Genomic DNA, 54,816 nt, shown 5'->3' on the forward strand with positions numbered 1-54,816 from the left:
CGGCAACATGCTTGCCAGCCGCCAGCTCGGTGAGGCGCAGGCCGCCCTTAATGACGCCGACGCCCAGCTTGAACGCATCACCCCGCTGACGATTGAGCTTCCCTCCTGCGACCTCCCCGCCTCGCGTCAGCTCCTCAGCATGCATGACGTCGAAATGCGCTTTGGCGAACGCCAGCTTTTCGGCCCCTTGTCGTTTGAACTTCGCGGGCCCCAGCGCCTCGCCATCAAGGGGCCGAATGGCTCCGGCAAATCAACCCTCCTCAAGCTCATCACAGGAGAGCTCACTCCAACCTCGGGCCCCATCAGTCTGTATACCGATCGTATCGCTCTGCTCGACCAGCACAGCTCGTCGCTCGATCCTGACAGCTCGCTCATCGAAAATATGAGACGCCTCGCCCCGGCCTTCAGCGAGAATGAAGCGCGCGCCCAGCTTGCCCGCTTTGCCTTCCGCGCTGACAATGCCCTGCAGCTCGCCGGCACGCTATCTGGTGGAGAGCGCCTTCGCGCCGCCCTCGCCGCCGCCTTCGCTACGCCGCAGCCGCCCGAACTCCTCCTCCTCGATGAGCCCACCAACCATCTCGACATGGACGCCGTCAGCCTGCTCGAGACAGCGCTCCAATCCTATGACGGCGCCATCCTCGCCATCAGCCACGATGAGCGATTCCTGAAGGCGATAGGCATCGAAAGACAGGTCGATCTGGGCGAGCGGGTTGAAGTCCGGTACGACACCCAATATTTCAACGATCATTGAAATAAAACAGGCCCAAGCCGCATGTCCCAAGACGACCTCCAAGCTCTCGACGCCAGCGAACTTCGCGCCATCGACCCTGAGGCGCTCTTTCCGTCCGGGCGCAACACGCACAAGCCACGCATTCTGTTGCTTCACGGCTCGCTGCGCGAACGCTCCTTCAGTCGAATGGCCAATGAGGAAGCCGCGCGCATTCTCGAGGCACTTGGATGTGAGACAAAAGTATTCGACCCACACGGCCTGCCACAGGTCGACACGGTCGAGGCCGATCATCCGAAGGTGAAAGAGCTTCGCGACCTCGTCATCTGGTCAGAAGGCATGGTCTGGTGCTCGCCAGAGCGTCATGGCTCGATGACCAGCATCATGAAGAGCCAGATTGACTGGATCCCGCTCGCCCTTGGCGGCGTCCGCCCGACACAGGGCAAGACGCTCGCCGTGATGCAGGTGTCTGGCGGCTCCCAATCCTTCAACACGGTCAACCAGCTTCGCATCCTCGGCCGCTGGATGCGTCTGCTGACCATCCCGAACCAGTCCTCGATCGCCAAGGCCTGGCTGGAGTTCGACGACGATGGCCGGATGAAGCCCTCCTCATTCTACGACAGGATCGTTGATGTGATGGAGGAACTGGTGAAGTTTACGCTCCTGACGCGCGACATATCTCCCTACCTCACAGACCGCTACAGCGAGCGCCGCGAAAGCGCAGAAGACGTTTCGAAGCGCGTCAGCCAGCGGTCGATGTAGCTCGATCAGGCCGCGATGATCGGCTTGATCTCTGAGATGTCGGCGGCCGGTTCATTGCACAGAAGATCGTAATTGACCTAAAGGTTGATCCAGAACTCCACGCTCGTGCCGAACGCCTTTGAAAGGCGCGTAGCAGTGTCGACCGTCATGGACGTTTCTTCCTTCACCAGCCGCTCTATCCGTGTACGGGGGACATGGATATGACGCGCCAGCCTGCCAGCGCTGAGGCCCAGCTCGTCGAGAAACTCATGCTTGAGAATTTCACCGGGGTGGACCGGCACCTGAAGCGAAGTCATCTCAGTCCCTTTCTAACTTCGCCCATCCAGATCCGGGTCCAGTGTCAGCCCCTCATCCAGCTGCACACCAAACGAGTTCAGCATCATGGAAACCTGCGTGTACTGACCAACCGTCATCACAAGGTCCATCTTCTGCTTGTCGGTGAGGTCCGACAGCCGCGCCCAGGTCGCATCCGTGATGAAGGCATCAGACGTAAGCTCATCGGTCGCCTGCAGCATGGCCGCATCGATCGCGCTCCAGCCATCTGCGTCCGGCCCGGCCTTGATCCGCTCGACCTCTTCATCGGTGAGACCCGCTTCCTTGCCGATGACGACATGCTGCGCCCATTCATAACCGGACTTCCAGTTATAGCCTGCCCGCAGGATGACGAGCTCCCGGTCGCGCGCCGACAGGTCATTACGCCCCGAGAGGATATAGCCGCCCCAATGCATGAAGGCCTTATACGCCTTTGGCGCGCGGGCGATCGTGCGGAACACGTTGAAGATGGCATTGCGGTCAAACCGCTCGCCCATCATCTGTTTCTGCTCCTCGCTCATTTCCTCATTGGACAATGGCGCGATGCGCGGGGCTTTCAGTCTCATCGGGTTTTCCTCGCCTTTGATTTTCATGTTTGAGACCATGCCTACTGCGCGCCAGCGCAAATTGCGACATCGGCTTGATCGAAGTGAAAGTTTGCCCTTTCAGGATCGGCTATGGCGAAGCACGCACTCCCGCCCTAAATGCGAGGCGTGCAAACCGAACGAATTTGCGGAGCGGCCATGACCGAACTCTCAGTCAATCTCAATGCCGTTGCCTTCCTGCGCAACCGCCGCGGCCTTCCGTGGCCGAGCGTGGTTGATCTTGGCCGCATCGCGCTTGAGGCGGGCGCCGCTGGCCTCACCGTTCACCCTCGCCCCGATGAACGCCACATCACCCGCGCCGACGTGCCGGACCTGATGAACCTTATCACGAGCGAGTTTCCGGACCGCGAGTTCAATATCGAAGGCTATCCGAACGAGGCTTTCATGGCGCTGGTCGAGAAGATCAGGCCGCACCAGATCACGCTCGTGCCCGACGCGCCCTCGCAGCCGACCTCGGATCATGGCTGGGACTTCAGGACCCACGCCTTCAAGCTCCAGTCGATTGTCAGCCGCCTGAAACATACCGGTGCGCGCCTCTCCCTCTTTGCCGATCCCGATCCGGACCCGAAGCAACTCGAAGCGGCTGTCAGCACCGGTACCGACCGGATTGAGCTTTATACCGGTCCCTATGGCGGCGCGTTCAATGACGCCGTCACCACCGCGGCTGAGCTTGAAAAGCTTGGCCAGACGGCGGACGCCGCGCGCCAGCACGGCCTTGGCATCAATGCCGGGCACGACCTCACCGTCGACAATCTGCCTGCCCTCGTCGCGCGCATTCCCGATCTCGCCGAAGTGTCCATCGGCCATAATCTGACTGCCGACGCGCTCACCTATGGCATGGCCGAAACCGTCCGCCGCTTCCGCCGCTCTTGCGGCCAGGTCGTCTAGGCCACCCCACGACCTCATCCTGAGCTTGTCGAAGGACAAGGTTTTCGACGGATAAACCTCAACAACCTCATCCTGAGCCTGTCGAAGGATGAACCTGAGCCCCGAGCACGCCTCACAAAAGCGCCAGCGCACGCCCAACCTCCGCCTCCCATTCTGCAGTGTCCAGCACCGCCCACGGGTCGCAGGGCAACCATTCAGGCGTCTTAGGCAGCTCCCCCTTGGGCGGCCCTTTCACCCATCGCGCCTGCCCATCCCCGAGCAGCGTCGCCCCGAGCGCCCGAAGCCCGCGATAATAGTCGGCTAAATGCCTGAACACGTCGTCGACTTCGGCTTCAGGGCCCAGCGCCGCGCGAACCTTCTCAACAAAGACAAGCGCCGGCTCCAGCGGGTCGGGCCGCTCCGGGTCTTTCGCCGCCCGCTTTGACAGCCGTGACAGCAGCACTTCGAGCTTGCGCGCTTCGGCCTCATAGCCTGCCGCCTCGTCCTGTCGGCCAAGGTCAGACAGCGCCAGCGCCCAGCTAGCATGCCTTGCCGCCTGTTCTTCCGCCGTCTCCTGATCGAGGTCGCATTTGCGAAAGCCGAACTCTCGCGCCCAGACCTTGGACGAGCTGAGACAGATGCCGAGCCGCTTCGCCAGCGCCTCATAGGTGTCGCCGCGCCGCAGGCCCACCTCCAGCTTCAGCAGGGTCAGCATCCGGCCCGCTGGCAGGCGGCCAAAATCAGGAAGGCGTTTTCTCATCGCCGCCGACTATCGACGTGAAGGCCCGCTGTCGGATGAAATTCTGCAATCGCCCGTCGCTATTGGGCATTGGTCGCTGAAAGTGTTTCGCTGCGTTCGTCGCAGGCTCTGCGTGCACCGTTCAGAAACACCGCCAGTACACCGTCACTGCACCATGGTTTTGCAGGGAAACCCCCGCTTCATCCTACAACGCGTCCCTCACACTTTCCGACCGTGCTGAAATTCAGCTTCCGGCAAGGCGCGAGCGCATCATGTCGAGCCACGCCGCCTGGCGATGGATGAGGCTGATCATGTCGTCGGGGTCGCCCTCTGCGATAAGCTGGTCCAGCCAGATTCGGGTGACCTTCGCCTGGCTGTCGATCCAGTCCAGAAGCCTGCCCTGCCCTCTGACGGGCGAGGTGGCCCCTGACATGGGCGCAATCGAATGATGGTCGCGGTCGAGATTATACATGGGCAAGCTCCCTTTTTGCGATTCATTCTCATTTGCACATGATCGCCCTAATGAGTCAAATGAGGGAAAATACATAATCAGAGGCCCACCAGTGCAGTTATGCCGCGATGGAAACTCTTGACCTTCAAGGCGGCGCGAACCCTATACAGCGGTGCAGGTAATTGGGTACGGATGAGATATGGCAGACGGTTTTCTGAAACTGAGCAGCGCTTTTGATGAAGCGAACGAGGCAGACTGGCTGGACGCGGTCTCCAAGGCCCTGAAGGGCGGCGGGGTCGAAAAGCTCCAGCGCCAGACAGATGACGGGCTGACCATCCAGCCGCTCTATCGCGAAAGCGATTTCGCGAGCGCTTCCGATCCGCGCGGCGCACCCGGCGAAGCGCCCTTCCTTCGCGGCGCGAGCGCAGAGCCGGATGCCTTCCTGCCATGGGACATCCGCCAGGCCTTCGCCCATCCCGATCCGGAAGTCACCAATGCCGAGATCCTGAGAGACCTTGAGCGCGGTGTATCTTCCGTTGAACTCTCTATCGACTGCACGGGCACTGACGGGGTTGCCATCAAGGATGCAGAGACGCTTTCCACGGCTCTGAACGGTGTGCGCGCCGACCTCGCGACCATCGCGCTCGACCATCGCGGCCAAGGCTCGGGCACATCGGTCGCCAGCCTCCTCGCCCTTTGGGGAGAGCAGCAAGGCGGCTCTGACAATCTCAAATTCGCGTTCAATATCGACCCGGTCGGCCTGCTCCTGCGCACCGGCGAAGTCGCTGGTGGCATCGATGCAGCCTTCGTGCGCACAGCTGAGCTCTCGCGTCTTCTCTGCCTTCGCTATCCAAAAGCGACCACGCTTCGCGCCGATGCCCGCCCGGTCCATGAGGCTGGCGGCTCTGAGGCCCAGGAGCTGGGCGCACTCATGGCACACGCCGTCGATACGATGCGCCGCCTCGCTGCGGCTGGCTATGATATCAACGCCTACCCTTCGCAGACCGTCTTCACGCTGGCGGCTGGCGCCAATTACGGCCTTGAAATCGCAAAGCTTCGCGCGGCTCGCCGTCTCTGGGCCCGCATCCTCGAAGCGATGGACCTCGAGATTGAGCCGATGACACTCCAGTCTGTCAGCTCTGCACGGATGCTGACGCGCTACGACCCTTGGGTGAACATGCTCCGCAACACGGCGGCCTGTTTCGCAGGCGCTGTCGGCGGCGCTGATATCGTAACGGTCCGTGCCTTCAACGAAGCGCTCGGCGTGCCTGAAGAGCTTGGCCGCCGCACGGCCCGCAACACGCAGATCATCGCGATGGAAGAGTCGGGCCTTGGCAAGATCGCCGATCCGGCTGGCGGGGCCTGGTTTGAAGAAACGCTGGCCGATGAGCTGGCAGAAGCGGCCTGGTCCGTCTTCCAGCAGATCGAAGCCGAAGGCGGTCTCGTCCAGAGCCTTGTTGACGGCAAGCTGCAGGCCCGCATTGCCGAAACGCGCGATGCCCGCTTTGCCGCCATCGCCAAGCGCAAGCGCCCGCTGACCGGCGTCAGCGAATTCCCGCTCCTTGATGGCGAGCCCGCACCCGTGGCCGAAATCAAGTTCGAAAGCAGCGCGACCAGCGTCTCCAGCGAGGGCATCACCAGCTTCCTGAAAGACCTGCCGGACAAATCTGGCGCGGCGACGAAAGCCGAGCCGCTCGCGCCGATCCGCCTCGCCCGTGATTTCGAGACGCTGCGCGACCGCGCGAGCGCCCATGCAGACCGCAAGGGCAAGCCGCCAGCCATCTTCATCGCCACGCTGGGCCCGCTCGCCGAGCACAATGCCCGCGCAGACTTTGCCCGTAACCTCTTCGCCGCTGGCGGCGTGGTGGGCGTCGACGCCGACAAGACGCCTGAAACGCCAGAGGTTCTGGCCGATGCCTTCAAGGCATCCGGCTGCCGGATTGCCGTCATCTGCGGCGCCGACAAACGCTATGAGGACGAGGCCGAGGCCGCAGCAAAGGCGCTCAAGGATGCAGGCGCGAGCCGCGTCTTCCTCGCTGGCAAGTTCGAAGCGCCAGGTATCGACAACAATATCTTCATGGGCTGCGACGCGGTCGACATGCTGCAAATCGCCCAAGCCGAACTGGGAGTCGAGAAATGACAACCTTCCCCGATTTCACGAAGCTCGACCTTGGCACGCCAGACGCAAAAGCGCCTGCGCAGCCGCACAAGCCGTCACTTGAAACGCCTGAGGGCATCGACCTCGCCAAGACCTATTCGGCGGCGGACACCAAGGGGCTCGACTTCCTTGATGACTATCCAGGTCTCGCGCCGTTTGGCCGTGGCCCCTACCCGACCATGTATACCCAGCGGCCCTGGACCGTGCGCCAATATGCCGGTTTCTCGACGGCTGAGGACTCCAACGCTTTCTATCGCCGTAACCTTGCCGCCGGTCAGAAAGGCCTGTCCGTCGCCTTCGACCTCGCGACCCACCGGGGTTACGACTCCGACCATGTCCGCGTGACGGGCGATGTCGGCATGGCTGGTGTGGCGATCGACTCGATCTACGACATGCGCACGCTCTTCTCCGGCATCCCGCTCGACCAGATGTCGGTGTCGATGACGATGAATGGCGCGGTCCTGCCGATCCTCGCGCTCTATATCGCAGCCGCGCAGGAACAGGGCGTCTCGCCGGACAAGCTCGCCGGGACGATCCAGAACGACATCCTGAAAGAATTCATGGTGCGGAACACCTATATCTATCCGCCCAAGCCATCGATGCGCATTATTTCGGACATTTTCGCCTACACGTCTGAAAACATGCCGAAATATAACTCCATCTCGATCTCCGGCTATCACATGCAGGAAGCGGGTGCGACGGCGGACCTCGAGCTTGCCTACACGCTTGCAGACGGCATTGAGTATATCCGCGCCGGGGTCGATGCGGGCCTCGATGTGGACAAGTTTGCGCCGCGCCTCTCCTTCTTCTGGGCGATCGGCATGAACACCTTCATGGAAGTCGCCAAGATGCGCGCCGCGCGCCTTCTCTGGGCAAAGCTGGTGAAGGAAAACTTCAACCCGAAGAACCCGAAATCGCTGAGCCTTCGCACGCACAGCCAGACTTCTGGCTGGTCGCTGACTGCGCAGGACGTCTACAACAACGTCATCCGCACCTGCCTCGAAGCCATCGCGGCCGTCGGCGGTCAGACCCAGTCCCTGCACACAAACAGCTTCGACGAAGCGCTTGCCCTGCCAACCGATTTCTCGGCCCGCATCTCGCGCAACACGCAGCTTTTCCTGCAGCAGGAAGGCGGCGCCTGCCAGACCATCGACCCATGGGGCGGCTCTTACTACGTCGAGCGCCTGACGCACGATCTTGCGGCCAAGGCCCTCACCCATATCGAGGAAGTCGAGAAGCTTGGCGGCATGCGCAAGGCCATCGAGGAAGGCGTGCCGAAGCTTCGTATCGAAGAGGCGGCTGCCCGCACGCAGGCCCGCATCGATAGCGGTGAGCAGACCGTCGTCGGCGTCAACAAGTTCCTGCTCGACCAGGACGAGGACGTGCCGGTCCTGAAGGTCGACAATGCCACCGTGCGCCGCATGCAGCTCGACAAGCTGAAACGCCTTAAGGCTGACCGCGACCAGGCAGAAGTAGACGCCAAGCTCGACGCCATCGCGCTCGCGGCTGAAAACGGCAAGGGCAACCTTCTTGCGCTCGCCGTCGAAGCGGCCAGCGCCAAGGCAACTGTCGGCGAAATCTCCGAAGCGGTTGAGCGCAGTCAGGGCCGTCATCAGGCCGTGATCCGCTCGATCAAGGGCGTCTATGGCGGCTCCATCGGCAAGGACGACAAGGCCGAGGAAGCGCGCAGCCTCGCTGAGGCATTCACCTCAAAGAATGGCCGCAAGCCCCGGATTTATATCGCGAAAATGGGTCAGGACGGTCACGATCGCGGCCAGAAGGTCGTCGCGTCCGCGCTGATGGACCTTGGCTGGGATGTCGAGATCGGCCCCCTCTTCCAGACGCCGGAAGAAGCCGCCCGTGACGCCCGCGCCGCCAATGTCGACATTGTTGCAGCCTCCTCACTCGCCGCTGGTCACCTGACGCTCATTCCAGAGCTTCGCCGGGCCCTCGGTAATGAAGGCGCCGTCAGTACACAGATCATTGCAGGCGGCGTAATCCCGCCAGGCGACTATGATTCGCTCAAAGCGGCTGGCGCGTCGGCCATCTTCCCACCCGGCACGGTGATTGCGGATGCCGCACGCGCCATGCTGGAATCGCTGGAAGACAAACCAGCCCCGGCAGCGGCCGAATAGGTTGAAACCGGAGCAGCCGGCATGAGACGTTTCGCGGGCCTGCTGACGGGTCTCAGCGCGATTGTCGTCGCTGGCTGCACCTTAGTGGTTCTCAGCGGCCATTTCTCAGCGCTTCACTGGGTGCTGGACTTTATCGGCCAGTTCCAGCTGCCCGCGCTCTGGATCATGATGACCGCCGCCATCGTGCTCGTCGCGATGATGCCTTTCAACAAGGGCCATCTGGTCAATCTGATCTTTGCGAATGCGGCCGTCATCATCGCCGCGTTTGGCTGGTATTGGTTGCTGCCAACGGCGCCAGACGTGGACGCGGACCAGAGCATCAGCGTCTACCAGCACAATATGTGGGGCAATCACCCGGACCCCGCCCAGACAGTCGAAGGTGCGATCGACGCAGACCGGGATATTACGGTGCTCATCGAAGCCTATGGCGACAGGCTCGGCCCTGTCGAAGACCGACTGCGTGCGCACTGGCCATACTATTCACTCGACAAGATCGAAGGCCGCGGGCCGTCGGGCCTGCGCGTCTATTCACGCTATGAGATATTGAGCGCGGTCGGTCAGAACCCTGACGGGTCGCCCGCAACGCTGGCCGTTCGCCTTCAGACGCCCGAGGGCGTCCTGACCGTGCTCGTCATCCACTTCACCCGGCCCTGGCCGTTCGAAGACCCGGAGGCGCAGCTACGTCAGCTAGAAGGCCTGCTCGATGTGATCGATGACTTAGACGGCCCAGTGATCATGCTGGGCGATGTGAACTCAGCTGCATGGGGCCGGATCGCCTCGCCGCTTGTGAACCAGCACGGCTTTACGCTGGTCAACGATCCGCGTGCCGGCACATGGCCATCGAGACTTCCGCTCAAATTCGACCTTCCGAGCACCAGCCTCGCCCCGACACTCGCCATACCTATCGATCTCGCCTTCTGCCGAGGAGAGATTGCGTGCGGTGGTCACAAGGTCGGGCGGCATCTCGGCTCTGACCATCGCTCGACAAGCTTCCGCATGCGCCTAGGGACCGGCGACGGCCAATAGGAGGCGACCCTGCCGCAGGAACCGGACCTCGACCAATTCCAACAGATGGCGGAAGCCGCCTATGCCGGCCTACCGGAAAACTTCCGGCGTGCAGCGGGCCGGATCGAGATCCATGTGCGTGATTTTGCCGAAGCGGACGTTCTGGCAGAGCTTGGCATTCGTGACCGCTGGGAGCTGACCGGTCTCTATCAGGGCATCCCGCTGATCCATGACAGCGTGACCTTTCCGAGCCCCGACAGCCCGCGCATCTTCCTTTACCGCCAGCCGCTACTGGCAGAGATCCGCACGCGCCCGGATGTGACGCTGGAGGAGCTGATCGAGCATGTGGTCATCCATGAGCTTGGTCATCATTTCGGTTGGTCTGACGAGGAAATGCACCAGCTTCTGGAAGACGACTGAAAAAGGGCCTTCCAGATGATTACCGAAACAGACCGGCGCCACCTTACACGATGCGTCGAGCTTGCGCATGAAGGCGTGTCCAAAGGCCATGCGCCATTCGGGGCCTTGCTTGTCGACCGGCACGGCAAAGTGCTGAAGGAAGACTATAACCGGACCGGCGACGGCGATGTGACCGCGCATCCGGAGCTGGCGCTCGTCCAGTGGGCGAGCCTCAATCTCAGCGACGAGGACCGGGTGGCAGCGACGGTCTATGCCAGCTGTGAACACTGCCCGATGTGCGCGACGGGCCACGCCTTTGCGGGGATGGGGCGCATCGTCTTTGCGATTTCGGCAAACCAGATCGATGACTGGTTCAGGGAGTTCGGCTCTGGCGGTTTTCCGTTCGAACTGGTGACCGTCCGTGAGCTGTTGCCCGATCTTGAGGTCGACGGCCCCGACGAGACGTTCTCGGAAGAAATGTACGCCCTTTTCAAACACGTGTTTGCTGACTGATAGCTGGGCCAGCGGTTACGTCCATGTCGAGTTTGGTCTTTCCCTGAGAGGCGTGAGCGGCCAGACTGGTGCTCAAGAAACGCAAATGAGGGAAGACAGGATGAAGGGTCTTGGAGACAAGGATGCGAGCGCGCTCGCCTCCATGGTGCGCAAGAAGGAAATCTCACCGACAGAGCTTCTGGATCTCGCGCTGGAGAGCGCGCAGGAAGCGCAAGGTGAGCTCAACTGCTTCTCTTCCTTCTTTGAGGATTCTGCCCGCAAGCAGATCAGGGACGGCCTGCCGGAAGGCCCGTTTACGGGCGTCCCCTTTGCGGTGAAGGACCTTGGCGCGCGGCTGAAAGGCCAGCCCATCACGAGCGGCTCACGCGCCTTCAAGGGCACGATTGCGGATATGGACGCCGAGCTCGTCAAGCGCCAGCGCGAAGCGGGGCTTGTCATCTTTGGCCAGACGACGAGCCCGGAATTCGGCCTCACCACATCGACGGAAAGCGCGCTCTACGGCAAGACGCGCAACCCGTGGAATACGGAACATACCTCAGGCGGCTCCTCGGGCGGCGCGTCGGCTTGTGTGGCGTCGGGCGTGATCCCGATGGCGCATGCGAGCGATGGTGGCGGCTCTATCCGTATCCCAGCGGCTTGCACCGGCCTTGTAGGCCTCAAACCTTCTCGCGGCCGCGTGCCGATGGGCCCGCCCCTGTCAGAGAACTGGTTCGGCCTCTCGACCAATCACTGTGTGGCCCGCTCAGTGCGCGACAGTGCAACGCTTCTGGATGTCACCCACGGGCAGGAACCCGGCGCGCGCTATATCGCACCGCCGCCGGAAGGCAGCTTTCTCTCTGCGGTGGAGCGCGAGCCAGATGCCCTCAAGATCGCTGTCTGGAATACCGCCCCGAACGGTGTGAAGCCGGACAAGGACGCGCAGGCAGGGCTTGATGCGACGGTGAAACTGCTTGGTGCGCTGGGACATCATGTCGAGGAGGCAGGACCCGTCCTTGATGGCGAGGCGCTCGGCAAGGGCATGATGATCATGGTGTCTTCCTTCATGGCGTCCGTCGCCGATGAGCGGGCTGCGCATTTCGGGCGTCCGGTGGGCGAGGAAGACTTCGAGCCGGTCTCACTGCGCTTCATCGAGCTTGGCCGTCAGATCCCGATGTCGGAGCTGGTAAAGACCAATAACGCATTCATGGAAGCGGCCTGGCAGATGGAGCGCTTCATGGATGAAGGCGACTATGACCTCATCCTTGCGCCGACCCTGTCGCGGGCGCCGGTGAAACTTGGCGTTCTAAGCCTCGACCCGCCGGATTTCGACCAGTATGGCGTCGACATTTCGAGCTTTGCAGCCTGGTGCCCTGTCTTCAACCAGATGGGCTGGCCCGCCATCTCCCTGCCCCTTCACTGGACCGATGACGGCCTGCCACTCGGCATGATGTTCGGCGCGCGTCTCGGCAAGGAAGAGCTTCTCTACTCGATTGCAGGCCAGATCGAGCGGGCCCAGCCCTGGGCTGACAGGCGCCCGCCTGTCTGGGTCGGTTAGGGCAGGTATGGATCTTTCAACACATCAGGGCGGGTGTCACTGCCGCGCCGTGCGTTTCGAAGTTGAGCTGACGCCTCATGTCGAGGTGGAGGACTGCAACTGCTCGATCTGCGCGATGAGCGGCAATGACCATATCATCGTCGCGAAGAGTCGCTTTCGCCTGCTTCAGGGCGAGAGCGCGCTGACCGAGTACCGCTTTAACACGGGTGCGGCGCGTCATCTGTTCTGCAAGGTCTGCGGGATCAAGAGCTTCTACGTGCCCCGCTCCAACCCTGACGGCTATGCGGTGACGTGGCGCTGCATTGACAATTGGCAGACGCTGGATGCCGCGGTCGAGCAGTTCGACGGTCAGAACTGGGAAGCGAACGCCGGGGCCCTGGCGCACAAGTCAAAGGACTAGCGCGGCGGCGGGGCCCCGCGCCTCTCGCCGTCCTCACCACGGCTACCCCGGCGATCAGACCGGTCGCGGCGCTCTTCCCGGCGGGCCTCGACCTCTTCAAGCCATTCGACAAGCTCAAGGCGCTGGGCATCATCAAGCGCAGCCAGCTGGTCTGTCAGCGTCGTCTGGAAGGTCTCATTAAGGGAGCCATCTGCTGCGCGCATGTCGACGAAGGCCTGATCAACGGCGGCACGATCAAATGGCGTCTGACGCAGCGCCTCGACGAGACGGTCCTGCGCCATGCGCTTTTCCCGCCACTGGCCGCGCGCAGAACGGAAAGCATCGCGGAAGGCGCTGCGGATCTCGCCCCGCTCCGTTTCGGGCACGATGGACTGGATGCCGCGCGCGATCATGTGCTCAGTGCCGCGCGGCCCGCCGCGGCGCTCACGCTCCTGCTCACCAAGCTGGCCACCGATGAGGAAGCCGATGAGAAGCGCATTGGCCACAAGCGAGACGATCAGCGCAATCGAAGTTCTGGACAGGCGTTTGCGGTCACTCATCTAGGGGCGCCTCTTCAAGATAGGTGTCGTACTGATCATAGCCGAGCGCGGCATAGACGACGGCTTCAGCCTCGGTTTCATAAGTTGCAGGCACGCTTGACGCAGACGCTGTGTAGCCTGCGAACAGCCCCATGCCGAGGCTGGCGAGCGCTGCGCCCGCTGGCCAGCGTTGACCATTGGGCATCAGGATGCGGGAGAGCCGAGCGCCCAGGCTGTCCCGCGCTGTACGGGGCTGCGGCGCATCGGCAAGAATGCGCGCAGCGAGCGACGGATCCGGCTCTGGCATCGGCTCTGCTTCGAACGCCGCATCAAGAAGCCGTGCCTCTGCCAGCGCATCCGCAAACCTCTCTGGATGGGCGGCAAGGTGCGCCTCGGCCGCTTCGCGCTCCTCCTCGGGCCAGGCCATCGGCCAGGCGCCGTAGGTTTCCAGCAATTGAAGGACGCGCGCGTCAGTCATGTCGGTCTGTCTCATTCTTCCTGTCCTTCTGCCAAGGCCTGCCGGAGCGTTCTGCGCGCTCTCGATAACAGGCTTTCCAGTGCCTCTACGCTGACCTGCATGGCTGCGGCCGCTTCCTTGTTTCCCATCCCCTCCAAGGCAGAGAGGATGAGGGCTTCCTTCTGGCGCTCCGGCAGCGCGTCTATCAGCGCGCTTATCCGGGCACCGGCCTGTTTCTGATGGAGCGCCTGCTCTGGCGGCAGGTCACCTGCTTCGCGCTCCGGCAGCGTCTCCATCAGGACGGGCGCTTTCTTCTTCATCCGGTCACGGCAGAGATTGATCGCCACCGTGCAGGCCCAGGTCGAGAACTTTGACCTGCCCTCCCATTCGGGAAGCATTTTCCATGCCCGAAGGAAGGTCTCCTGCGTCACGTCTTCGGCCTCCTGACGATCGCGCAGCATGCGAAAGGCCACACGCCAGACGACCGGCATGTGGCGATTGACCAGCGCGGACTGGGCCATCCGGTCTCCGGCAGCTGCCCGCGCGATCTGATCTCTCTCAGAAAGGTCTGACACGTGTCGAGCATAGCGGCGGCCACGCGAGTTGCGAGGGAGGAAATCGTCATATCCCGCGCTGGCCGCCGCATCGCTCATTCCTGGCTAGTCCGAACGCGGACTATTCCTGGACCGGGCGTTCTCCGCGATGATGCCAGCCGCCGCGGCGGTGACCGCGATGACCTTTCATCTCGGAGAGTTCAGCTTCGGTGATCTCACCGTCGCCATCGGCATCGATACGCTCGAACATCGGCATGCCGCGCGATTCAAACTCGTCGATCGAGATCACGCCGTCGCCATTGGTGTCCTGGCGGTCAAACATGCGCTGCTTGCGCATTTCCATGCGGCGCTCGCGCTCTGCTTCGTGGAAGGCTTCGATTTCCTCGAGGCTGAGGCCGCCGTCACCATTCGTGTCAGCGGCGGCGAAGCGTTCAGCTTTCTGCGCTTCGACTTCTGCGGTCGAGATGACGCCATCAGAGTTGTTGTCGAACCGTTCGAGCATACGCTCGGTGCGCATTTCGCTACGGTCAGGGCGTTCGCCCTCTTTGTGATTGTCTGCGACTGCGAAGCCAGCTGCGGCCACGGACAGGATGCCGGTCATTGTTGCGGCAAGTGCAAGTTTCTTCATGTCGGGTCCTCTTATTTTTGCGTTACCCGACAGGTGAGACGATGACCGGTCAGGAATCCGTCGCGAGAGGCCCTATTTTTTTGCAGCGAATGTCAGCAACTGCCCGGCGAACCTCACTGTAGCGATGCTCAAGCACCTGGAATCCCGGACAATCTGCAGCCAGCGCCAGACGCTCTTTCAGCGCCCTTGAAAAGTCCGCGGACGACACTTCGCTGCCAACGGCGACACGCTGAACCTGTTGCAGCGATTGCAGGAGGCGGAAGGCATGGTCGAGCGACTGGGCCTCATCTTCTGACAGGAAACCATCATCGCGAAGCGTCTCGATGGCCTCGCCCGTATTGGCGCGGATGATGTCCGGATTGCGGCTGAGCAGCATGCCCTGCTGTAGGACGAATTCGAGATCGACGAGGCCGCCCTCGGTGAGTTTGATGTCCCAGTCCCCGCGCGGCGGCTTTTCACGCCAGAGGCGCTGGCGCATGTCGAGAATGTCGGCTTTGCGCTCTTCATCCGGCTTGCCATTGATGATGGCGTCGCAGGCGACCTCCTCCATCCGGCGCGCGAGCGCTTCATTCCCAGCGACGGTGCGAAGCCGGGTCAGCGCCATTAGCTCCCACGTCCAGGCGTCATTGTGCTGATACTTGTCGAAGGCAGAGAGCGAGACCGCCACGGGCCCTGCCCGCCCTGACGGGCGAAGGCGCATATCGGTCTCATAGAGATTGCCTTCTGCCGTTTCAGCAGAGATCGCCGTGATGAGGCGCTGCGCGAAACGGGTGAACCAGCCGCCAGCTTCGAGGGCACCCTCTTCGCTTGGCTCAAAGACGATGAGAAGGTCGAGGTCAGAACCCGCCGTCAGTTCCCGGCCGCCAAGCTTGCCGAGCGCCGCGACAACCCAGTGTCCGGGTTGTGGACCGTATTTGCGCGCTGTCTCAATCGCTGCGGCATCCGCCATGAGGCGCACACATGTGTCAGCGAGGTCACTCCAGGCGAGCGCGGCCTGCGAGGCCGGAAGGCGCGAATGGAGCAGCCTGTGGCCGATCAGGAAGGCGCGCTCATTCTTCCAGCGGCGGACTTCGTCCATCCGGCTTTCGAAATCCATCGCCTTGTCGAAGGAGGGCGGAAATTCCGGCGCGTTCTGTGAGACAAGCGTCTCAAGCAGGACGGGCCTGCGCGCCAGCGTCTGTGACAGGCGCGGCGCAATGGCAAGCGTTGTGACGAGATCTTCCAGCAGCGCCTCTTCGGCGACAAGCATGGAGAGGGTCTGGATGCCGGCGCGAAGGCCTTCGAAGAACTGGGTGAAGCGCAGGAAGGCTGTGTCTGGCTCCCCCGTCCGGCTCATATTGAGGAGCAGGTCTGGCAAGAGGGCTGTGAGCAGCCCCCTGCCCCGTTCAGTGCGAGTCGCCGCCGTCTTGCCGCGGTGCCAGTTCTGGATGGTGGAGATGACGCGTGACGGATCAGAAAAACCGAGCGAGGAGAGGGTCGCGACGGTGCCGGGGTCTTCATCGACGCCGGTGAATACGAGATTGCCTTCTGCGGCAGAGCGGGTCTTGCGCTCTTCTTCGGCAAAGAGGTTGCTGTAGTGACGCGAGACAATGGTCCGCGTGGCGAGCAGATCCTCGTCGAAGGCGGCAAGGTCATCATAGCCGCAAAGGCGGGCGACCAGCGTGCGGCGTTCCTTGTCCTTTGGCATGCGGTGTGTCTGCTCATCCTGAAGCATCTGGATGCGGTGCTCTGCTGCCCGAAGGGCGATGTAGGCAGCTGACAGCTCTTCAGCGACAGGGGTTTCGACAGCCTTGGCCGCGACAAGCGCGTGCAGGCTGGAGAGCGTCTTGCGCCCACGCAGGTATTCATCGCGCCCGCCGAGGATGATCTGCTGTGTCTGGACGAAGAACTCGATCTCGCGGATGCCGCCCGGCCCGAGCTTCACATCCGGCGCTTCATCAGCAAGGGCAGCGCCTGCCTTGGAGTTGATCATGCGCTTGACCGCCTGAACGTCGGCGATGGCCCAATAGTCCATGTGACGGCGCCAGACGAATGGCGCGAGCGTTTCGAGAAACTCTTCGGCGCAGCCAATGTCGCCTGCCACGGCGCGCGCCTTGATCCAGACCATCCGCTCCCAGTTCTGGCCAACACTTTCATAGTAGAGGCTCGCCATGCGCGTGGAGACAGCCGGCGGGGTCGATGACGGGTCTGGACGCAGGCGAAGATCGGTGCGGAAGACATAGCCGTCGCCGGTTTGGTCCTGCAGGATACGCATCGTCTTCTGGATGATGCGGTTCGCCTTGTCCTGCGCCTCGCCGCAGCCCTCATCGAAGACCTGAGCATCGAAGAAGGCGGCAACGTCGATATCGGACGAATAGTTGAGCTCAAACGCGCCCATCTTGCCGAGGGCAAAGATGAAAAGGCCGTCGGGTTTCAGGCCCTTTGCGTTTAGCGCCGCCTTGAGGGCAGCTCTCAGGGCGGCGTCGGCAAATCCGGTCAGCTTCGCGGTGACGTCTTCCACTGACCATTCGCCGGCAAGGTCAGCGGCGGCGACGGCCATGTGATGGGCGAGTTTCGCCCGGCGGAGGATGGCCATCGTCTCATCAATGGTTCCTGCGTCGCCGGCGGCTTCGACCTGCGAGATTGCATGATCATGAAGCGCGCCCGCGCCTTCGCTTTTCAGAAGCTCCAGCGCCTCTGGCACGCGCCGGGCCAACCGGGCGAGGTATGGCGCAATTTCTGAACCGGTCTGGAAGGCATCGGCTGCGTTGGCCGCAATAGGATGGATATTCAACATCCTGAGGGTTCTAGCGTTCGCGCGGCAGAGAAAAAACCGTTTTCAGACCAAAAGGCTCTGGTTCTTCGTGTGCCCAGAGAAGCTCGATCTCGCCCTTGTGCAGGTCAGCGACTGAATCCACCAGTGCCAGACCGAGGCCAGAGCCGCTTTGGGTCCGTGCCTCATCGAGGCGGAAGAAGCGTTCCTTGGCCCGCTCGCGCATATCCTCGGCGATGCCGGGGCCGGTATCGCTGACCTCTATGATGATCTCATCATTGGTCCGCATGGCCTTCAGGGAGATGCTGCCATTCTCTGGCGTGTACTTGATGGCATTGTCGAGAAGGTTGGAGATGGCCTGCGCCAGAAGCTCACGGTCGCCCAGCACGAAAAGGTTGTGGCCGATCTCGCTCTCGAATTTGAGGCCTGCGTCCTCGCAAGCTGGTTCATAGAGGTCAGCCAGTTCCAGCAGCATTTCGCGCATATCGAAACGGACCAGCCGACCTTCGGCGCCCGCATCGAGGCGTGAGAGGCGCAGGATCGCATTGAAGGTGGCGAGCACCCGGTCAACTTCCTCCACCGTGTGGGCGAGCGTGTCGCGCGCTGTCTCAGTGCTCATTTCGCCGAGCAGCGCCGTCTCCAGCCGGTTGCGAAGGCGCGACAGGGGGGAACGGAGGTCATGCGCGATGGAGTCGCCGGTATGGCGGCTGGACGCCATCAGGCGTTCCAGCTTTTCGAGCATAGTGTTGAGGTGGGTCGCGAGCCGGTCGAACTCGTCGCCCGAGCCCTGCACGGGGGCGCGAACATAGAGGTTGCCCGCAACAACAGCCTCAGTGGTGCGGGTCAGCTGTTCGGCGCGGCGGGCCGCATAACGCGAGATAAAGATGCCGCCGATCAGCGCCAAAAGGACGCCAATCGGTGCGGCCGTCGTCACAGCCTGCGTAATGCGGCGGACGATGCGGCTGCGTTCGCCCGTCTCAATTGCAACCAGAAGAACGTGGCCGGTCGTCAGGCGAACAATGCGGCCTTCGGCCTCCGTCAGAGTAGGCTCTGCGCCGGGACGGGGGACTTCGATGGTCAAGCTTACATTGCCCCAGACGCCGACCGTATTTGGCGGCGTCACGGGCAAATTAGGAAAATCGCCGATGAGGCGTTCGCCTTGCGGCGTTTCAAGCTGGTATCGAAAAGGCGCGCCGGGGACGAGCGCACGCTCAATCAAGGACTGCTCTAGCCGCTCTATACCGAAGCCGTAGAAAGCAAGCTCCAGCGAGCTCATTTCGGCCTGCAAGCGTTGGTCGGCCTCTGCACGCAGAGAGCCGACCGTTGCTTGGAAAAGATAGGAAAGAAGAAGGAAGGAGAAGAGTCCAAAGAGGACTGAATAGACCAGCGCAAGCCGGAACGTCGTCGTCCGGACAAATGCGAAGCGGCCTGAACTCATCCTTGCAGGCAGTAACCTGCGCCGCGAACGGTCTGCAGGAGCTGCTCGTCGAAATCCTTGTCAATCTTGGCGCGAAGGCGCGAGACGTGGACGTCGATCACATTGGTCTGGGGGTCGAAATGATAGTCCCAGACCTTTTCAAGAAGCATAGTGCGGGTCACGACCTGTCCGGCATGGCGCATCAGGAATTCCAGAAGACGGAATTCGCGCGGCTGCAGATCGATCTTCTGGCCGGCCCGCCAGACCTTGCGGGCGAGAAGGTCCATTTCAAGGTCAGCAACCTTGAGCTTGGTGACTGGCGGCTCTTCAGACGCTTGGCGACGGCCGAGCGCCTCGACACGGGCAGCAAGTTCCTGCGGCGCGAAAGGCTTGGCAAGATAGTCGTCAGCGCCTGCCTTCAGGCCTTCAACGCGATTGTCGACGTCCGAGAGCGCAGAGAGGAAGAGGGCCGGCGTCTGCCCGCCCCCATTCCGGTATTCCTCGACAAGCTTGAGCCCGTCCTTTTCAGGAAGCATCCGGTCCACGACCAGCGCATCGAACTCACCCTCGCGGGCCTGGATCAGGCCGTCTGCGCCGTTTTCGGCGATGGCGACCTCATGACCAGCCTCTGAGAGGACCTGGTTGATGAACTTCGCATGCTCGCGATCATCTTCGATGACTAGAACCCGCATGAACCGGATCTCCTGAATTTCGCGTCAGTCCGACGCTGCCTCGCTAATGTCGGCAGTAACGAACAGTGTCCGCTGACCGTTCCGCACAGCGAGGAGTAGCTTGTCGCGGCCCTTCGCCTTCATGTCTGCGATGGCGTTTTCGAGGTCCGCAACGGAGCTAAGCGAGGTGCCTGCTGCGCTGAGGATCGCCATGCCGGCACGAAGGTCGTACTCGGCAAGCGGGCTGTCACTATCGACACCTGAGATCATCAGGCCAGCCTCGTCTGCGTTGAGGCCGAGCGTGCGGCGATCAGCATCCGTAAACGGACGAAGCGCCAGTCCAAGAGGACCATCCTTTGCCGCATCTGGCGCGGTTTTCTCAGTCGAGTTCGAATTGGACGATGCGATCTCGTTCGGGTTTTCCGGGCGCTCGCCGACCGTGACGTTGACCGTCTGCTGCTCGCCGCCGCGAAGGACGGTGAACGTATTGTCAGAGCCTGCAAGCAGGCCGCCGACCAGGCGGGTCACAGAGGTTGCGTCCGTGGTGTTCGTGCCATTGACCGACAGAATGATGTCACCGCGGCGCAGGCCGCCGGACTGGGCCGGGCTGTCTGGATTGACGTCCGCGATGATAGCGCCGCGAGCCTCTTCGAGGCCCTGCGCATCCGCCATGTCTTCGGTGACGTCCTGAATGGTGACACCGAGCCAGCCGCGCGAGACGCGGCCATCCTGGATCAGCGCATTGGTCACGGTCACCGCCAGCTCTGCCGGGATGGCAAAACCGATGCCGACCGAACCGCCGGTTGGTGAGAAGATTGCGGTGTTCACACCGACCACGCGGCCCTGAAGGTCAAAGGTTGGGCCGCCCGAGTTACCGCGGTTGATCGCTGCATCGATCTGCAGGAAGTCGGTGTACGGGTTGTTGCCACCAAGCTCACGGCCATCAGCTGACAGGATGCCTGCCGTTGCCGTGCCGCCAAGACCGAACGGGTTGCCGAGGGCCACGACCCAGTCGCCGCGGCGAAGCTGCGTGTCGGTCTCGAATTCGACGAAGGGGAACGGGCCGCCTTCGGTGACGCGGATCACGGCGAGGTCGGTCTGCGTGTCCGTGCCAACCAGCTCAGCCGCAAGCTCACGCCCGTCTTCGAGGACGACTTCGATCTCGGTTGCGTCCTGAACGACGTGGTTATTGGTGACGATGTAGCCCTCTTCAGAGATGAAGAAACCGGACCCGAGCGAGCGCGCCTCACGGGTTTGCGGCTCGTTCTCCATTTCCTCTTCACGCTCGCGCATATAGTCGTCAAAGCCCGGAAGGCCGCGGAAGCGTTCGAAGAACTCTTCCATATTACCCATGCCGCCGACTTCACGTTCGGAAACGACGTTCACGCTGACCACAGCGGGGCTTACCTTCTCGATGAGGTCTGCAAAACTCATCGGCGCGCCAGCGGGCGGCTCGATCGAAATCGGCTGCCTTGCGTCTGCCTGCTGATAGAGGGCCGGGGCGTAGACCAGAGCACCTGCGCCAGCAGCACCAAAGACAGCGGCGACAAGGGCCTGTTTCGACATAGAGATCGCTTTCATATTCCTCACATACTCCTCAGAATTTATTGACTCGAATATTGTGCCTATTCCTCAGCGTGTACCAGTCCACAGACTGATTAAACATCGGTTAGACTTGAATTTTTCGGTTTCCCGGAAACCTTATTTGCTCGCGACTTTGCATCAATGGAGCTGCGCACCCTGCTGCCCGACTCGAGCGTCCTGTGTACCGGGCATCTGTCGGCGATCTCCAGCAGGCGTGCAAGCTGCTCGTCGTCAATGTCGCCCTCAACCGAAACCGTGCGTGTAAACGTGTCGATCTTGTCGGCTTCGCCGCAGTCCGTGCAGTCTTCGGCATGTTCGCGCGTATGGCCGACGGCGACGCTGATATGGTCTACCGGCCAGCCCTTGCGGTCCGCATACATGCGCAGGGTGATCGAGGTGCAGCCACCCAGCGCCGCAGACAGCATCGAATAGGGGTCCGGGCCAGTATCGCTGCCGCCAAGCTTGCGGGGCTCGTCAATGATCTGGCGGAAACCTCCGCTCAGCACTTCGTTTTGATACGGGCCGGGGCCTTGGGTTTCGCGCACCAGCACACCGTCGCCTCTGAAATCTTCGCGCTCGTCTGCATCAGGCTGCACATAGCGTTCGGCCCATCCAGCGATCACGCTGGCGGCAAAGTCGGTATCTTCGTCGAGGTCGAGGAAATGGGTGGCGTCATCAAGGCTGACAAAGCTCTTGGGGTGGCGCGCCTCCATGAAGAGCGCGGTCGCATGATCGACGCTGACTTCTTCATCGCCCGGCGCGTGCAGGATGAGTATCGGCAAGCGAAGTCTGGAAATCGCCTGGCCGACCTGCGCTTTGCGCAAGTCATCAAGCAGCGCCTTGGTGATCGTGAAAGGCCGCCCGCCAAGCTTTACCTCGGCCGAGCCATCGGCTTCCGCGCGTTCACTGCCGTCACCGAACTGGCTGATGACGTGCGCTGCCTCTGCAGGCGCGGCGATCGTGACGAGCGCTTTCAGCGTCTCGATGCCCGAAGCAGCGACGATGGACGCCGTGCCGCCAAGCGAATGGCCCACCAGAAGGGACACTGGCCGCCCCTGCCCTGCCATCCAGGACGCTGCGGCGTGGATATCAGCGACATTGCTGGAGAAGTCGGTGTCGGCGAACTCGCCTTCGGACTCCCCTATTCCGGTAAAATCAAAGCGCAGGACGCCAATGCCGTGCTGAGCCAGCGCCCGCGATAGAGCGACCGCCGCACGAGACTGCTTGGAGCATGTGAAACAATGAGCGAAGATGGCCCAGCCGCCGAAACGGCCAATCGGGTGTTCAAGCCTGCCGGAAATCGTCTGGCCGAGACTGCCTTCGAAGCTCACCCTCTCGCTATACATGCCGTCTCCCTCAACACCTTTGCGCCTTGAACGGAGATAGGCGCGGAGGGGAAGAGTTGCCAGCCGTCAGACCGAATGCCTCAGTTGCTATCTTCCGGAGCGACCGCTTCGACCCGCCCGGAACTGCGCCGGTTGCGGCTGATCGCGAAGGCAAGCGCGCCGCCCGCGAGAAGGAAGATAAATGGCGCGCCCCAGAGCAGGAAGCCGCCTAGCCCGCGTGATGGCGGGCGGAAAAGGACAAAGTCGCCATAGCGCTCTGCGAACCAGGTGCGGATTTCCTGATTGGTCTGACCTTCCGCGACCATCGCCCGGACACGCTCGCGCATATCGGCGGCGATGTCAGAACCTGAATTAGAGATCGGCTCATTCTCACAGGCGACGCAGCGGATCTCTCGCATCAGATCCTGTGCGCGCGCCTCTTCCTGCGGGTCGGCAAGCGGGCCTTCAGCAGCAAAGAACAGGATCAGGGATGCGAGGATCGCTTTCATTCTTCGGCCTCTTTCGCTCGTGCCTTGCGCCCGAACATGCTGAGTAGAGCCCCAAGGCCAATCAGGATCGTCCCGAGATAGATGAGATCGATGAACGGGTTGAGGAAGACCTCAAACGTCCAACGCGTTTCGCCCTGCGTATTCCTGCGGCCATCGCCAAGCGCGACATAGAGGTCGGCGAGACCTGTCTTGTGGATGGCAGTCTCTGTCGTCGGCATCTGGGCGGCGGGATAGAAGCGCTTGTGCGGTTGCAGCTCTGTGACCGTGCCGCCGCGCCGGGCTGTGAGGGTCGCGCGTTCTGCATACCAGTTCGGCCCTTCGATACTCTCCACATCGTCGAGCGTGAGCTGCCAGCCTGCCACGCTGGTTGCCTGACCTTCCTGTAGCGCGATTGTCGTGTGCGCGCGGCCTGATGTTTCCAGCACGGCGCCCATGACGAAAAAACCAAGGCCCGCATGCGCAAGTGTCATCCCCCAGACGCGGGCCGGCATCTTGCCAAGGCGCTTTACCGTCTTTGCGCGGCGCCAGATTTCCATCGCTGCGCCCGCGATCAGCCACACAGCAATGGCAAGACCGATGCCTGCGAGAAGTGGAATATCGAACGGGCCGATCCCTGCGAGCCAGAAGACCGCAACGATGCCAGCAAAGGCGGCCGCCCATTTCCAGAGCGAGGACAGGTCCGCCTTGCCCCAGCTCCACGCCTGCACGATCGGCAGCGCGATCAGCGCGAGCGACATGATCGGTGTGAAGGTGAGATTGAAGTAAGGCTCACCCACAGACATGGTTTCGCCTGCGGCCTCAGCGATGAGTGGGAAAAGCGTGCCGAGCAGGACCGTCGCCGTCGCAACGATCAGGACGAGATTGTTGCCCATGAGCGCGCCTTCGCGGCTGCCGGTCGTCCAGTTCGGGCCAGCCTCCAGCTTGCCTGCACGGACCGCGAAAAGAATGAGCGCCGCCCCACCAAAGACCAGAAGGCCTGCGAGCAAGAGAGAGCCACGAAGCGGATCAACGGCGAAGGCATGTACCGACGTCAACACGCCGGAGCGCACAAGGAAGGCGCCGAGCATGGAGAAGCAGAAAGCCAGAACGGCGAGGAGCGCCGTCCAGACGCCGAAGCTGCCGCGTTTCTCCGTGACGATGACTGAATGGAGCAAGGCAGCGCCGATCAGCCACGGCATGAGGCTCGCATTCTCGACCGGGTCCCAGAACCACCAGCCGCCCCAGCCGAGCTCATAATAGGCCCAGTAGCTACCAAGCGCGATGCCGAGGGTGAGCGGCATGAAGGCAGCAAGCGCCCAGAGGCGCGCGGTGCGGGCCCAGACCCCGTCGATCCGGCCTTCGATGAGACCTGCCGCCGCCAGCGCAAAAACGAAGGAATAGCCGACATAGCCAAGGTAGAGCATGGGCGGGTGGGCCGCGAGCGCAGGGTCCTGCAGCAGCGGGTTAAGCCCTGCCCCCTGAAGCGGCGCCGGGTCGAGACGTGTGAAGGGAGAAGACGCAAGCAGGAGGTAGAGCAATGCGCCAGCGTTCAGCAGGCCTTGCACGCCGAGCGCGCGCGCCTCGAATACCGGCCGCCCGGTCGACATAACCTTGGCCGCCACCGCGCCGAAACCGATCCCCACCAGGCACCAGAGCGCCATGGACCCTTCATGATTCCCCCAAGTTCCGGCGACCTTGTAGACGAAGGGTTTCAGCGTGTGGGAGTTGGCCGCAACAAGCTGGACCGAGAAATCCGAAGTCGCAAAAGCGACGACCAGCGTGGCGAACGCAAACGTCATTGCGCCAAATGCGACGAGCGCCGACAGCCCCGCCGCGCGGCGCTGCCCCATCAGCCCCTGTCCGGCCTGAAAGAAGCTCAGGATCAGCGCAAGGAACGCCGCAAAGTGGCCTGCCTCAATCATGAAGTGGCCTGGCGAGCATTCTTCAGTTCGCGCGGCTGATAGTTCTCGTCATGCTTGGCCAGAATGTTTTCAGCCGTGAACGCGCCGCTTTCATCGAAACGGCCAGTGGCGACCACGCCCTCGCCTTCGCGGAAGAGGTCCGGCACGACGCCGGTATAGCTGACGGCAAGCGTCTCACCGGAGCCATCTTCAATCAGAAACGTCATGTCGGCACCGTCGCCATACTCGATCGAATCGATCTGGACCCAGCCGCCGATGCGCACGCGCTTTCCAGCATCAGGTTTCCCCTGCTCGGCCAGCAATTGCGGCGTATAGAAGAGGTCGGCATGCTGCTTCAGCGCGACGGCTGATAGCGTCACCGCACTCACCAAGAGCAGGCCGGCAATGGCCACGCCCCAAAGTCGTTTTGATCTGGCTCTCATAACAAGCGGGGTTTTAGTCGATACTGCAGGGTTTGACACTGCGACCGAAACATCCAGACTGTTCGCGGGTTATCGCAAGCCTTGTAGAGTTTATGCGCCGAGAGGTTCGACATGCCGCAATTCCCGCAACTCTGGGAAATCGAGAAGCAGCTATGGACCGGTCCTGCTGAAGACTATGACAAGTTGATGGCGGAGAACTGTGTCATGGTTTTCCCGCTGCCCGCTGGCATCCTTTCGCGCGACGCCATCATTGAAACGGTGAAAATGGCGCCCCGCTGGGATGATGTTGAGATCGACAGTGTCAGCGAAATCCAGTCCAGCGAAACGACGGTAACGCTTGCCTATGTCGGGCGCGGCCTCAAAGGCAGCGACACGTACGAAGCCTATTGCAGCTCTACCTATGTCTGCACCGATGGCGACTGGCGGATCGTACAGCACCAGCAGACACCGGCCTGATCAGTCTTCTGCCTCGCGCGCTTCGCGCGCAGCGTCCGCTTCAGCGCGCATCGCGTTCAGCATAGCGCGGCGAGGGTCGTCCTCTGGCAGGTCGGCGAAGACACGCTCCCAATGCGCCTGCGCCGCGTCGAGGTCACCTGCCTGATAGGCTGGCATGGCGGCAAGAATGCCTGCGCGCGTCTGCGAGTTGTCTAGCCGCCAGGCACGGTCATAAAGGCGTGCTGCAGGCTCTGTGATCATGCCGCCATCGCGGGTCACGACGGCGTCGGCAAGACCGAGTAGCGCCGGGACATGGTCCGGGTCACGCCGCAGCGCCGACTGAAAAGCGCGTAAGGCATCATCGGTGCGCCCCTGCGCGCGAAGCAGCACGCCGATATAGTATTGCGGCTCAGCCTCGTCCGGGCGCTCCCGTGCTGTGCGTTGCAGGCGCGCCAGCATCTCACCGGGCGAGAGATCTTCAGCCGGACGTGAGGCGATCTCAGCCTCGCGGTCAGCATAGGGCTGGTCAGGCAGCAGCGGCTGGCCCTTCAGCAAATAAGCACCGCCTGCGAGCAGCACGGCCGCGCCCATCCATATCAGTGTCGCGTGCTTCATTGGCCGCGCAACGTGATCGTGGCGCGAAGGCCGCCAAGCGGGCTCTCGGAGAGGTCCAGCCGCCCACCGTTCATTTCTGAGATATCGGCCACGATAGAGAGGCCAAGACCCGTCCCCGGCGCCGTCTCATCGAGCCGGACACCGCGCTGGAGCGCAGCTTCCCTGGCTTCCGGGGCAAGCCCCTTGCCGTCATCATCAATGTGTATGTGCATGAGGCCGTTCTGGCCGCCGCTGCAGGAAACTTCAACGCGCGAATTGGCCCACTTGCAGGCATTCTCCATGAGGTTGCCGAGCATCTCTTCCAGATCCTGCTGCTCGATCCGGGCGACCCTGTCCGGGCCGATCTCTGTCGTCACCGTGATATCTCTCGCCTCGAACAGACGGTTGAGAAGGCGCGCCAGTCCCGCCGCGACGGGCGCGATTTCAGTGCGCACGCCCAGCGCCTCGGACCGCGCTGCCGCTTGGGCACGCTTCAGGTAATGCTCGACATTGGCGCGCATGGATTCGGTCTGGCGCCGCACGACATCATCAAGACCGGTGTCGCCTGTCGCCTCATTGCGCAGTACGGCGAGCGGTGTTTTCAGCGCATGTGCCAGATTGCCGACATGGGTCTGTGAGCGCTCGACGATCTTGCGATTGCTATCGAGCAGCTTGTTAAGCTCATCCGTCAGCGGGACGACTTCAGCTGGATAATCACCGTCGAGCCGTGCCCTTTGGCCGTCGCTGATTTCGGCAATGTGGGCCTGCACCCGGTCAAATGGTCGAAGCGCCATGCGCAAACCGATCCACAGCGCGAGAAGCGTCCCGCCCGCCAAAGTCGCCATCGCAACAAGCAGGATGAGGCGCAGCTGATTGGCGCCGTCATCTGTCACAGCGCGGTCTGCTGCGGCCATCAGGAGGATGGGATTGTCGCGGTTCGGAACGGTGATCGAGCGGACGGCCACCCGCAGGCGCTCATCATTCGGACCGTCCGTATTGCCATACTGGGTCTCCCCCGGCTTGGCGAGCGCTTGGTCTGCGAGTTCGCGCGGGAGCGGCAGCGGCCCGTCCCAGACACTCTGGGAGCGTATGTCGTTTCCGAAACTACCGTCCTCCTGGACCGCGATCATCGCCCAGTAACGGCCCGACAGAGGCAGTTGGAAGCGCGAGTCGCTGGGAAGCCGCTCCGGAATATCCACGACCCGCCCGTCAGGCAGGATTTCGAGGGCGCGCGGCAGGGTTACGAGCGTGGAATCGAGTTCCTGCTGCAGGATGCGAACGGTCTGGGTGCGATACGCCGCCGTCATGGCGATCACGCCGCCAACAACGACGATCAGGCTCCAGACAATGGCGCCGAGAAACAGGCGGCGAGAGAGCGACAGGCTCGGCTTGGACGTCTGCGCCGTGTCGCTCATTTTTGCGTCGCCAGTTCCGGACGGATCAGGCAAGGCCCGCTGTCTCACCTTCCGGCACGACGAGGCGATAGCCGAGGCCACGCTCTGTCTGGATGCGGTCGGTGCCTATCTTCTTGCGGAGCCGGCCGATGAAGACCTCGATCGTGTTGGAGTCGCGATCAAAATCCTGGTCATAGATGTGCTCAACCAGTTCGGTGCGCGGAACGACCCGGCCCTGATGGTGCATCAGATAAGAGAGGACGCGGTATTCATGCGCGGTCAGCTTCACAGGACGGCCATTGACCGTTGCCCGGGCGGCCCGGGTGTCGACTCGCAGGCTGCCTGCTTCGAGCGCGGCGGCTGAGTGACCGGTAGCCCGTCGCAGGAGGGCGCGAAGGCGCGCCAGAAGCTCTTCAGTGTAGAAGGGCTTAGTAAGGTAATCGTCAGCGCCAGCATCGAAGCCAGCGACCTTTTCGCTCCAGCGGTCGCGCGCGGTCAGGATCATCACAGGGAAGTCCTTGCCGTCATCGCGCCAGCGCTCGAGGATAGTCACACCGTCCATCTTGGGCAGGCCAAGATCAAGGATGACAGCGTCATATGGCTCTGTATCGCCGAGAAAGTGTCCGTCTTCGCCATCGGCGGCGAGATCAACGGCATAGCCCGACTGGGTCAGGGCATCGGCAAGCTGCCGGCGAAGATCAGCATCGTCTTCAACAACAAGAATTCGCATAAATGTTTACCTAGCTAACGCTTATGATCTGACCATTGTGCGCGTTGATCGTGAACTGCACGAGTTCACCCTGACGCGTCGTCCAGTCGATGACATAAACTTTTTGTCCGTTCCTATCAAAGAGGCCGACGAAACGGCGCATCTCGCCTCCATAGCGCGACTCGATAGGACGTAGAATGTTCTTCAACGGGAGTATCTCTCCGCGCTCGCGAGCATTGCGCGCGTCATCCGCCGTGAAGGAATTGCTCCACTGGCCCTGTGCCGTTGCACATGGCGAGAAGGCAGCAAGGCCAACGCAGAGAGAAAGAATGATCCGTTTCATATGACGGGTTATGCACCCTCGGCCCTGAATACATGCTGAATGACAAGAGCGGAGTTTAGTCAGATTTGAAGTCAGCTCAACGCTGGCGGGCCCATTCGCGAAGGCTCTCATCCTTTGGATCTTCCAGCGTAACTTCCAGCCGGGCATAGAGATGACCCGGCGTGTCCTTGAACTGAACGCCCTTGTTGCGAAGACGAAGCACCATCCCCGTATTGGCGCCCTCGGGGACTTTCAGGGTCACAGTACCAGCGGGCGTGGGGACCTCGATATTGCCGCCAAGTACCGCTGTCTTGAGCGGCAGCGGCACCGACATTCGCAGGTCTGACCCTTCGCGCGTCCACGTCTTGCTTGGGCGGACGTGAAGTTCCAGCAGCGCATCGCCAGGAGGGCCGCCTGTCTGCGATGGCTCACCCTGGCTTTTCAGGCGCAGGACCTGGCCGGTGGCAACGCCCGGCGGGATCGAGACATTCAGACTCTTATTGTCTGCCATCGTCATCTGACGCTTCGCACCGAGGACCGAGTCCTCAAACGAGATATCGACGCGGTAGCGAGTATCTGCGCCCTTGCGCGGGCCTGCCCTGCGTCTCTGGCCACCGAACATGCCCGACAGGATGTCCTCGAACGGGTCGCCCTGAAACGAGCTGCCATGCTGACGGAAACCGCCGCCGAAGCCGCCGCCATAACCACCGCCTGCGCCAGCAAAGCCGGTCGGATTGCCATCGGCATCGATCTCGCCCCGGTCAAACTGGGCGCGTTTGGATTCGTCGCTGAGGATTTCGAAGGCCGCTGACGCTTCCTTGAAGGCGTTCGCTTTCTTTTCGTCATTCGGGTGAAGGTCGGGGTGAAGTTCCTTGGCCTTCTTGCGGTAGGCCTTCCGGATCTCCTCGGTCGAGGCAGATTTGGTCACACCGAGTGTCTGATAGGGATCGCGGGTCAAGGATGTCTTTCTCTTTCTTCACACTGAAAATCCAATGCCTAGTTAGAGTGCGCCCGCGCCGATTGAAACCCACCTGCCTAAACGTCCATCAGCTGCGACTTCCGCGACACGCAGCTCATTCACGGAAACCTCCAGCGCCGCAGCCGATTCCGGCGTCCTGAAATTCACGACCTCTGTGCCGTCTAGCAGGCCGCGAACCTCAAAAAGTCGCGGCCCAGTCGGGTCTGGCAGGTCCCAGCTATCAGGGATGTCCGGCGCGCTGGCGAGCCAGCTCACCTGCATCCCTCCAGCTGTCTGCTTCGCCCGCAGGTGGGCGACCGGCCAGGGCAGCCCGGCGCTGTCTTCATGCCTGAAGACTTGCGGGTCAGACCCACCAGCCCGCCAGTACATCTCGATGCCAACTTCGCCGCGCGTGAGCGCAACCGGCTCGAGCGCGTCATCGACGATGACGACAAGCGCGCCCTGCCCTGCCGCAGCAGGCGTTGAGCCGTAGAGGCCCCGGAGCAAGCCAGAGAGACGCCAGCTCCCATCCTTCTGCAAGTCAGCCCTCTGAAAGGATAGCGCTTCCCACTCCTCCTCGCCCTGCACCAGCAGCATGTTCGCACCGGCCAGCACGCTTTCAGCTTCAGCGCTGGAGACTTCACCGCCGAAGAGTTCAAGCGCTATCTCCGAGCCGGTATCCCACCGGTGCGCCGGTCCCGCGACCAGCGGCGCTAGCAGGCGCCCGATGGAAGCCGGCGCTGGCACGCCTGCCCGCACCGTCAGGCCGTTCAGGCTCCGCCCGGCTTCGACGGAGACAGGTCCGACCCATGGTGATCCGGTTGCTGCGACCAACGGGCCATTGCCTGACTTGCCTGGCAAGGCTGGTGCATCGATCAGGATGAGTTCGGGCGTCGCTGGAATGAGCGCGGCGGTGCCCGTGCCCGGTACAGAGCCAGCGAGAACAGACACCGGCTCTACCGGCCGCGACAGCTCTAGTCTGCGCGCAATCCCCTCATCAGAGATATCATCAATCACCCATTCTCCCGGCAGCGTCTCAACCGATATACGGTCGCCAGGCTCCAGCGCCAGAAGGTGCGGTGGGAGCGTGAGCGATGCACGCTCGCTTTCCACCGTCGCTTTCAGCAAATCGCCGGCGACCCGGCTTGCTTCGCCCTCCGACATGAGGAGCGGCAGGCTGGTTTCGATGCGATAGCGCGCGTCTCCGTCCGGAAGGCGGGCGTGAGAGACGGCGGGCGCATAGGCGTCATCGGCGCTGATATGGGTGAGCGTGAGATGGCCCGGCCGTTTGTCGAGCAAGACGTGCGTCATGGATGGGCCATCGCGGGCTATCTCACCGGCTGCGACGGTCAGTGCGGTACTTCTAGGTGCTGGCTGCAAAGAAAGCCCCGCTTCGCTTTCGCGGCAGCTGAACCTGTGCAGCGCCTGAAGCGGCTCCAGCACTGACCGGAGCGTCGAGGGCGCTGGCACGATGAACCCCTCCACCAGCCCGTCAAGCGCGCCCGCCTCAATCTCTACACCCGAAAGCGCGGACAGGTCTTCGATCACGGCAGAGAGCGGCACAAGGCCTGCTCGCCCGTTCAGCCAATGACCGAGTGACCAGTTTGGCCCATCGCTCCAGACGTCGCCTCGAACAGGAAAGTCAGGCCAAGGCCGCGCATCCCACGCCCAGGCAAAAGCGGCGTCGACGAATGGCTGTGCCTGCCAAAATGACAGCGACACCTCCAGCGCCCGCCGCTGCAGCACATCATTGCGCGCGCCATCCGAAAAATGCGGCAGCGCGCTCTCGGAGCTTTTCGGGTCGTAGAAGACATTCGGCGCATTCGTGCCGCGATCAACGGCCGGAAAGCCGATCTCCATGAGGCGGATCGGTTTCAGGCCGGGCGTCCAGTTGGTCGCCGTCGATGAGCGGATGCCGCCGGGCCGCGGGTAGTGCGTCTGGCCCCACCAGCTCCCGATATCTTTCTGCCGGAAGACCCAATGCTCGCCATGGGCACTGTCCGCGATCGGCGTTCGCTCCTGCGCCGCGCGTGCCTCCGCTGATGCATAATACCAGTCATAGGCCTCCCCGCCCTGTAAATTGGCGGCGAGATAGGCGGCGTCCGAAGCCCCTTCGAAACCTGCCAGCGCATCGAGATGATCAGACCCGCCGCGCCAGTCGCTCAGCGGCGGGTACCAGTCCACGCCGACGAAATCCAAATCCGGTGACGCCCAGAGCGGGTCGAGCGGGAAGAGCACGTCGCCAGACCCGTCCTGCGGGACGTAGGCGCCATATTCGGTCCAGTCCGCCGCATAGGAGATGAGCGTGTCCGGCCCGAGAATGTCCCTCGCCTCCGCCGCGATCTCGATCAGCGCCTCAACGAATGGGAAGGCCCCCGCATCATCGCGCAGGCGTGTCAGGGCGACCATCTCGCTACCGATCAGGAAGGCACCCACACCGCCCGCCTCAACTGCAAGGCGCGCATGGTGCAGGATGAAGTGGCGATAGCCAAACGCGCCATCGGCGGCGACGAAGCCTTCGATCTCTGCGCGCACCGATGCCGTCCCGTCCGGCAACGAAGTGGTCCGTCCGCGCCACGGAAAAGCCCCCTGCTCTGCCGCGCCATAAGGGTCGGGCAATCCGTTTCCCTGCGGAATGTCCATCAGCAGAAAAGGCGATAGCGTCACCTCAAGCCCGTCTGTTTTCATTTGCGCAATCGCCTGAAGCACAGACCTGTCAGACGGCGTCCCGCCATAGTTCGCTTTTCCGCCCGACTGACTGACGAGACGGGCTTCTGCGCGTGAGAGACCAGCCACTTCCCATCCGAAGGGCACACTCATACGCTCACGGGTCTCGACGCCGGGCCGGATGCGGCACGTACCTGCGCGAAGGTCATCCCCGAACCATGCGACCGTCAGGGCGGCGCGCCGAAGCTGCGGAAAATCATCCTGCGCCTGCGCCAAAGACTGGGTGAAATTGGCCGCGCCAGCCGGATTATTCATGTTGAGCGACGTTTCGACACCCGGAAAGCGCCGTTCACGGACGATATCGGTCGCATACGCAAACTCACCTGTCGCCGGGATGATGTTCAGCCCTTCCACGACGCGCCGCAGACTGCCCTCATCTTCGAGCGCTCGAAAGACTTCGAAGCTAAGCTGCGGCAGGCGGTTCCCGAAGCGGTCCAGCGGCAAATCCTCGAACACGATATAGGCCGTTCCGCGATAGGCTGGCGCATTGCCTGCGCCCTCGACCGCTTCGATCAGCGGATCTGGAAGCTGGCTCTCATCGCCGCGATAGAAGCGATGATTGACGTCAGCGAGCGCCAGCACCTCGCCATTCGCCCAGATGCGCCCGAGCCGGGTGACAGGGCCCTGCGCGATCGCGACCGCGAAGCTCACCGAATAGCTATACTCATTCAGTTTCGGGCCGCCCTTGCCTGCAGAGCGCTCACGGCGCTTCTCCTTGAACCGGGCCGCCCAGATGACCTGTCCGCCGACCCGCGCGCGTCCATAGACGAGCGGCAGGCCTGCGCCCTCCCGGCTTTCCATGAGGTGCAGCGCGCTCATTCGCGGGCCGTGAACATCGCCGGCAAAAGCGCTGTCCACGGCCCGGCCCGCAAGCCCGCCTAGTGCGCCGCCAAGGGCCGCGCCTGAAATCTCCGCCCCCAGCGGGTTGAGACTACCCGGCAGCAGAGCGCTGCCAAGAGCCTGACCGGCCTGCGATAGAATGATCTGTCCCATGAGCATCAGTCCTCCAGACCAGGAAATGAGAAAGCGCCCGCGATGCGCCGCCGCCACCAGGGCACCAGCCGGGTCGCGCATACGCTGCGCCCCCAATAGGCGTGGATGATCGTGTCCGGACTGGTCGCGATGGCGCAGTGCTTGGCCACGCAGCCCGCGCCCATGCGAAACATCAGCACGTCGCCCGCATTCGCCGCCCCCACCGGGATTTCCCGCAACCAGATGCGCCCTGCCTCCAGCAGCGTATCGTCACTGCTGAGGTCTGCCCAGTCCGGCGTATATGGCGGCACGGGCTGCGGCTCCGCCCCGACAAGTTCGCGCCAGACGCCGCGTACGAGGCCGAGGCAATCGGCCCCCGCGCCCCTCCGGCTTGCCTGATGCTGATAGGGCGTGCCAAGCCAGCCGCGCGCGGCCTTGACGATGTCAGCACGCCTCATCGTCGGCCTCCGTCATTGCCCGCCGCTGCAGGCCCGGAAAGCACGAAATCCTGCCCGGGCAGATGCGGAAATCCGCGATAGTTCTCGGCGTTTGAGAAGACATCGCGGCAGGTCTGGAACCGCTTGTCGCAACTCTGCCCATCGACACCAGCAAGGCCGCACCTTGCATCGCCCAGCGCCGCATCGCAGCGGCGCGAGATAAGACGTCCGACCGGTCGCTCAAGTTCTGCCTTCAGCGAAATCAGCTCGGCCTCGAACTGATCGCCCCGCTGCGTGATCTCACTCAGAAAGCCGGTCCAGATGAGGATGCGATCATCTGGGGCCTGCCAGTCGACGCGATAGACATGGACCCGCGCCCGCGTCCACAATCCCGTAGCAAGATCGGCCTCTGTCAGAGCATCCGCGATAAGCGCCCCATCACCGCTTGCCCGGCCGGGCCGCAACCCACCGGCAGTTTCAAACCTCGCGGCCGAGAGGGCCACGCCGGGGCTGTAGGTCACGCCGCCAAACGTCAGTGCACGGTCATGATCCGTCAGGCCGACCGTGAACCCGTCTGGCCGCTCCAACCGCCAGCAGAGGCAGGTGGTCGCCGCGCCGTTTGTAAGCCTCGTCTCAAACGCTTCGCTTATCTGTTTCATATGGCCCCCGCTCAGAAAATCTCGACCAGAGGCAGGCTCACCACCCGTCCGGATCCGGCCGTCTCAAAGCTCACTTCCAGGGCGTCCGTGTCGAAGCGCACGGGCCAGTCATATTCGAAGCCCGCCGTGAGGATGGCGCCCGCTTCCGGGGCGACGTCGAAGGCGACCTCGCCCGTCACCTCGTCCACCTCCCAACCGGTGAGAAGCTCGGCGCCATTCACGCCGATGCGCACGCTCCCAAGGGCAGGTTTCAGGACCGGGCGTTCAATGCCACTATCCGCCATAGCCAGCTGGAATACGGTGCGGGTCCCGTCGCCCGTGCCAAGCCCCTCATCGGTCGGCGACACCGCCATGCCAGGCGCCGCGCTAGAGAAGGCCGCAGGGTCGCGAAAGCGGAACCCGGACAAACGCCCGCGCCGCGCATTGAAGAAGCTGACCAGACTGTCGAACGCCTCCACACTGAGCGGCGGTGTCACCACCTCCCAGCGCCGCTGTGGACGCGACCAGCGGGCATTGCGGACTTCCCTTCCGCTCGACAGCACCAGCGTCTCTGTCTGCCAGACAGGCCCGCTGGTAGAGCCAAATCCGGGTGGCACCGGCAGGCGACCTTCGTGAAATCCTGCAAGGCTCATGTGAACCTCCGCCCGATTGCGGCGGCTTTCGCCACGGCCTTGGAAAGCTCGCGTGTCGAGGTGGCTTGTGTGGCACCGACGCCCGATCGCGGAAGATTGAAGGTCAGCGATGTGCCCGCCGCGCCGAAGCCAGCCCGCGCGAGCGCAGCTTCTGCCGCAATGCTCGCAAGGTCCGCCAGCACCGCCCGCGTCATCTGCGAGAAGTCGAGCTCGCCAGACCGCGCGGCCCGCGACAGGGCCGCTTCTATGCCTGCGCCTGCCTCACTGAAGGCGGCTTCCAGCGAAGCTGCCGCGGCCTGTCCCGGCCCGTCGGCGAGGGCGGCCAGCGCGTCGCCTGCGCGGTCCAGCTCTGTTGTAAAATCATCCATTCGCCTCTGTCCTTTCATCCGGACGTGTCTTCATCATCAGGTCGAATTCCCTGCGGGGCAGCGAAGGACCGGAAGGGGTCGTCAGCGCACGCCATTCGAGCAGACTCAGTTTCCAGAATTGCGCAGGCGCGATGCCCATCAGCGCCGCCGCGCGCAGCATTTCAGCCCACGCCAGCACGGAATGCCTCCGCTACGGCCGCCGCAGCAGCGGCTGGCTGGATGTTGAGGCGTGCCAAACCATCCGGCTCAATCTGTTCACCGCCACCTTTAATCAGTATAGAAACAAGCTGCAGAAGTTCGGCTGCCGACAGCCGCCTCATGCGCGCCTGAAGGTCTGCCAGCGATGCACACCCGAAGGCGCTCTCGATCTCGGCTAGCGCCCCCAGCGTCAGGCAGAGCACCCGCTTCTGACCAGCCACGTCCAGACTCACTTCTCCCCGCGCGCCGTTCATGCGCTTGCCTCGAATGTGATCTGTCCTGCGCTCTGCAGGTCGATCGCGAAGGTCGCCTCGCCATCGAAACTGCCCGCCCAGCCAAGCTGCGCGATCTGGAATGGCCCGGTGAAGTCACCAAAACCCGGCACGCACAGCTTGAAGCTGCAGAGCTCCCCCGAAAGAAACACCGACCGAAGCCGGGCATCGCTTGCCGCGTCCTTGAACAGGCCGCGTCCCCGCACCCGCATGGAGCGCAGCCCTGCTTCGCCGAGCAGTTCACGCCAGCCACCCGGGCTGTCCATGCTCGTCGCGTCGACGTTCTGCTGTTCCAGGTCGAAACTGCTTGTGCGGATCCCTGCCACTGTCGTGAATGCCTCAGGCAAGGCGCCGTCAGATATCTTGATCAGGACATCGCGTCCTCTTTGACCGCTCATTCGCCCGCTCCCTCAAGAATAATTCGCACCCGGAGCACACCTCGAAACTCCCGAAGGTCCGGCGTGCGCATCACGTCGCTATAGAGCGTCTGGGACAGCACACTTCGCAGCCCGTCAGAGCCGAAAGAAAACGCGTTCAGTACCCGGCGTAGCTCGCTCAGGATGCGCATCGCCTCGGTGCGCCCACCCATCCGGCTTCGCAAGCCAAAGCTCAGCGTATGAGCGCTTCCGGCATGGCCTGCACTCCCATTGGGTCGAACATCGTGGCGCTCCAGCTCGACGCAGGGAAAGACGGGCTCATCGCTCTCGCCATCGAAAATCCGCGCAGGATTTCCGAGATATGCCTGAACACCCGCATCGCTGCGCAGGGCTTCCATCACGGCGAGCTGAAGCTCTGCTTCCACGCCTGAAGGGAGTGACGGCGCACTCATAGCCGCACCTCACGGCGCGCGGAGATGAGAGCCTCTGCCGCTTCGGACACGACGACATCATTGCTGCCGCGCCGATAGGTGGCATCCGCCATGACCAGAAGCGCGAGCGACAGGTCTTCTGGCACATCCGCCGCGCCGCCAAACCCGGCAACGAAATCGACCTCCACCCGCGCGCCGGTCTCTATCGCTAGCAACCAGCTGCCTGGGCGCAGGCACAGCCGCTGGCCATCCAGCACGAAGCGGCTGGTCAGGTCGGTCTCCACCTCCCCTGCCCGGCTCCGGACAGACACGAGCTCGCTGACAGGCCCGGCGGGCAGCCTGACACCAGATCTCGCCATCAGGTTGCGCGGCCAGACCGCAAAGCTCCATCGCAGCGTTCGGCGTACCAGGCACAGCCCGGCCTGCGTTTCCAGCGCCGCGCGCGCCCCGGCGATGAGCGAGGTCACCAGCTCATCTTCGCCGTCATGCCCGATGCGCAGATAGGATTTCGCCTTTGAAAGAGACACAGGCTCTTCGTCTGGCGGCGTAAGAACCGTCAGCGTCATAATCGTTTTCCGTCTATTGAAAGCTGCCTGCCCGACAGGCGACACGAGCGGTCGCGTTACGGGGCGGTATCAGCCTGCGATCGCTCGCAGGCTGACTTTGGTGACCGCGCTAGAAGACCATGGCCTTGATGGCGTCGAAGTTCTGGACGCCGCCGCCCACACGCTTGGTCGTGTAGAACAGGACATAAGGCTTGGCCGAATACGGATCGCGCAGCACCTGCGCGCCCTGCCTGTCCACGATCAGATAGCCGCGCCGGAAGTCGCCAAACGCGATCGCCGCATTGCCCGTACCGATGTCCGGCATGTCTTCCAGTTCGGTGACCGGATAGCCAAAGATCGTCTGACCCTCACCATTCATGCCCGGGCGCCAGAGATAGCGACCATCCGCATCCTTCAGCTTACGGACGGATGCGACCGTCTTGCGGTTCATCACGAACCGGCCATTGGAGCGGTACTGGCTCTTCGGCGTCTGGATGAGGTCGATGATCTGGTCACCGGCATCGCTGGCGGTAAAGTCGCCCGCGACCGAGCCGATCTTGCCCCAGGCATGGCTCGCTTCAGCGACGACGTCATAATCGAGGAAGCCCCTCGGCTTGCCGTCGCCATCACCTGTCACGAAGGCTGCGCTCTCCTGAATGGAGAAGGCCGCCTCGACCTCATCGGCCAGCCAGGCATCGACGTCGGCATAGCTGTCATTGAGCAGCGTTTGCGTCGCCGCGGGCATGGCATAGAGCTCACCCGCTGGGAATTCGAGCAGGCTGAGACCCGCCGTCGCCGTCTGTGTACGCGCCCCCGTTTCAGCAACCCAGGCCGCACCGACACCGAGGCTGACAGGCTTTCGATAAACGCCTGCCGTCGTCTGGCGCACACTTGCGATCTGGCGCATCGGAGAGGCCTGCATCAGCCTTGCCTCGATCAGGCGATCAAGCTCCGGCGGCGCTGTATAGCCGCCCTGATCATCGGTGCCCGCAGACAGGGATTTGACATCCAGACGCGCCAGCCCACTCTCATCGCCGCTGCGGATATAGCGCGACCAGGCCTCGCCCTGTTCGGTGCCCGATCGTGCCGGCGCGACCTCGTCCGGGCGCGCCGCTTTCAGGCTGATCTCATCAAGACGCCGGTCCAGCTTTTTCAGCTTTGCATCCAGCAGTGGGTCATGCGTGCCCTTCGCCTCGATCTCGGCAAGCCGCTCATCATTGGCCTGCTTATAGGCCTCGAATGCTGCCATCACTTCGGCCGTTGCAGCACTGCCTGCCTCGGCTGCCATCTTTGTTTCCTTGGTCATCTTTCTCCTTTCTCAGGCCGCCCGCGCGGCCCCTCCAATCTGTGTGAACCGGGCGAGTGGCTGCATTGGCGCCCCCACCAGCGAAATCTCGACAAGGTCGATGTCGATGAGGTCACGTCCGCCCTCGGGCCGGGGCTTCCAGAGCCGCGCACGAAATCCGATAGACAGGCCCGAAAGCCCAGCCTGAACCGCGCGCGAGGCGGCAGCACCATCAATCAGTCCACGGACGAATAGCCCACGACCATCCTCGACAAGGCGCGTCCAGCGACCGGCCACAGCACCGGACCTATGCTGCAACAGCATGGGCACAGCGCCCGCTCTCAGGCTGCGCGCAAAGGCTCCAGCCCTCACCACGTCGCCAGACAGATCTGCAGCGCCAAACAGGGCCGCATAACCTTCAACCAGAAGCGGCGAGGGCGTCATGGCTTCGCCTCCAGCCGGGCTTCGATCCGGTCCAGCTGGTTCTCGATGGCCTCGAGATGGGCTTCCACCCGCGCCAGTCGCTCGGCGACCGGGCGTGCAATGTCCGCGCGCTGTTCCAGCATGGAAATCCGCTCTGCGGCTGCCCCTGCCCAGACGAGCGCCCCGCCCGTCTGAAGCGCGAGCGCCAGTACGAAGCCGGCCGTTATCTTGCGCTCGATCATTGGCTTAGCCCCGCGAGAGCACGCTTCTCTTCGGTGGTCAGGAAACTCGCCGCCTCAAGCCGCGCCCACAGCGCATCCCGCTCGCCTGAAAAGGCTGGCACGTCCTCCAGGTCCGGGCGCACCTCGACATCGTCGAACCGTCCCGACAGCCAGACACTCAACGCGTCGGCAACCTTGTGAACCAGAGGCAGAACCGTCAGGCGCCAGAAGGCGAGGTTCGCTTCCTTATAGGTCGCATAGGTATTGTCGCCCGGAATGCCGAGCAGCATGGGCGGCACCCCAAAAGCAAGCGAAATCTCCCGCGCGGCCGCATGGCGCGTGCCTGCAAAATCCATCTCTGCGGGCGACAGCGACATGGGCTTCCAGTCGAGCCCGCCATCGAGCAACAAAGGACGCCCGGCATTCGCCGCGCCGGAATGCGCGCTTTCCAGCTCTTCCTTCAGACGGTCGAATTGCGACGGCGTCAGGCCTGCCCCCTCGCCGTCATAGACCAGCGCGCCAGATGGCCGGGCCGCATTCTCGATCAGCGCCTTTGCCCAGGCCGCGGCGCCATTGTGAAGGTCCAACGCCTTGCGCGCCGCCGCCAGTGGGGAAAGCCCCATCACGCTGTCTGACGGATGATAGAGTTTGAGGTGCAGCACAGGGCTCCAGCCATCGGCCTCGCGATAGATGATCCGCTCGCCGCGGCGCTTGCGCACGGCCCAGCCAATCAGGCCGCCCTCACTATTTGTCTGTGGACGGATTGTGTCGGCGCGCAGCCCGAAAAGGCCTTTGGGTGCGGCCTCCCCGGCTAGCGTCACGGCCTCTGCCCAGGCATTGCCCGTAATCTGCAAGTCACCATAAAGCCGCTCCAACAGCACCCTGCCCGCCTCATCGGGCGAGGGCCGCGCAAGCAGCGCGCCGACATCTTCATCATTCGTCGTCAGCGGTATGGACGCGGCCGCCTCGGCAATCATCCGCACGCAACGGTAGGCGATTGCGTTTCCAGCATAGCCGTCGCGCATCAGCGCGCTCGCATCATGACTGCCCCAGCCTGCGCTGGGCAGGCTCGCCAGTGCGATGAAGGATTGCGCCGAACGCGTCTCGACTGTCTGCCAGGGCCATCTCATCTATCACCGTTCTCCTTCGCTTGGGGCGCGCCGCGACAGCGCACTCCCTGTTTTTCAGCGTGAATGAAGTTCTAGCCGGGAGGGACATCCGGTCTGACAAAACGGCTGGACGCCAATAACGGCGGCAGGATCGTTCGGGACACGACACCATCCGTGCACGCACGAAGCTACCAAAGCTGACGAATACTGGGCTGACGTCCCGTAGCCGTCTCCAGCGTCGTGATCGCCCAGACCAGTGCATCCACCCTGTCGGGAGAGCCCTGCATCCCGCTGCTGCCAAACTGCAGCATCTCTTCTTCCAGTTCGGCAAACTGTCCCGCATGCGACACTCGCCCACGCTCATAAAGCGCGATCACGGGTGCCGCCCGCGCTGTCTTTGAAAGCCGCGCATGCACCAGCTGGATCGGCACATCGCATCCGCCTGACCGCAAGACTGACCGGACCAGCTCGCCGCCCTGATTGGCCTCGGCAACGATCCGGCTCGCGCCCAGGCGCACCGCCAGCGTCACGGCCGCTTCAGCCCATACGGCAGGCGATTTTCCCTGAAGTGTCGCATCCTCCAGGACCCAGAATTGAACCCCGCCGCCGGCCGCATTGGTCGCGCCTGCCGCGATCAGGCCGCAGGCGTCGGCGCTGTCCCCGATACTGACAGGCGGATCGACCGCGACGATGATATCGCCCAGCTGCGGCGGAGGCCTGCCGGCGCGCGCGGCCAACAGCATGGCACGTGTCCAGAAAACACCGTCTTCAGCCTCGAGAAACTCTCCCTCCAGCTCCTGACGGCCCAGCCGCGTGCCGCCCATGCGCGCCTCAATGTGAGAGATGAAGGCAGGCGACAGGTACTCGGCATTGTCCCGCGTGGCGCTTCGGGTCACTGCCACACCGCCTTCACTCATCAGCTGACGGATGAGCGGCGTTCGCCGGGGCGTCGTCGTTATGACAGCGCGCGGATGCCGCCCGAGGCGCAGGCCAAGCTGCAGCATTTCGAACGTATCCTTGTCCCGTTTCCAGGCCGCGACCTCATCGCACCACGCCGCGTCAAATTGCGGGCCGCGTAGACTGTCCGGATCCTCCGACGAAAAAGCCTGCGCCACCGCGCCATTCGGCCAGACCAGCCGCCTGCGGGAGCTTTCATAGACAGGCGGCGCTTCGCCTGGCCGCGCGATCTGGCAGAGGCCAGACACCCCGTCGATCATCGTTTCGCGCACATCATGCAGGGTCGGCCCGACCAGAGCGATGGAGCGCAGCCCGCCGAACAGCGCGCCAAAGCGCACCCATTCAGCCCCCGCCCGCGTCTTGCCAGACCCCCGCCCGCCAAGCGCCAGCCAGCTATTCCAGTCGCCAGCGGGCGCACACTGGGGGCCACGCGCCGTCAGCACGAATGGCAGGGCTGCATCGCCCGCCAGCTCATTCACTGTATCTGTCATCGCCCGCAGACTAGCTGCGCACACAACACGGTCGGAGAGATTGCCGCCCCGCCCCAGCCTGCTAAGCTTGGCAGCGTGGGGAGGAAGCCAACATGTTCCTGTTCTTGCTCTGGTGGTGCGTTGACGACCACCTTGCTGCCGCGCTGGAAACGCCGGGCCTCGGCACCCTGCCGATCTGGGTCCCGCTGATCCTGTCTCTCGCGTTCAGTTTCACGCTTCAGGGCGCCGTCAAGAAACGCAAAGACTGAGCGTGGCTGCCAAGTCGCCACTTTCGAAGGGCCGGCCCGCGCCTTCGGCTGGCTCATCTGCCGTCTCGTGGGTCTGGCGACAGGTCTGCGCCCTCATTCTCCGGGCCGGGGGCTGGAAGGTCGATGGCGACTGGCCACAGGCCGACAAGGTCGTCCTCGTCGCTGCCCCGCACACGTCGAACTGGGATGGGTTCTGGATGCTCATGGCGGCCGGATACTACCGGGTAAAGCTGCGCTGGATGGGCAAGAAATCCCTCGTCGATCACCCGCTGGGCGGCTTCATCCGCTGGCTTGGCTGCGTACCTGTCGACCGCGATGCCGCAGGTGAATTCGTCGACCAGATGGCAGACGCTTTCGACACTGCCGACCGGCTCGTCCTCGCCGTCGCGCCGGAAGGCACGCGCGCGGGCACCCCGGTCTGGAAGAGCGGCTTCTACCGCATCGCTCTTCGCGCCAAAGTGCCCCTGCTCATCACCGTTCTCGACTATGGGTCACGCACGATCGCGGTGCGCGGCCTGTTCCAGCCGACAGGCGACTACGCCGCCGATCTGCCCGCCATCCGCGCATACTACGCCGACGCGCAGGGTCGCCACCGCGCGAAGTTCTCGATGTCGGAAGACGGCGAACCCTAGTTCGGCTCAGACACCTGCACGACCAGCTTGCCGAGGTTCTTGCCAGTGAAGAGCCGGTCCAGCGAAGATGGCGCATTCTCAAGTCCTTCGACAACATCGGTCTCGAACTTCAGCTTGCCCTCCATCAGCCAGCCCGCCATCGCCTGCATGCCTTCCGGAAAACGCTCGCTATAGTCGGTCACGATAAAGCCCTTGAGCGTCACATGCCGCATCAGCAGCATGGAGAAGTTGTATGGCCCCGGCACCGGCTCAGTCGCATTGTAGGATGAGATCAGGCCGCAGAGCGGCATGCGCGCGAAATCATTGAGGCGCATCAGGATCGTGTCCATGATCTCGCCGCCGACATTCTCGAAGTTGATGTCGATCCCGTTCGGGCAATGGCGGTCCAGCGCCGCGCCAACATCCTCTTTCTTGTAATTGATCGCGGCATCGAAGCCCGCGGTCTCAGTAAGCCATTTGCACTTGTCATCAGAGCCAGCAATGCCAACGACGCGGCATCCCTGAATTTTCGCAATCTGGCCAACCATGGAGCCGACAGCACCAGCAGCCGCCGACACCACGACCGTCTCGCCCGGCTTGGGTTTACCGATATCCATCAGGCCGAAATACGCCGTCATCCCTGTCATGCCGATCGGGCCCATGAACGCTGTCAGCGGCACGCCCGGTAGCTCTGGCAGCTTGTTGACCTCGGCACCCGGTTTCACCTGATAGAGCGACCACTGGCCAAGCCCGGTATTGACGATATCGCCTGCCTTCAGTCCGTCGAAACGGCTCTCCTCGACAACGGAGATACCGCCGCCGCGCATTGGATCGCCAATCTGGACGGGCGGCATGTACTGCTCGCGGTCTGACATCCAGATGCGGTTGGTCGGGTCCAGCGACAGATAGATGGTCCGCAGGCACACCTCGCCATCGTTCAGATCACGCACCGGGCTTTCAACGAGGTCGAGGTCGCCCTCGCCCACATCACCTACAGGCCGCTTTTTCAGGATCCAGGTCTTGTTCATTCGTGCCACGGCGAGCTCCTCCAGTTTCATGCATGATCTTGGCTGCACTCTTGGCGCAGCATCTCTCTCACATGCTTGAAGCGCAGAAGGCGCGGCGAGATCAATGCTGACCTCACGGGAAGCGGCCAAAGCGGAACGCATGCCGCGTCCCGCTTGCCGTGACTAGTTCGTCGCCCCGGTCACTGCATCGACAGGGATGTCGTAGTGGCGCGCGCAGAACTGGCAGTCGATGCCCAGCGTGCCGTCTTCTTCGGCCATCTCCCGCAGCGACTCGTCAGGCATGCCAGATAGCGTGTGGCGCAGCCTTTCCTCGTTGCAGGTGCAATTATCGTCCAGTGGCTCCGGCGACTGCATCCGCACCCCGCCCTCATGGAACAGCCGGTAGAGAAGATCCTGCGCCGGCAGCTCTTCTGAGCATAGCTCATCAGCTTCCAGCGTGTTGAACAGCGCCATCGCCTCGCGCCAGCCGTCATCAGTGTCGCCGCGCGCGTCATCGCTCGCCATTTTCTGGATCATCATGCCGCCAGCATGCCACTCACCGGCCGCGTCGCGCTTCACCGAAAGCGCAAGACAGGTCTGAACCTGCTGCGACTGATGGAAATAGTCCTCGGCGCACTCAGCCAGAGAGCCTTTCATCAGCGGTACGATGCCCTGATAGGGCTGAACGTTGCGGTTATCCTGGATGATGATCAGCGCCAGCGCACCCTGCGGCCCGAAGAGCTGCGGCATGTGTGGCTTCTCTCCGCGATTTACCTTCTCCAGATAAGCCCAGCGTTCGGCCTCAAAGCGCGAATAGGCGCGCACACTGCCATCAGTGCTGTATTCACCGACCAGCATGGAGACCGGCCCGTCGCCTTCTGCCTGCGCCAGAATCCGGCCCTGAAACTTCATCGCCGACCCGATCAGCGTGGACAGCAGAACGGCTTCACCGAGGATTTCTCCAAGATGGTCTGGATAGGCGTGGCGCTGTAGTATTGGCGACAGGGACCGCGGCCCCATCCGTACGATCCGCCCGGTAATCGGCAGCGCATCAGAGGTAAATGCGGCCACGAAATCGTCTTGCGCTGGTGATACTGAGCTCACTTTCAGTCCTCGCTGTCTCTCGTCTTCGCGCGTCATGTGGCGGTGCATATGTCCACAGACAAGAAGGCGGTTGCAGGGCCTTGAACCTGGCCGAATGCCTCACGCCTTACCGAATTAGTTGAAATCAAACATAAGCGCGAAAGCGCAATTTAAGCTCAATTGCCTAAGCCGGACTCCCAGTAGATCAAAGAGGACGTCGCTGTGCTTTCGAACCTGCGTTCATTTCTGACACTTGATCCAGAACACGTCGAAGTCAACCGCGCCCGTTATGTGGCTCTCAGCAAGCAGATACCGCTGATGTACTCCATCCTTGGTATCAACCTGCTTGGCCTGTCGCTGACACACCTCGGCGCAGCCCCGAAACTCATGACGATCCACCTGCCTGCCGTGATGCTTGGCTTCATGACGCTGCGCAGCATCAAATACATTCGAGGCCGCGACCGGGTGCTGACCGACGCCCAGATCTTCCGCAGCCTTCGCAACACCATCCTGCTCGTCGTGCCGGTAGGTGCCATTTTCGGCGTCTGGGGCATATTCTTCCTGCCCTATGGCAATACCGGCCAGAATGCGCAGGCCATCTTCTTCAACGCCGTCTCCGTGTCTGCCTGTGCCTTCTGCCTTGTACACCTGCGGCAGGCATCCATCCTGGTGCTGGCGACGGTGACGCCGCTGACCTGTATCCTCCTCTTCTCACAAGGCTCGTTTGCCTATTCGTCCGTGGCCTTCAATCTGCTTCTGGTGTCGATTGTCCTGGGGCATATCCTGATCAATCTTGAGCGCGACTTCGTCCAGATGGTCGAGCAGGAGATCGAGCATGGTCGCCAACGCGACAAGCTTCAGGCCCTGTCTGAGGAGAACTACCGCCTTGCCAATACAGACAGCCTGACGGCCCTGCCCAACCGCCGCCAGTTCCTGTTCGAGATCGATGAGCTCGTCGAGGAATGCCGGGAAAAGGATCGCACCTTTGTCGTCGCCCTGCTCGATCTCGATGGCTTCAAAGCGGTCAATGACGTCTTCGGGCATCCCGCCGGCGACGCCGTCCTGATTGAAACAGCAAACCGCCTGAATGCGGCCTTCGCAGACCATGATGCGACAGTCGCCCGGCTCGCTGGCGACGAGTTCGGCCTGCTGATCCGTAGCCAGCTCAGCGATGAAGAAGTGACAGCGATTGCACGCCGCGCCTGCGAAGCGCTGCGTCAGCCCTTCGAATTTGACGATGGGTCTGCGAACCTGTCGGCCACCATTGGTCTGGCGCGCTTCCCGCACAGCGCCGACACGCGCAGCCACCTCTTCGACCGGGCCGACTATGCGCTCTACTTCGCCAAACATCACAACAAGTCCGAACCGGTCTTCTTCTCACAGGAGCATGAGCGCCTCGTCTTCGAGAATAGCGCCATTGAGCAGGGCCTGCGCCACGCAGACCTCGAAAAGGAAATGTCGGTCGAGTTCCAGCCTGTGCTCGACCTGCACCAAGGTCATACGTCCGGGCTCGAAGCCCTTGCCCGTTGGTATTCGCCAACGCTGGGCAATGTGCGCCCGGACCGCTTCATTCAGATCGCAGAGAATGCTGGCATCATCGGCAGACTGAGCGAAGTCCTTTTCCGTAAGGCGGTCACCGAGGCGTGCCAGTGGCCGGGTGACCTGACGCTCAGCTTCAACCTTTCAGCGGTCAGCCTCAACACACCGGGCGCCGTGTCCCGCCTTCTCTCCATCGCCCGCAAGGCTGGCTTCCCGGTTTCACGACTCGTCTTCGAGATCACGGAATCTGCCGTTCTCAAGGACTTCGAAAGCGCACTCGACGTGCTGGAAGAGATCAAGGCAGCCGGTGCGCGCATTGCGATCGATGACTTCGGCACCGGCTTCTCCAGCCTTGCCTATGTCCACCGTCTGCCAATCGACGCGCTGAAGGTTGACCGCAGCTTCGTCAGGGACCTGACCCACAATCAGAAGAGCGCCAACGTACTCCGCTCGATCCTCGATCTCTGTGAGAATATGGGCCTGTCCTGCGTCGTCGAAGGTGTAGAGACGCAGGAGCAGTTCGACCTCATCAGCGATCTCGGCGCTGGCCAGATACAGGGCTTCTATTACTCGAAGCCCCTCTCTGGCGGCGACACGCATATGGTCCTGCAAATCGAGTTTCACGACCAGCTCATGTCGCTGGCCAGTTAGAGCGTTTCCGACTTCGTCGGAACGCGAGGGCGATCAAGGCGAGCCCGGCGCGAATGCGCCGCCCCCGCGGAGCTTCGGAGCCGATCGCGCAGCGATCATTTGATCCAGTGGATGAAATGAAGGCGGAGAAGGCCACGCCAGTGGCAGCTTCAGCGGGCCGGCGTGAGCGCAAACAAAACGACGACCGATCCCGCTGAAAGCGGAATTGGTCTAGCCTATTTCACCCAGGCGCCCGGTGCATTCGACCGATAGCCAAGTGCCCGGTATGCCGCATCGATCAGCGACTGGCCGCGATCATTCATCAGAAGGCCCAGGCCCATCTGTGACATCGTATAGCTGAAGGCGAGGCCGCATTCGGGGTCAGCAAAGCCGATATGGCCGCCCGCGCCGACATGACCGAACGCTTCCCTGCCCATGATCGCAGACTGCGCCTGCGCCCCCGGCAGCGCGCGGTTGTCCATCGACTTCATGAAGCCTGACGCAAAGCGCGTTGGCACCAGAAGCGTCGCATCCCGCTGCGTCGCCGTCGACACCATCGACATCGCCGCCACACGGTCCTTTGAGACAAGCGAGCCGTCATTCACGGCAAGCGGCGTATACATGGCGACCTGCCCGCGCGCATTGGAAATGCCGCCAGCCCCGCCAATCTCGGCCTTGTGCGCATCCTTGTCATTGGCGCCCCAACCGCCATTGTTCAGGAAAGACAGCGCCTGAATGGAGGTCGGGTCTCCCATCAGCAGCCCGGCGAAATCCGACACCGGGTCACCCTTTTGCGGGATATAGGGCAGGATATCAGCCATGTGCGGCTCAACGCCATCAGGCAGGCCAATCCAGAATTTTGCGCCCGTTGGGCCTGCCACTTCATCAGCAAAGAACTGCCCCAGCGACTTGCCCGAAACGCGGCGCACCAGCTCACCGACTGTCCACCCAAAATTGACCATATGATAGCCATTGCGCGTGCCCGGCTCCCACCAGGCTGGCTCATCTTCCATGCGCTTGATCATATAGTCCCAGTCGAGAAAGCCCTTCTCTTTCACCGGCTCGCGCAGGGCCGGAATGGCGCTCTCATGGTTCAGCATCATCTGGACCGTGGTCTTTTCCTTCCCGGCCTTCGCAAACTCGGGCCAGTACTTTGAAACCGGCGCCTGCAGCTCAAGCTCGCCGCGGTCAATCAGGATATGCGCGCAGATTGCGGTCGCCGCTTTGGTGCAGGAAAAGACGATCGAGGCCGTGTCTTCGCGCCAGGCGTCGCCCGTCTTCACATCGGCAACCCCGCCCCAGAGGTCGACCAGCGTCTCACCGCCGACACTCAGGCAGACCGATGCGCCCTTCTCGCCGCGCTCGGCGAAATTGCGCTCAAACTCTTCCCGGATTTCAGCAAACTTCGGGTCGCAATGCCCGTGAACCTGACCTGACATGATGCTTGTCTCTCCCTCGTCTTTTGACGCGGATATGAAACGAGCGCAGTTGCGATATCAAGCAGAGAGATATCTGACGCAGGGTCAGCTGAAGAAAACGAGATAGGTCGCGAAACCGGCAAACAGCAGAAGGCCGCCGACGAGGATTTCGACATCATATTTCTTGAGCAGCTTCTCCGCGCTCTGGCCGACCAGCATGACAAGGATAGCGATGGCCAGAAACCTGATCGAACGCGACGAAGCAACGGCAGCAATGAATAGCAGGATCGGGAAGCCCGCTGCGCCGGCAGCCGCCACACCCACCTGAAACGGAAATGGCGTGACACCGATCATGAACAGCGTTGCAAACCCGTCCTCTCTCAGCTTCTGAAGCGTCGCGTCGTAGGTTTCCTGCGCACCGAACATGGAAATCATGGGCTGTAGCAGATCATCAGCCAGCGCCGCGCCCAGCCAGTAGATCAGCAGACCGCCCAGCACATTGCCGAGCAACAGCGCCAGCGCGACGAGCCAGGCCTGTTTGCGTTTCATCACCATCATCGGAATGTAGACGGGCTCCATCGGCACAACGACGAAGCTGCCTTCAAGAAAACCGACGAGAACAGCGATGGGATAGAAAAGCGGCCCCTTCGCCCAGGATGCAATTTTCGCCCGTACCGACTGGTCCGGCTGCTCTGTCAGGGTCTGCGTCATCCATCGCAAACGGTTCGCGTCGCTGCGATGTTCCCCGCTTTACCGCGAAACCCTCGCGCGGTCGAGCGCAGCCATATTGACGGCCTGTAGCGGCGACCTACCTGCGCAAAGGCTTAGAGGGAAGCGGGGATCGTGCATCATGTCTGAAACTACAGTCGACAAGGCATACCGTATGCTGACGTCGGACGATGATGGCCGCGTCTGCCGGGATATTCCTGAAAGCGCGTGCAATGATCAGCCGCGCAACTTCATCACTCATATCGTGTCGCTGGGTGCCACGAAGACCGCCGACGGGCTGATCGACCCCAAACTCGTCCTCTCATGGCTACTCACCCAGCTTGGCGCGCCAGCTGTCTATATCGGCCTACTCGTCCCAGTCAGGGAATCTGGCGCCCTCCTACCCCAGCTACTTACAGCGGCGAGTTTGCGGCGCCTCGCAAAGCGCAAATGGGCGTGGAGCATCGGAAGTGCCGTTCAGGGTCTCAGCGCCGCATCCATCGCGCTAGCGGCAATCTTTCTAGAGGGGGCCGCAGCCGGCATCGCCATCGTTACAGCCCTTGGCATCCTTGCCCTCGCCCGAAGTGTCTGTTCGGTGACGTACAAGGACGTGCTCGGCAAGACCGTCTCCAAGGCGAGGCGAGGCACGGCCACCGGCACGGCCAGCTCACTTGCGGCGCTATTTGTCATCATCTTTGGCGTGGTCCTCGCCACTGGCACGCTTGCGCGCATGCCCGTCGTGCTTGCTGGCCTCCTCATCGCTGCGGGGCTGTGGCTGCTTGCGGCCGTTCTGTTCTCGACCCTCCAGGAAGAAGCTGGCGCAACCGAAGGCGGTGAGAATCCGCTGTCAGCGGCCATGGAAAATTTCGGACTTCTGGCCAGGGACGCCCAGCTGCGCCGCTTCATCGCCGCCCGCGGCCTGCTGATCTCAACCGCCCTCGCCCCGCCTTTCATGGTGGCGCTCGGCTCTGATGGAGAGGCAGAAAATGCGTTTGGCGGGCTCGGCCTTCTCGTCATCGCGTCTGCAGGCGCCTCGCTGCTCAGCTCCTATGTCTGGGGCCGACTTGCAGACCGCTCCAGCCGCAAAGTGCTCATCTTCTCAGCCATCGCAGCGACGATTGCCCTCGCCGCCACGCTGACATTAGATGCCGTTGGCCTTTTGACCGCTGTCTGGGGACTGCCTGCCGTTATCTTCGCACTTATGCTGGCTTATCAGGGGGTGCGCCTTGGTCGCTCGACCCACCTCGTCGACATGGCGACGCAAGACACGCGCGCAGCCTATACAGCTCTGTCGAACACCATCATCGGCCTGTTGCTAGCTGCTGGCGGGGCCTTCAGCTTGCTGGCGGAATTTGCGGGCGTATCGGCGGTCATCGGCGTTCTTGCCGGGATGAGCGCACTGTCGGTCATCGCAAGTCTTGGTCTGGAAGAAGTTCAGGCCAAGGACGACTAGCTGATCGCTGGCGCCAACCGGTCATCATCCTCGTCTTCAACGCTCTCGTCTGCCGACAAGGCAGAGCTATCGCCAAGCTCCTCCTCGAGAATTGGGTCCGGCCTATCGCAGGCGTCGGACCCCTCATCCAAGGCCTCATTCACGATCGCAGAATCCTCAGGGTCGCATTCGGTTCGCCCCTGCAGGAAGGTATCGAGCCAGGAGAGCTCCGGCGTGCGCTCAGTGAACGCCTTCAGCGCGATAAGCATTGGCGTCGACAGGAACATGCCGACGAATGACCAGAGCCAGGCCCAGAAGGCGAGCGACAGGAAGACCGCGACCGCATTCAGCTTGAGGCGACGTCCAACAGCCACGGGCGTGATAAACTGGCCCTCAGCAGTGTTGATCAGCCAATAAATGAAAGGGGGCGCAAGCGTCATGAAGACGCTATCAAAAGTCACAAGAGCCATCACGAATGCAAAGCCGATCCCGGCGAGCGAGCCGACATAGGGAATGAAGTTCAGCGCGAATGCGATCACGCCAAAGAAAACAGGGTCAGGCATTCCGAGCGCCCACATCGCCAGCGCGATCACGGTGCCAAGGATAAGGTTGATGGCAAAGATGGTCAGGAAGTAGGTGGAAAGCTGGTTTTCGACTTCCCGGGCAATGCCCACCGATACGCGCTTTCGCGACGCGGTCGGCATGACACGCACAAGCTTCTCATAGAACATGTCGCCAGAGCCGATCAGGAAGGTCGCAAGGACAATCGATAGCGCGGCCTGACCCAGCACGTATGGGGTCGTCTCGGCCCAGAGACTGAAAATGCCCTCTTCTCTGACAACCACCCGCTCCGGGCCCTGATTGCCGCCCTGCATTTCCTCTATCTGTTTGCCCGCCTCACGGACAGGTTCGAGCACGCCTGAGATCTCCTGCAGACGCTCCTTGATCCGGTTCATGATCTGCGGCTCGTCGCTGAGGATCGTCGCGAGCGAATTGGAGATGATATACAGGGTCGAGAAAGCGGCCAGGCAGAAGACCGTCATGATAATGGCTGCCGCGAAGGCCGGGCCAATACCCGCCTTGCCCATCCAGCGTCTGACAGGGCTGAAAATCAGCGCGAGGAACAACGCGAAGACAACGGGAATGAAGAAAGCCTGAGCGAACGACAGCGCGCTGATAATCGCCAGGACGAACAGCCCGATAATGGCCCAATGTGTGGCCGGCTCGACCTTGCCTGACAGAATACCGCTCTTCAAATCGCCCTACCCGAATTGCCCACTCCCGGCGTCTTTGCCGGGAGACCAATCGGTTAACGGGCAAAATCGAGGAGCGTTCCCAACCGCGTCTGACGACGCCTAGTCTGCGGGGCGTGCCGCCTGCGCCTCGATCTCGACGCGCCAGCCCGGACGGATGAGGCCGGCAACCTCCATCACGGCGCGGGCTGGCTTGTTCGGCTGCTCTGGCGTGCCGAAGTATTGCGAATAGCCTTCCATGAAACCCGCAAAATCAAGCCGCCCACCGGTCGCCTCGTCGCCGACAAGATAGACGCGCATCATGACGATATCGCCGAGCGACCAGCCAGCATCTTCCATCCGGTTTCGCATCTCGTCGAGCACGGTCTCGGTCTGGCGTTTGGTATCACCATAGGCGTCGCGGCTGTTCGGGTCGGCGTCCGGGTCAACGACCTGCGGAACGATGCCGCTGACATACATCGTCTCGATATTGCCGGAGGTCTCAATTGCCATGGAAATCGGAAAGTCGGATCCGGGTATCGCGATGCGGTTGACGACGCCCGGCGCCTTGGCCTCACCGCTCGCCTCAGTCGCGCCCTCATCGCCTGCACCGCCGCACGCTGCGACCAGTGCAGCTGCCACGATAATCGTGCCTGCGCTCCGCAAATCCGAAATCTTCATGCTCGTCCCCTAACCTGCTCTGGTACGCTCGTGCACCTGCGCGACCGCATGGTGCGATGATCTTATAGCTGCTTCCATCCATGCGCCAATCGGGCTGAGATGCTGGCCGGCAAAGACAACGGGCCCGTCGCCGCCCATGACGGCATCCACATCTGCCTTGCCCGGATGATCGCTCTCACGTTCGCTCGCCCACGCCCCCATCGAATGAGGCACATGGGCCCAGTTCACCCCGGCAGGCCGCCTGAGCTGCACCGCCTTGCCGGGATGGATGCGGTCCACCGAAGCGCGTGAGGCAGCGAACTGCTCATCCCAGCTCATCGCGGCAAAGCGCTCCGACTGGTCGGCAAAATTATAGGTCCCGATCAGGACGCCTTCCCGGGCCTGGAAGTCCCCGCTCGGATACCAGGCCATATTGGAGTCGCTGTCGACGAAGGAAATGCCGCCATAGATATACTCGTCGGTCTCCCAGAAGCGCGGCGACTGCCAGGCCACCTTGCCCGCAGCGCTGTATCTGAACGCCTTGATGCCTTGCTTTACGGGTGCTGACAGGCCCGTCTGTAGCTTCTGCACGATTGAGAATGGCAGCGTACAGATACAGAAATCGGCATCGATCGCGGCGCTGGTGCCATCCTTCTTGTCATAGAGAACACGCACACCGTCACCGCTACGCCCGAAATAGCTGACCCGGACGCCATATTCGATTTCACGGCGAAGACGCGCGGCAAAGGCATATGGAATGGCATCCATGCCATCGACCGGCTGCAGCATGGTCGCCTGCTGGAAGAGCCCCTCGGTGAAAAGCAGATTGCCTGCAAGTGAACCCTCGGCGATCAGCTCTGTCAGTGGGATGGCTGGCCGCGGTGTAGAGGAGACATTGAGGACGGTCGGCTCAACCTCAAAGCCGCTACGGTCACTGCCCGCATAGACACGCTCGCCGCCCAACGCCCCATAGACAGACAGGAAGTCGAGCAGCCTTTCCTTGTCCTGCGCCGACAATTCGCTATCGAGCGCGCCCTTGCCAGCAACCTTGGCCAGCAGTTCGCTCACCCCGCCGCGCAGGTCATTCTTGACCTGTCTGTGGTCGACCGGAACGCCATTGCGCAGTTTTGAACTCACAAATTTGGACGCGCCGCTTTCATTGACCAGCGCTTCAAGCCGCACTCCGAACTCCCGGCAATAGTCCAGCACGCCTGTGTGAACTGAGGGGATCCGCGCGGCGCCCGCATTGAAATAGTGGCCTGCATCAAAGCTGCAGCGCTGCGGCGGCAGATGGTCATGCTCCAGCACGCTGCCCCTGCGCACCGTCCAGACCCGCCCGCCCGGACGCTCGCGCGCCTCCAGGACGGTGACCTCATATCCCGCCTTCTTTAGCTCGTGCGCGGCGACCAGCCCTGCAATGCCCGCCCCCAGAATGACGACACGCTGTCCCGCCCCATGTATGGCATCGGCCTCTGGAGGGCCACGATATGGGCCAGCCTCAGCGACCAGCCCCAACGCCTCTATCGCTGTGTATGCCCCGGCGACCCCCATCACCCGGGAAAAATTCCAGATCACATCGCGTCTAGAAATCGACTGGCCCATATCGCCCCCTCAGCGGGCGATTTTCACGCCAGGCAATGTGGCATGGCCAGCAATTCCGGTGGTTCGGCCCGGAAAACCGGCACGCTGACCAAAATTTGTGACGCGTCAGGCAGTCCTGCCCTTGGAAATTCACATCTGGCCACCAGCTGACACAAAACCGTCACGCTGCTTCAGCGGGCCTTGGTCTCAGGAGTTCGAAATGTCCGCCGTTCTCAGCGCCGCTTTGCGAGCTGTGTTTGCAATCACAGTGGCTGCGCTCCTCATCTGCAATGCCGCAGATGCCCAGAACACCTCTTCTGTCTCCGGCCCGACAGTCTCAGCTGGCGACAGATCGGTAGAGTACCGCCTCGGCTGGATACCGGGAGAGGAAGGTGTCGGCGACAACTTCGCACACCGCGTTGATTTTGGCGCCGCACTCAACGAGCGTACGGCCTTCAAGGTCTTTGCAAACTTTGAGGACCGGCCCGGGGCAGACCCGCGCTTTGACAATCTAAACGCTGAATACCTGATAGAGCTTTCGCCGGAGAATGCCCCCGTTTGGCAAACCGGCATCCGCTTTGATGCTCGCCTGTCCAACGGGCCTGACCCAGAGCGGATCGGCTTTAACTGGCTCAACCAATGGCGATTGTCTGACCGGCTGAGAGCCCGCGCCCAGTTCATCGCGACGCGCCAGTTTGGTGAGACTGCCAGCCGGGCTGTCGCCTTTGAACTGCGCTCCAGCCTGATCTGGCAGGCAACCGAGCAATACGACATCTCCCTGCTCAGCTTCACAAATCTCGGCGATA

At 62.4% G+C, this 54,816-nt stretch carries 59 protein-coding genes (1 of these 59 only partly in view); 16 read left to right on the plus strand and 43 right to left on the minus strand.

The features are described from left to right. Both D1222_RS08430 and arsH read left to right on the plus strand, forming a co-directional pair. The coding region (locus D1222_RS08430) for an ATP-binding cassette domain-containing protein (RefSeq protein ID WP_147371840.1) at positions 1-751 on the plus strand (751 nt) is incomplete at its 5' end. A gap of 21 nt (positions 752-772) precedes the next feature. Then, positions 773-1,489 (plus strand): arsenical resistance protein ArsH, encoded by a 717-nt coding sequence (gene arsH / locus D1222_RS08435; RefSeq protein WP_119453828.1) that lies wholly within the window; start codon positions 773-775, stop codon positions 1,487-1,489. Positions 1,490-1,566: 77 nt separating this feature from the next. On the opposite strand, the gene D1222_RS08440 is transcribed toward arsH, so the two are convergent. Together D1222_RS08440 and D1222_RS08445 are read right to left on the minus strand one after the other, a co-directional pair. Then, positions 1,567-1,785, minus strand: coding sequence for a HigA family addiction module antitoxin (locus D1222_RS08440; RefSeq protein WP_233348610.1), 219 nt, complete (start codon positions 1,783-1,785; stop codon positions 1,567-1,569). A gap of 12 nt (positions 1,786-1,797) precedes the next feature. Next, entirely contained in the window at positions 1,798-2,367 is a 570-nt protein-coding gene (locus D1222_RS08445) for a carboxymuconolactone decarboxylase family protein (RefSeq protein WP_119454046.1), read from the minus strand. A 177-nt stretch (positions 2,368-2,544) separates the two neighbouring features. Between D1222_RS08445 and D1222_RS08450 the strand changes: the two genes are divergently transcribed. Further along, entirely contained in the window at positions 2,545-3,294 is a 750-nt protein-coding gene (locus tag D1222_RS08450; protein WP_119453829.1) for a pyridoxine 5'-phosphate synthase, read from the plus strand. 112 nt (positions 3,295-3,406) lie between these two features. Here the strand turns inward: D1222_RS08450 and D1222_RS08455 are convergent, their stop codons facing one another. After that, positions 3,407-4,033, minus strand: coding sequence for a hypothetical protein (locus D1222_RS08455; RefSeq protein ID WP_119453830.1), 627 nt, complete (start codon positions 4,031-4,033; stop codon positions 3,407-3,409). A gap of 223 nt (positions 4,034-4,256) precedes the next feature. Further along, positions 4,257-4,484 carry a hypothetical protein gene (locus D1222_RS08460; RefSeq protein ID WP_119453831.1) on the minus strand — a complete coding sequence of 76 codons (228 nt, stop codon included), beginning with the start codon at positions 4,482-4,484 and terminating at the stop codon, positions 4,257-4,259. A gap of 178 nt (positions 4,485-4,662) precedes the next feature. Between D1222_RS08460 and D1222_RS08465 the strand changes: the two genes are divergently transcribed. The 7 genes from D1222_RS08465 to D1222_RS08495 all read left to right on the plus strand — a co-directional run bounded on the left by D1222_RS08465 (position 4,663) and on the right by D1222_RS08495 (position 12,607). After that, entirely contained in the window at positions 4,663-6,603 is a 1,941-nt protein-coding gene (locus D1222_RS08465) for a methylmalonyl-CoA mutase family protein (protein WP_119453832.1), read from the plus strand. Beyond that, positions 6,600-8,756 (plus strand): methylmalonyl-CoA mutase, encoded by a 2,157-nt coding sequence (gene scpA, locus D1222_RS08470; protein WP_119453833.1) that lies wholly within the window; start codon positions 6,600-6,602, stop codon positions 8,754-8,756. Before D1222_RS08465 ends, scpA begins: the two co-directional genes overlap by 4 nt. 21 nt (positions 8,757-8,777) lie before the next feature. After that, complete coding sequence (locus D1222_RS08475; RefSeq protein ID WP_119453834.1) at positions 8,778-9,782, plus strand: endonuclease/exonuclease/phosphatase family protein; 1,005 nt, start codon at positions 8,778-8,780, stop codon at positions 9,780-9,782. Between the two features lie 45 nt (positions 9,783-9,827). After that, positions 9,828-10,181, plus strand: coding sequence for a metallopeptidase family protein (locus D1222_RS08480; protein WP_233348611.1), 354 nt, complete (start codon positions 9,828-9,830; stop codon positions 10,179-10,181). A 15-nt stretch (positions 10,182-10,196) separates the two neighbouring features. Then, positions 10,197-10,673 carry a nucleoside deaminase gene (locus D1222_RS08485; RefSeq protein ID WP_119453836.1) on the plus strand — a complete coding sequence of 159 codons (477 nt, stop codon included), beginning with the start codon at positions 10,197-10,199 and terminating at the stop codon, positions 10,671-10,673. A 100-nt stretch (positions 10,674-10,773) separates the two neighbouring features. Beyond that, a complete protein-coding gene (locus D1222_RS08490) occupies positions 10,774-12,207 on the plus strand; it encodes an amidase (RefSeq protein WP_119453837.1) in 1,434 nt (477 codons plus the stop codon). Positions 12,208-12,214: 7 nt separating this feature from the next. Then, positions 12,215-12,607: a GFA family protein gene (locus D1222_RS08495; protein ID WP_119453838.1), complete on the plus strand. Its 393-nt coding sequence runs from the start codon at positions 12,215-12,217 to the stop codon at positions 12,605-12,607. Here D1222_RS08495 and D1222_RS08500 read toward each other — a convergent pair. The 12 genes from D1222_RS08500 to D1222_RS08555 form a co-directional block, all read right to left on the minus strand. After that, the gene (locus tag D1222_RS08500) at positions 12,604-13,146 is read right to left on the minus strand and encodes a periplasmic heavy metal sensor (RefSeq protein WP_119453839.1); all 543 of its coding nucleotides are present in this window, start codon (positions 13,144-13,146) and stop codon (positions 12,604-12,606) included. The two genes, D1222_RS08495 and D1222_RS08500, sit on opposite strands and share 4 nt — an antisense overlap. Further along, on the minus strand, positions 13,139-13,618 hold the full coding sequence (locus tag D1222_RS08505; protein ID WP_147371841.1) for a hypothetical protein: 480 nt from the start codon (positions 13,616-13,618) through the stop codon (positions 13,139-13,141). Before D1222_RS08505 ends, D1222_RS08500 begins: the two co-directional genes overlap by 8 nt. Next, positions 13,615-14,235: a sigma-70 family RNA polymerase sigma factor gene (locus D1222_RS08510; RefSeq protein WP_119453841.1), complete on the minus strand. Its 621-nt coding sequence runs from the start codon at positions 14,233-14,235 to the stop codon at positions 13,615-13,617. Before D1222_RS08510 ends, D1222_RS08505 begins: the two co-directional genes overlap by 4 nt. Positions 14,236-14,257: 22 nt before the next feature. After that, complete coding sequence (locus D1222_RS08515) at positions 14,258-14,764, minus strand: EF-hand domain-containing protein (RefSeq protein ID WP_119453842.1); 507 nt, start codon at positions 14,762-14,764, stop codon at positions 14,258-14,260. A 49-nt stretch (positions 14,765-14,813) separates the two neighbouring features. Next, positions 14,814-17,540 carry a bifunctional [glutamine synthetase] adenylyltransferase/[glutamine synthetase]-adenylyl-L-tyrosine phosphorylase gene (locus tag D1222_RS08520; protein WP_119453843.1) on the minus strand — a complete coding sequence of 909 codons (2,727 nt, stop codon included), beginning with the start codon at positions 17,538-17,540 and terminating at the stop codon, positions 14,814-14,816. 10 nt (positions 17,541-17,550) lie between these two features. Then, positions 17,551-18,954 (minus strand): sensor histidine kinase, encoded by a 1,404-nt coding sequence (locus tag D1222_RS08525; protein ID WP_119453844.1) that lies wholly within the window; start codon positions 18,952-18,954, stop codon positions 17,551-17,553. Next, positions 18,951-19,625 (minus strand): response regulator transcription factor, encoded by a 675-nt coding sequence (locus tag D1222_RS08530; protein ID WP_119453845.1) that lies wholly within the window; start codon positions 19,623-19,625, stop codon positions 18,951-18,953. Before D1222_RS08530 ends, D1222_RS08525 begins: the two co-directional genes overlap by 4 nt. A 24-nt stretch (positions 19,626-19,649) precedes the next feature. Beyond that, positions 19,650-21,185, minus strand: coding sequence for a Do family serine endopeptidase (locus D1222_RS08535; RefSeq protein ID WP_119453846.1), 1,536 nt, complete (start codon positions 21,183-21,185; stop codon positions 19,650-19,652). A 77-nt stretch (positions 21,186-21,262) separates the two neighbouring features. Then, on the minus strand, positions 21,263-22,534 hold the full coding sequence (locus D1222_RS08540; protein WP_119453847.1) for an alpha/beta fold hydrolase: 1,272 nt from the start codon (positions 22,532-22,534) through the stop codon (positions 21,263-21,265). A gap of 80 nt (positions 22,535-22,614) precedes the next feature. After that, positions 22,615-23,022 (minus strand): cytochrome c-type biogenesis protein, encoded by a 408-nt coding sequence (locus tag D1222_RS08545; RefSeq protein WP_119453848.1) that lies wholly within the window; start codon positions 23,020-23,022, stop codon positions 22,615-22,617. Continuing rightward, positions 23,019-24,923 carry a heme lyase CcmF/NrfE family subunit gene (locus D1222_RS08550; RefSeq protein WP_119453849.1) on the minus strand — a complete coding sequence of 635 codons (1,905 nt, stop codon included), beginning with the start codon at positions 24,921-24,923 and terminating at the stop codon, positions 23,019-23,021. The genes D1222_RS08545 and D1222_RS08550 overlap by 4 nt, the downstream gene beginning before the upstream one ends. Continuing rightward, positions 24,920-25,345: a cytochrome c maturation protein CcmE gene (locus D1222_RS08555; protein ID WP_119453850.1), complete on the minus strand. Its 426-nt coding sequence runs from the start codon at positions 25,343-25,345 to the stop codon at positions 24,920-24,922. The genes D1222_RS08550 and D1222_RS08555 overlap by 4 nt, the downstream gene beginning before the upstream one ends. A 111-nt stretch (positions 25,346-25,456) precedes the next feature. On the opposite strand from D1222_RS08555, the gene D1222_RS08560 reads away from it, so the two are divergent. Continuing rightward, positions 25,457-25,801 carry a nuclear transport factor 2 family protein gene (locus tag D1222_RS08560; protein ID WP_119453851.1) on the plus strand — a complete coding sequence of 115 codons (345 nt, stop codon included), beginning with the start codon at positions 25,457-25,459 and terminating at the stop codon, positions 25,799-25,801. On the opposite strand, the gene D1222_RS08565 is transcribed toward D1222_RS08560, so the two are convergent. The 20 genes from D1222_RS08565 to D1222_RS08660 all read right to left on the minus strand — a co-directional run bounded on the left by D1222_RS08565 (position 25,802) and on the right by D1222_RS08660 (position 41,861). Beyond that, a complete protein-coding gene (locus tag D1222_RS08565; RefSeq protein WP_119453852.1) occupies positions 25,802-26,395 on the minus strand; it encodes a tetratricopeptide repeat protein in 594 nt (197 codons plus the stop codon). It lies immediately after the preceding gene. Further along, entirely contained in the window at positions 26,392-27,789 is a 1,398-nt protein-coding gene (locus D1222_RS08570; protein WP_119453853.1) for an ATP-binding protein, read from the minus strand. Before D1222_RS08570 ends, D1222_RS08565 begins: the two co-directional genes overlap by 4 nt. A gap of 25 nt (positions 27,790-27,814) precedes the next feature. Then, on the minus strand, positions 27,815-28,498 hold the full coding sequence (locus D1222_RS08575) for a response regulator transcription factor (RefSeq protein ID WP_018147580.1): 684 nt from the start codon (positions 28,496-28,498) through the stop codon (positions 27,815-27,817). A gap of 10 nt (positions 28,499-28,508) precedes the next feature. Then, a complete protein-coding gene (locus D1222_RS08580; RefSeq protein ID WP_119453854.1) occupies positions 28,509-28,820 on the minus strand; it encodes a PepSY domain-containing protein in 312 nt (103 codons plus the stop codon). Positions 28,821-28,896: 76 nt separating this feature from the next. Continuing rightward, positions 28,897-29,757 (minus strand): DnaJ C-terminal domain-containing protein, encoded by an 861-nt coding sequence (locus tag D1222_RS08585; RefSeq protein WP_119453855.1) that lies wholly within the window; start codon positions 29,755-29,757, stop codon positions 28,897-28,899. Between the two features lie 42 nt (positions 29,758-29,799). Beyond that, entirely contained in the window at positions 29,800-33,477 is a 3,678-nt protein-coding gene (locus D1222_RS08590; RefSeq protein WP_182481920.1) for a baseplate multidomain protein megatron, read from the minus strand. Between the two features lie 5 nt (positions 33,478-33,482). Beyond that, the gene (locus D1222_RS08595) at positions 33,483-33,914 is read right to left on the minus strand and encodes an NlpC/P60 family protein (RefSeq protein ID WP_119453857.1); all 432 of its coding nucleotides are present in this window, start codon (positions 33,912-33,914) and stop codon (positions 33,483-33,485) included. Continuing rightward, entirely contained in the window at positions 33,911-34,552 is a 642-nt protein-coding gene (locus tag D1222_RS08600) for a DUF2163 domain-containing protein (RefSeq protein ID WP_119453858.1), read from the minus strand. Before D1222_RS08600 ends, D1222_RS08595 begins: the two co-directional genes overlap by 4 nt. An 11-nt stretch (positions 34,553-34,563) precedes the next feature. Then, the gene (locus D1222_RS08605; protein ID WP_119453859.1) at positions 34,564-35,184 is read right to left on the minus strand and encodes a DUF2460 domain-containing protein; all 621 of its coding nucleotides are present in this window, start codon (positions 35,182-35,184) and stop codon (positions 34,564-34,566) included. After that, entirely contained in the window at positions 35,181-35,552 is a 372-nt protein-coding gene (locus D1222_RS08610; protein ID WP_182481921.1) for a phage tail tape measure C-terminal domain-containing protein, read from the minus strand. Before D1222_RS08610 ends, D1222_RS08605 begins: the two co-directional genes overlap by 4 nt. Beyond that, positions 35,545-35,730, minus strand: a complete 186-nt coding sequence (locus tag D1222_RS08615) for a phage tail assembly chaperone (protein WP_182481922.1) — start codon at positions 35,728-35,730, stop codon at positions 35,545-35,547. Before D1222_RS08615 ends, D1222_RS08610 begins: the two co-directional genes overlap by 8 nt. Continuing rightward, complete coding sequence (locus tag D1222_RS08620; protein ID WP_233348613.1) at positions 35,714-35,983, minus strand: GTA-gp10 family protein; 270 nt, start codon at positions 35,981-35,983, stop codon at positions 35,714-35,716. Before D1222_RS08620 ends, D1222_RS08615 begins: the two co-directional genes overlap by 17 nt. A 17-nt stretch (positions 35,984-36,000) precedes the next feature. Then, positions 36,001-36,420 (minus strand): phage major tail protein, TP901-1 family, encoded by a 420-nt coding sequence (locus tag D1222_RS08625; protein ID WP_119453863.1) that lies wholly within the window; start codon positions 36,418-36,420, stop codon positions 36,001-36,003. Next, on the minus strand, positions 36,417-36,851 hold the full coding sequence (locus D1222_RS08630) for a DUF3168 domain-containing protein (RefSeq protein ID WP_119453864.1): 435 nt from the start codon (positions 36,849-36,851) through the stop codon (positions 36,417-36,419). Before D1222_RS08630 ends, D1222_RS08625 begins: the two co-directional genes overlap by 4 nt. Beyond that, positions 36,848-37,396 carry a head-tail connector protein gene (locus tag D1222_RS08635; RefSeq protein ID WP_119453865.1) on the minus strand — a complete coding sequence of 183 codons (549 nt, stop codon included), beginning with the start codon at positions 37,394-37,396 and terminating at the stop codon, positions 36,848-36,850. The genes D1222_RS08630 and D1222_RS08635 overlap by 4 nt, the downstream gene beginning before the upstream one ends. 109 nt (positions 37,397-37,505) lie before the next feature. Beyond that, positions 37,506-38,681 carry a phage major capsid protein gene (locus D1222_RS08640; RefSeq protein ID WP_119453866.1) on the minus strand — a complete coding sequence of 392 codons (1,176 nt, stop codon included), beginning with the start codon at positions 38,679-38,681 and terminating at the stop codon, positions 37,506-37,508. 12 nt (positions 38,682-38,693) lie between these two features. Then, positions 38,694-39,104 (minus strand): HK97 family phage prohead protease, encoded by a 411-nt coding sequence (locus D1222_RS08645; RefSeq protein ID WP_119453867.1) that lies wholly within the window; start codon positions 39,102-39,104, stop codon positions 38,694-38,696. Then, positions 39,101-39,325, minus strand: coding sequence for a hypothetical protein (locus D1222_RS08650; RefSeq protein WP_119380698.1), 225 nt, complete (start codon positions 39,323-39,325; stop codon positions 39,101-39,103). Before D1222_RS08650 ends, D1222_RS08645 begins: the two co-directional genes overlap by 4 nt. Continuing rightward, positions 39,322-40,434, minus strand: a complete 1,113-nt coding sequence (locus tag D1222_RS08655) for a phage portal protein (RefSeq protein ID WP_119453868.1) — start codon at positions 40,432-40,434, stop codon at positions 39,322-39,324. The genes D1222_RS08650 and D1222_RS08655 overlap by 4 nt, the downstream gene beginning before the upstream one ends. A gap of 167 nt (positions 40,435-40,601) precedes the next feature. Next, positions 40,602-41,861, minus strand: coding sequence for a DNA-packaging protein (locus D1222_RS08660; protein ID WP_119453869.1), 1,260 nt, complete (start codon positions 41,859-41,861; stop codon positions 40,602-40,604). Between the two features lie 92 nt (positions 41,862-41,953). On the opposite strand from D1222_RS08660, the gene D1222_RS15750 reads away from it, so the two are divergent. Then, entirely contained in the window at positions 41,954-42,109 is a 156-nt protein-coding gene (locus D1222_RS15750) for a hypothetical protein (RefSeq protein ID WP_182481923.1), read from the plus strand. Between the two features lie 2 nt (positions 42,110-42,111). Then, positions 42,112-42,741 carry a 1-acyl-sn-glycerol-3-phosphate acyltransferase gene (locus D1222_RS08665; protein ID WP_182481924.1) on the plus strand — a complete coding sequence of 210 codons (630 nt, stop codon included), beginning with the start codon at positions 42,112-42,114 and terminating at the stop codon, positions 42,739-42,741. On the opposite strand, the gene D1222_RS08670 is transcribed toward D1222_RS08665, so the two are convergent. Both D1222_RS08670 and hslO read right to left on the minus strand, forming a co-directional pair. Further along, complete coding sequence (locus D1222_RS08670) at positions 42,738-43,748, minus strand: NADP-dependent oxidoreductase (protein ID WP_119453871.1); 1,011 nt, start codon at positions 43,746-43,748, stop codon at positions 42,738-42,740. The two genes, D1222_RS08665 and D1222_RS08670, sit on opposite strands and share 4 nt — an antisense overlap. Before the next feature lie 162 nt (positions 43,749-43,910). Then, on the minus strand, positions 43,911-44,798 hold the full coding sequence (gene hslO, locus D1222_RS08675; RefSeq protein WP_233348615.1) for an Hsp33 family molecular chaperone HslO: 888 nt from the start codon (positions 44,796-44,798) through the stop codon (positions 43,911-43,913). A gap of 234 nt (positions 44,799-45,032) precedes the next feature. Between hslO and D1222_RS08680 the strand changes: the two genes are divergently transcribed. Beyond that, entirely contained in the window at positions 45,033-47,000 is a 1,968-nt protein-coding gene (locus D1222_RS08680; RefSeq protein ID WP_119453873.1) for a putative bifunctional diguanylate cyclase/phosphodiesterase, read from the plus strand. A 215-nt stretch (positions 47,001-47,215) separates the two neighbouring features. Here the strand turns inward: D1222_RS08680 and D1222_RS08685 are convergent, their stop codons facing one another. Both D1222_RS08685 and D1222_RS08690 read right to left on the minus strand, forming a co-directional pair. Further along, on the minus strand, positions 47,216-48,418 hold the full coding sequence (locus D1222_RS08685; protein ID WP_119453874.1) for a serine hydrolase domain-containing protein: 1,203 nt from the start codon (positions 48,416-48,418) through the stop codon (positions 47,216-47,218). 84 nt (positions 48,419-48,502) lie between these two features. After that, positions 48,503-49,108, minus strand: coding sequence for a YqaA family protein (locus D1222_RS08690; RefSeq protein ID WP_119453875.1), 606 nt, complete (start codon positions 49,106-49,108; stop codon positions 48,503-48,505). A 139-nt stretch (positions 49,109-49,247) separates the two neighbouring features. Here D1222_RS08690 and D1222_RS08695 point away from each other — a divergent pair, with 139 nt between their 5' ends. Then, positions 49,248-50,558, plus strand: coding sequence for an MFS transporter (locus D1222_RS08695; protein ID WP_119453876.1), 1,311 nt, complete (start codon positions 49,248-49,250; stop codon positions 50,556-50,558). Here D1222_RS08695 and D1222_RS08700 read toward each other — a convergent pair. From D1222_RS08700 to D1222_RS08710, 3 genes are all read right to left on the minus strand, one after another. Further along, complete coding sequence (locus D1222_RS08700; RefSeq protein ID WP_119453877.1) at positions 50,555-51,793, minus strand: AI-2E family transporter; 1,239 nt, start codon at positions 51,791-51,793, stop codon at positions 50,555-50,557. The genes D1222_RS08695 and D1222_RS08700 overlap by 4 nt on opposite strands. Before the next feature lie 99 nt (positions 51,794-51,892). Beyond that, positions 51,893-52,450: a RidA family protein gene (locus D1222_RS08705; protein WP_119453878.1), complete on the minus strand. Its 558-nt coding sequence runs from the start codon at positions 52,448-52,450 to the stop codon at positions 51,893-51,895. Positions 52,451-52,459: 9 nt separating this feature from the next. Then, positions 52,460-54,031 carry an NAD(P)/FAD-dependent oxidoreductase gene (locus D1222_RS08710; RefSeq protein ID WP_119453879.1) on the minus strand — a complete coding sequence of 524 codons (1,572 nt, stop codon included), beginning with the start codon at positions 54,029-54,031 and terminating at the stop codon, positions 52,460-52,462. Positions 54,032-54,230: 199 nt separating this feature from the next. On the opposite strand from D1222_RS08710, the gene D1222_RS08715 reads away from it, so the two are divergent. Then, on the plus strand, positions 54,231-54,816 hold the 5' portion of the coding sequence (locus D1222_RS08715; RefSeq protein WP_119453880.1) for a hypothetical protein. The gene runs 158 nt beyond the window's last position; only the first 586 of its 744 coding nucleotides appear in the window; its start codon is at positions 54,231-54,233; its stop codon lies beyond the right edge, outside the window.

The organism is Henriciella algicola (assembly GCF_003576245.1).
Classification (GTDB): domain Bacteria; phylum Pseudomonadota; class Alphaproteobacteria; order Caulobacterales; family Hyphomonadaceae; genus Henriciella; species Henriciella algicola.

Excerpts from the sequence above, each read along its gene's own strand:
- arsH (WP_119453828.1), top strand. The coding sequence starts at position 773 with ATGTCCCAAGACGACCTCCAAGCTCTCGACGCCAGCGAACTTCGCGCC.
- D1222_RS08440 (WP_233348610.1), bottom strand. The coding sequence starts at position 1,785 with ATGACTTCGCTTCAGGTGCCGGTCCACCCCGGTGAAATTCTCAAGCAT.
- D1222_RS08445 (WP_119454046.1), bottom strand. The coding sequence starts at position 2,367 with ATGAGACTGAAAGCCCCGCGCATCGCGCCATTGTCCAATGAGGAAATG.
- D1222_RS08450 (WP_119453829.1), top strand. The coding sequence starts at position 2,545 with ATGACCGAACTCTCAGTCAATCTCAATGCCGTTGCCTTCCTGCGCAAC.
- D1222_RS08455 (WP_119453830.1), bottom strand. The coding sequence starts at position 4,033 with ATGAGAAAACGCCTTCCTGATTTTGGCCGCCTGCCAGCGGGCCGGATG.
- D1222_RS08460 (WP_119453831.1), bottom strand. The coding sequence starts at position 4,484 with ATGTATAATCTCGACCGCGACCATCATTCGATTGCGCCCATGTCAGGG.
- D1222_RS08465 (WP_119453832.1), top strand. The coding sequence starts at position 4,663 with ATGGCAGACGGTTTTCTGAAACTGAGCAGCGCTTTTGATGAAGCGAAC.
- scpA (WP_119453833.1), top strand. The coding sequence starts at position 6,600 with ATGACAACCTTCCCCGATTTCACGAAGCTCGACCTTGGCACGCCAGAC.
- D1222_RS08475 (WP_119453834.1), top strand. The coding sequence starts at position 8,778 with ATGAGACGTTTCGCGGGCCTGCTGACGGGTCTCAGCGCGATTGTCGTC.
- D1222_RS08480 (WP_233348611.1), top strand. The coding sequence starts at position 9,828 with ATGGCGGAAGCCGCCTATGCCGGCCTACCGGAAAACTTCCGGCGTGCA.
- D1222_RS08485 (WP_119453836.1), top strand. The coding sequence starts at position 10,197 with ATGATTACCGAAACAGACCGGCGCCACCTTACACGATGCGTCGAGCTT.
- D1222_RS08490 (WP_119453837.1), top strand. The coding sequence starts at position 10,774 with ATGAAGGGTCTTGGAGACAAGGATGCGAGCGCGCTCGCCTCCATGGTG.
- D1222_RS08495 (WP_119453838.1), top strand. The coding sequence starts at position 12,215 with ATGGATCTTTCAACACATCAGGGCGGGTGTCACTGCCGCGCCGTGCGT.
- D1222_RS08500 (WP_119453839.1), bottom strand. The coding sequence starts at position 13,146 with ATGAGTGACCGCAAACGCCTGTCCAGAACTTCGATTGCGCTGATCGTC.
- D1222_RS08505 (WP_147371841.1), bottom strand. The coding sequence starts at position 13,618 with ATGAGACAGACCGACATGACTGACGCGCGCGTCCTTCAATTGCTGGAA.
- D1222_RS08510 (WP_119453841.1), bottom strand. The coding sequence starts at position 14,235 with ATGAGCGATGCGGCGGCCAGCGCGGGATATGACGATTTCCTCCCTCGC.
- D1222_RS08515 (WP_119453842.1), bottom strand. The coding sequence starts at position 14,764 with ATGAAGAAACTTGCACTTGCCGCAACAATGACCGGCATCCTGTCCGTG.
- D1222_RS08520 (WP_119453843.1), bottom strand. The coding sequence starts at position 17,540 with ATGTTGAATATCCATCCTATTGCGGCCAACGCAGCCGATGCCTTCCAG.
- D1222_RS08525 (WP_119453844.1), bottom strand. The coding sequence starts at position 18,954 with ATGAGTTCAGGCCGCTTCGCATTTGTCCGGACGACGACGTTCCGGCTT.
- D1222_RS08530 (WP_119453845.1), bottom strand. The coding sequence starts at position 19,625 with ATGCGGGTTCTAGTCATCGAAGATGATCGCGAGCATGCGAAGTTCATC.
- D1222_RS08535 (WP_119453846.1), bottom strand. The coding sequence starts at position 21,185 with ATGAAAGCGATCTCTATGTCGAAACAGGCCCTTGTCGCCGCTGTCTTT.
- D1222_RS08540 (WP_119453847.1), bottom strand. The coding sequence starts at position 22,534 with ATGTATAGCGAGAGGGTGAGCTTCGAAGGCAGTCTCGGCCAGACGATT.
- D1222_RS08545 (WP_119453848.1), bottom strand. The coding sequence starts at position 23,022 with ATGAAAGCGATCCTCGCATCCCTGATCCTGTTCTTTGCTGCTGAAGGC.
- D1222_RS08550 (WP_119453849.1), bottom strand. The coding sequence starts at position 24,923 with ATGATTGAGGCAGGCCACTTTGCGGCGTTCCTTGCGCTGATCCTGAGC.
- D1222_RS08555 (WP_119453850.1), bottom strand. The coding sequence starts at position 25,345 with ATGAGAGCCAGATCAAAACGACTTTGGGGCGTGGCCATTGCCGGCCTG.
- D1222_RS08560 (WP_119453851.1), top strand. The coding sequence starts at position 25,457 with ATGCCGCAATTCCCGCAACTCTGGGAAATCGAGAAGCAGCTATGGACC.
- D1222_RS08565 (WP_119453852.1), bottom strand. The coding sequence starts at position 26,395 with ATGAAGCACGCGACACTGATATGGATGGGCGCGGCCGTGCTGCTCGCA.
- D1222_RS08570 (WP_119453853.1), bottom strand. The coding sequence starts at position 27,789 with ATGAGCGACACGGCGCAGACGTCCAAGCCGAGCCTGTCGCTCTCTCGC.
- D1222_RS08575 (WP_018147580.1), bottom strand. The coding sequence starts at position 28,498 with ATGCGAATTCTTGTTGTTGAAGACGATGCTGATCTTCGCCGGCAGCTT.
- D1222_RS08580 (WP_119453854.1), bottom strand. The coding sequence starts at position 28,820 with ATGAAACGGATCATTCTTTCTCTCTGCGTTGGCCTTGCTGCCTTCTCG.
- D1222_RS08590 (WP_182481920.1), bottom strand. The coding sequence starts at position 33,477 with ATGGGACAGATCATTCTATCGCAGGCCGGTCAGGCTCTTGGCAGCGCT.
- D1222_RS08595 (WP_119453857.1), bottom strand. The coding sequence starts at position 33,914 with ATGAGGCGTGCTGACATCGTCAAGGCCGCGCGCGGCTGGCTTGGCACG.
- D1222_RS08600 (WP_119453858.1), bottom strand. The coding sequence starts at position 34,552 with ATGAAACAGATAAGCGAAGCGTTTGAGACGAGGCTTACAAACGGCGCG.
- D1222_RS08605 (WP_119453859.1), bottom strand. The coding sequence starts at position 35,184 with ATGAGCCTTGCAGGATTTCACGAAGGTCGCCTGCCGGTGCCACCCGGA.
- D1222_RS08610 (WP_182481921.1), bottom strand. The coding sequence starts at position 35,552 with ATGGATGATTTTACAACAGAGCTGGACCGCGCAGGCGACGCGCTGGCC.
- D1222_RS08625 (WP_119453863.1), bottom strand. The coding sequence starts at position 36,420 with ATGAGCGGTCAAAGAGGACGCGATGTCCTGATCAAGATATCTGACGGC.
- D1222_RS08630 (WP_119453864.1), bottom strand. The coding sequence starts at position 36,851 with ATGAGTGCGCCGTCACTCCCTTCAGGCGTGGAAGCAGAGCTTCAGCTC.
- D1222_RS08635 (WP_119453865.1), bottom strand. The coding sequence starts at position 37,396 with ATGACGCTGACGGTTCTTACGCCGCCAGACGAAGAGCCTGTGTCTCTT.
- D1222_RS08640 (WP_119453866.1), bottom strand. The coding sequence starts at position 38,681 with ATGACCAAGGAAACAAAGATGGCAGCCGAGGCAGGCAGTGCTGCAACG.
- D1222_RS08645 (WP_119453867.1), bottom strand. The coding sequence starts at position 39,104 with ATGACGCCCTCGCCGCTTCTGGTTGAAGGTTATGCGGCCCTGTTTGGC.
- D1222_RS08650 (WP_119380698.1), bottom strand. The coding sequence starts at position 39,325 with ATGATCGAGCGCAAGATAACGGCCGGCTTCGTACTGGCGCTCGCGCTT.
- D1222_RS08655 (WP_119453868.1), bottom strand. The coding sequence starts at position 40,434 with ATGAGATGGCCCTGGCAGACAGTCGAGACGCGTTCGGCGCAATCCTTC.
- D1222_RS08660 (WP_119453869.1), bottom strand. The coding sequence starts at position 41,861 with ATGACAGATACAGTGAATGAGCTGGCGGGCGATGCAGCCCTGCCATTC.
- D1222_RS15750 (WP_182481923.1), top strand. The coding sequence starts at position 41,954 with ATGTTCCTGTTCTTGCTCTGGTGGTGCGTTGACGACCACCTTGCTGCC.
- D1222_RS08670 (WP_119453871.1), bottom strand. The coding sequence starts at position 43,748 with ATGAACAAGACCTGGATCCTGAAAAAGCGGCCTGTAGGTGATGTGGGC.
- D1222_RS08685 (WP_119453874.1), bottom strand. The coding sequence starts at position 48,418 with ATGTCAGGTCAGGTTCACGGGCATTGCGACCCGAAGTTTGCTGAAATC.
- D1222_RS08690 (WP_119453875.1), bottom strand. The coding sequence starts at position 49,108 with ATGACGCAGACCCTGACAGAGCAGCCGGACCAGTCGGTACGGGCGAAA.
- D1222_RS08695 (WP_119453876.1), top strand. The coding sequence starts at position 49,248 with ATGTCTGAAACTACAGTCGACAAGGCATACCGTATGCTGACGTCGGAC.
- D1222_RS08705 (WP_119453878.1), bottom strand. The coding sequence starts at position 52,450 with ATGAAGATTTCGGATTTGCGGAGCGCAGGCACGATTATCGTGGCAGCT.
- D1222_RS08710 (WP_119453879.1), bottom strand. The coding sequence starts at position 54,031 with ATGGGCCAGTCGATTTCTAGACGCGATGTGATCTGGAATTTTTCCCGG.